Genomic DNA, 57,671 nt, shown 5'->3' on the forward strand with positions numbered 1-57,671 from the left:
CAATCCGGGTATGCCTCCGATATTTATCTAAAGACTGCCTATGCTTTACAACGATGTAACAGGCAGCAGGAATCTGCGGAAGTCTTTCATGCGGGGAGCTTATTGTTTCCCGATTTCACTGATTTATTAGAGGGCTATGCTGCTTTATTACTCGAACAAGGACAGCTAAGCCAAGCTAGACACTTCTTGCAGCAAGCACTGAAGAGTGGGGATACAGCACTTTCATATCCATCTTCTTCGGGAAGTGGAACGTATCGAACAGAACTACTAGCGGGCAGAGTATGCGAGAAGTTATTTCTATATCCAAATGCGCGGAAACACTACGAGGCTGCTATACAGTTTAAACCAGATTATACGGATGCGTGGAAACAGCTTGTCCCACTAAGCCTGCTATCTGGAGAGAGGTTAAGTATGATCGCATTGACCCGCTATCATATCCACACTCTCTCACCAATTACTTTAGGCTATCTCGTGCCCGCGGCGCTCAATGCTCGTGATTTTGAATGGCTGACCACTCTCTCTTTTGCTTCGCAGCTACCGCTAACCGTTCAAACCATTGTGCAGGCTTTCTTTGCTTGTACTCAGCAGCAAGAGGAGGAACACACCCTCGCCCCCCTTGAGCAGCTCCTTCATAATCCATCTCTTCTTTCCGAACATTCATCAATACTCGGTTATCTCTGGGCTTTGTCTTGCCGTGCTGGAGATAATGAATCAGCCAAGAAGTGGGTTGTCTCCATATCACCATACAGACCAGGGATCCTAACGATTCATCATATTTTAACAAGTCGTTCTGACATTAAGCCTTCTCTTCCTGATCTGAGCTATGCTATACAATTGCTGCTTCAGGTCGGTGCTTGGGACAGTGTATTAACGCTCTATCGTCATTCAGAGGGATCTTCCTTCCAATGGTGCAAACTGCCGCAGCCCTTATTCTATGGATTGCTTGAGGCTCCTATCCCCGTAAAGGAACAGTGGTGTTCCATCTATCTCAGTCAACCCCCTCATTATAATGCTTCGACGGACTGCGCCGAATGGCTATTATATGTGGCAATGGCTTGCTCCTGTGGGGAAACTCCAAAGATCGCTTTATCAGATGAAATGGCTGTGCGCAGAAATGGGGGAACTACCGCTGCAGTGGGACTCTCATACTATAAGCTTATGCTCGCTGCAAAAGCTTCCCCCCATGGAATACCCTCAGGTCATATCCCATGGGGGTTGCTCGTCAGATCTGCCAGTCAGATCTAACCGACTGGCAGATTCGGATTTCAGAGCTATACTTTCCATTCAATCAAATGGGGCTGCTCATCTAGAATGGACTGGTACTGCTCCAGACTCCCCCAGCGCCCCTCTGGATCAAGCTCCATATAACGCGAATATTTAAGTCGAAGCTCTTCCGGGGAAACTGCCCATCCATAATGCTTCACTCGCAGTTCGGCAAGAAAACCCGGCAATACCGAGTAAGAAAGCGGCAGCCTAGGAACATGATGATCCATTTTCGGGAAGAAATAATGAAAATTCGGCAAGTATCGGACAAGTGTACGAGTATGCTTCGTATGGATATTCCAATGTTCATCTTCACGATAATGGGTGGTGCCACCCCAAAAATCAAATAGCCGGAAGGATACCCAGTCATACACATCCTGATCAATCAGCCGTCTCATCTCCCGTTTAGCTGCCTCTTCATAGAACTCATCAGCGTCTATAGACAGGAGCCAATCCGGATTCGTAGACACCGCTAAATCCCATAACAGCTGCCTTAACTCCCACTCACGATTAAACAAGGAGGTCTCCAGTGTCACAAGCTTCGTAACCTTGGCAAAAGAACGACATAACTGTGCCGTATGATCTGTACTTCCATCATCAACAACTACAATATCATCCACAAACTCACTCAGTTCTTCAAGTACCTGCTCCAGATACCTTCCAGCTTCGTTACGAACCTGCATCATAGCGGTCAAGCGGTTACCTGCTGTTTTGCGGAGAGGCCATTTATGACTACTCATCCCTCCACTCTCCTTTTCAATCGTTTTACAGCCTCTTCTAGATCTGCCATCTCTGATAAAAGCGGCCACGCCTGATTGTCTTGCCCTGCCGCATTCAAGAAGCTGCGCATAGCCTCATGTCGTCTGCCATGTAGCAAGTGTATTGTGCCTTCTATAATCCCATCAACATTCCCCTCCAAATCTTGCTGAAGCTCTAGCGCTTTCTCCCATTGGAAGGTCCGAATATAATTCTGAATCAATAACCTCTTCGCCTCTGAGGTGGTAAGCGAACTCAGAATCCGTATTGCCTCAGCTTCATCCTCATTTAAGCGAAACAGCTCTGCCCGGACAAGTTCGTACTGCCCGGAGTGAAGCCAGCCCTGCAGCCTTTCCGCATCCTGCTTCTCCTCAGCTGTAACTGCCGTAATCGTATATTGTTGAACAGCTGTTTCCAAATCCCCAGTCTTACCCTCTATAGCCGAAAAAAAGCGAAAATGTGAATGAAGGCAATCTAAATATTCATACAGCACCATGAGCTCAAAGGATTGCGCCAGATAGCGGTTTGCTACGGAATCCCCCAACAAGTACAGATAGGAAGCTGCCAAGTAATGCACAACAGGTTGACTGGGCAGCTTAGCACACATGGAAATGTAATAGTCCGCCCGCAACTCAAGCTGTATAGTAACCCAATCGGCAGGTGATCTCGCTGAATCCTGACGCAAGTTCGCAATTGCCTTTCTCCACAGCACCTCATAATCCGTAAGAAAATACAGCCGATCTCCCTGAAAGGTAACTCCATAGGATTCTTGCTGATCCCCGGCGAGATAGAGCACATCTTCCCTGCGCAAGCTCTGCTCTAGATATATCCGTTCAGATCGGGTGGCTACAAGGTCAGCCTTTGCGCCAAGCAAACTGCTGTATTTATCCCATAACCACTTCTTTTCTTCTTCCGGACAGCGTTCTAGCAGAGCCACTACATAAGCTGCCTGCAAAGAGAGAACCTCTGAGAGCCAATAAGGAGAAGAGACAAGAATCGTGTATTGCTTCATGTTCAAAGAATAAATATCTGCAGCCGCAACTGCCCTAATCTGATTGTTAGTCTGCTGCTCTCTAGTCATTCGTCCAGCAAAGCAGACCCCTTCCCTATCGGGAAGAAGCTCTAGCAATCTTTTATATTCGTAGTCCTCCCAAGAACCTCCGCTTAGAATTAAATATTTCATGGGTGTGCCTCCTTGGAATCGGACAAATCCCCAATATAGCCTATTACCAGAGAGGCATTAGGGTGCAGCAGCAATTGACGGGAAGTAAACTTCCCATTGCTAATCATCCCAGGTAGGATCCCTCCTTTGTAAGCAACACGTTCAAGAGGTAGAGCGAGCGCTGAATCTCCCCCTGCAAGCAAATGAACCCCAGCTTCTTCCATTTCAGCCGATAAACTTACGATCAGATCTGCGGATCCTTGAGTTATGGCCTTCACTACCCGCTCAACATAACGTTTCTCATATTGGATAGAAGTGGACAAATACAGAATGATCTCGCTCTCATATAATGCAGATGCGTTCTTTAACGCCCGTTGCCATACATCCTCACCATGAACTGTTATCATTACATCATGTTCGCTAACCGGTAACTCAAGCGTAGCGTCCACCAAAGTATCTCTAATCCAAATCCAGCGAATATACTTGTAGCTCTGCTGCTCCCGTACAGCTACCCATCGCTCCTTCAGCTCATCACAATCCCAAGCTTCATCACAATAAACTATGGCCGTTACCAACGGAGATGCTAAGGGAATCCTGCCCAATGGTATAACCGGCTGTGGAATTTTTAAGGACTCAGTATAGGGTACTAAAAGTCCTTCGTTCTCTATCCCGCTTTCAAGTGCCCATTTCTTGTAGTAAGTCTGCCAGCCGTCCGTTTGTTTGGATTCGTCCTTCGTTCTAAGGTATTTATCCAGTGACTGAATAGCATGAACATACACAGCTTCACTCAGTGCCAGTTTCACTCCAACCTGACGCGCCCTAAGACACCAGTCAGCTATCATGAGATGCCGTGCTTGAAGCGAAGTGTCAAAGCCGCCAATTCGCTGAACCAATTCCTTAGAGAATAAAAGACAAGATCCGGTTAGCACTTCCACCTCATGCCATTCGCCTTGATACCGCCCAAGGCTGTAGCTTACATGCTCCGTTAATTCATGATGAGTACCAAAGTGAAGCCGTTTCTTCCCTTCACCCTTTTCGGTAGAAGAACGCGGAGCAATGACTCTTACGGATGCATCATCAACGGATGCCCACATTAACTCGCTTACCCAGCCAGGCGATACCATAATCGAATCTTCAAGCAGAACAGCAAAGGTGGTCTCGATATGGGCCAGAGCTAGGTTGGGCATATACTCCTCCTTCTCATAAGGTAGGAAGAGCACTGGTTCCTCCGGCGAGAACTGTCCTGCTAATACCTCCATGGGGAAGTCGGGAGACATTGAAACAGCAATAATGCGCACAGCCACTCCCGAGTGAAGCAGCAGCAGGGGTAAACAGACCGTAGCACATTCCATACGGCTAAGCTCAACTACAATAGAAATCCCATCTTCACTAGGCAAGGGTAGAAGTCCGGCACGTTCAAGGAAACCGTATCTCCCTGCCAAGCGTTCCATATTCATCGATTCATGTGACATTAGGACTCACGCTCCATTTATTTAAAGCAATTCTACCTATAGTCTATGAGCGGTTAAGCATGATATCCCTTAATTTCCTCCATTTACGCCTTTGCCGCCTTCTTCTGTATGAGCTGCGCCTGTATTTGAAGAATTGGGTGCAGCTGGCGATGAATTGCTATCCTCTTTGCTATTCCCAGTAGTATCCTTGCTCTGATCTGATACTCCATTTTTATCTCCACTTACAGACGGTGCAGGAATAGCAATTCCTGGAGCACTGCTGCCATTAGCACCGACAGGCTGACCCTGATTATCGTAGTAATACATTGGCACGTCTCCGACGACCATCAGATATGACACTGGAATTTCCGTATCCACTACCTGGGGTTCCATGTCAAAAGGAATAACCACCGCTACCTCCGTAACAATATGGATATAGACCTCAACTAAAATCATATTGATTCCGGCATTTTGCTGGCGAGTGCTGAGTTCAACCTTAACAGCACCTTGCGGTTCAATCTTGATCGGAATATCAGGCCCATAAGAGGCGATGAGAGGACTACCTAGTGCCTGACCGAGCGGAATATATTCTGTCTGATTATGCAAATCCTGCAACGTGGTCTGGATTACCTCTGCCGCTTGTGAAGTAATACGCATATGCTCCGCATAGTTCAACATAAAGCCTGATATTTTCCCGTTCTTATCGGTCTTCCAATCAATCAGTTCCTCTGCATTTCCTCCGTTCGCAACTTGTGAAGTAATCGCTTTATTTATCGACTCAGTTGCGATTTGCTTCACACGAATTTGCGCTAAATGCAAAATAGGTGGCTTCATGTGCAGCTCCACGTATCGCAGTGCCTGTAGCACAAGCACAATCAATACTAAGGATGCAATCAGCCAAAATTTACGCCGGCTTCTTGGCTTACGCGTGTTTCCACCGGTAACGTTCATCTTTCTTTCTGCCCTACTCGATGAGCTCATATGACTTCTACTTCGCTTAGCTTCAAAGCGTGCACTCTGTGGTCTAGCCGCTGCCCTACTAGGTTTTGACTTAAACGCGGAGCTTCTTCCAGAGAACCTCGGCGTCCCGCCCCCATTTATTTTTGGCAGCCGAAACTGACCTAGATCAGGTAATCTTAGCCCTCGGTTCCCCCATTTTCTTAATCTCCCCATTGCGATAGTCCCTCCCGCCTTACGTAGAGGTCAAGCCACCTCCACTTAGTTTAAGGTATTCGCAAAGAAGACAAAAAAGAAGAACGTTCCCTCCGGCAGATAATGCCAAAGAAACGTTCTTCATTCATTTGATGATCAATTAGTATTAGTGCATTCTACTCCGTTTATCTTCCTGCAAATGGTCCCAGTGCCGCCGTATAAAGATCCCGATTAGAATAGCGATAAATACGGCATACCAAGTAATATATCCATTCCATTCTTCCCTAGGGACGATTAAGCTTGAGCCGATCGTACCAAATAGCCAAATGTAAGACAGATTCCCAAGCACGGTCCCCCAAACAAAGGATGAGGCTTTTATCGGTGAAACAGCGGACATAAAGTTGATTACATTGTTCGGAATAATAGGAATCGTACGTAGAAGTACCAACGTCCAGATTCCATATCGATCCAAGTAACGCTGCCATTTGTCATACCTTTTCAGCTTGGACCTCCATTTTCGATCAAACCAATTGTAAAGGTAACGTCGAATGAGGAAGTACATCAGTATTCCACCCAGATTACAAGCGAGCCAACTGATTATCATACCTCCAATAACGTTAAATACAGACACATGGAGTACAATCAAAATTACGAACGGAAAAAATCCTAATATACTCTGCAATAGCGCCAATGGAATCGTCACAAATAAAATAGAGGGTCCACTAAGGCCAAGCGTTTGCAGCAGCCAATCTATCCAGGTATTTATGGTCTCTGTCATGAAGCAGTCTCCTCTCTTGACTCCTTGCAGCAGCTGCCTCCTGATTTACTTCGCTAAAGCATAAGTGTGAGCATTAAAATATAAGCAAAGTATAGATATCCCTTTTATTACTTTGCTTATATTCTCAAGAAAAACACCCCTTCCGGGGTGTTTTATTGAATGAGTTTGCTTATGAAGTGCATTTGTAAAGAACAGTGGTTAGCGTACAAGTTACACTTTTGTAATCCATTGATTCTTCACATCATACCACAGAATTCTATCTACTTACAATTCTACACCTTGAATCCACGCATTCACTTTATCGGGGTTGTTTTCTACCCAAGTTTTAGCAGCTTCTTCTGGTGATTTCCCACCTTGAACCTCAACCATTACTTTCGCCATATCTTCTGCTGTCCACTCAAATTGATCCAAGAACTTATAGACATTCGGCATGTCTTCTTTCAGACCTTGACGAACCATCGTATGGATTTGCTCATCCGCACCATATACACCTTTTGGATCTTCCAGATATTTCAGGTCCATATTGGCGAACATCCAGTGTGGTGTCCAACCCGTAACAACGATAGGCTCGTTGTTGTCATAGGCTTTTTGCAGCTCTTGAGCCATCGCTGCTGATGAACTTTCAAGAAGGGTATAATCAGTAAGGCCATATTCAGCTATAGCCTTTTCTGTTGTTGTCATAATACCAGCACCCGGCTCAATCCCGATAATTCGATTGTTCAATTTACCAGCTAGGTCACTGTTTTTCAAATCTTCAATAGAATTAATATCCATGTACGCAGGAACCGCTAAACCAACCTTGGTTCCGTTCAGATTTGGACCCAAATCTTCCATTTTCGCACCATACTTTTCTAAATAAGCAGCATGCGTGCTTGGCAGCCAGGCTGCAACCATTCCATCTGCACTACCGTCAGCAACTCCTGCCCACATTGGACCTGCATCTACCTGCAGCATTTCAACAGTAGCTCCAAGCTTAGTTTCAAGTACTTCCTTTACTACATAAGTACTCGCAATTTCCGAATCCCATGCTACATAAGCCAGTTTTACTTTCTCGTTGCTTGAGGATGAACATCCAGCAATCACAGTAATCATCATAATCACTAACAGGAATAACCCTATATTTTTTTTCTTCATTCTATTTTAAACCCCTATCTCTGTTTTGGTTTTAGTGCGTTCTGCGTTAAACGGTCGAGTAGAATAGCTATAATAACAATAGCGATCCCCGCCTCGAACCCATCTCCTGTCTTAGCCTGCGATACCGCACGGTATACATAGGCTCCTACACCTTGCGCACCAATCATAGATGAGATGACAACCATCGAGAGTGATAACATAATCGTCTGATTGACGCCTGCCATAATCGTTGGCAGTGCGATCGGCAGCTGCAATTTAACCAGCTTCTGAGTTGGTGTTGAACCAAAAGCATCGGCTGCTTCCACTAACTCCTCTGAAACTTGACGAATACCGAGATTGGTCAAACGAATTGTCGGTGGAATCGCAAAGATGATCGATGCAATTACACCTGGAACTACACCAAGTGAGAAAAAAGATACCGCTGGCAATAAATACACAAATGCCGGCATCGTCTGCATAAAATCCAAAATAGGCGTAACTGTATTTCTAACCGCATTTCTCTGCGCACACAAAATGCCAATCGGTACGCCGATTACCACAGCCAGTATCGAGGCAGTTAGAACAAGGGCTAAAGATTGCATCGAAGGTCCCCATAATCCGAGATTATCGATTAAGAGCAGTCCGATTACCGCAAATAAAGCCATGCGCCATTTCCCAATCCAATAAGATAAAGCTGCAATTAGTACGATAAGCACTAATGCAGGCAGGAAGGTCAGCGCACCTTCAATTGCAGAAACCATCCCACCGATTATCGTAGCGATAAAGTCAAACAAGGGGCCACAATACGTAGTTAGCCAGTTTTCCAACCACTCGAGGGCCTTTCCTAAAGGCAGTTTTGGAATGTCCATTAAGATCCTTCTCCTTCCGGTACCGCGTTACCCGCGAGTGCGGAAAGAACGGCTCCCTTAATCACAATACCCTTTAATTTATCCGCTTCATCTACGACGGCTACAGGCAAATGTGTCTCAGATATTAGTTCAAAGAAATCATTGAGCAGCGTTTCTGGATATACACGAGGGATCTCCCGCCGTGTAACCTCTAGGATGGATTTATTATCCTTTAGTGCCTGTGCTGCGTCCTCAGCTGTAATAACACCCAAGAGCTTGTTTTCTTTGTCTACCACATACAGGCTGAATATACCGCTGTCGCGCATCAGTTGAAGTGCTACACGTGGTCCGCGCTCAGGTCTAACCGTTTCCGGTTGCCGCATCACATGAGCTGCAGTTAGCACCTTGGACAAGTCCACATCCTCCACGAACCGCTCTACATATTTATTGGCAGGTTGAATGAGAATCTCCTCCGGTGTACCAATCTGCACGATAACACCGTCTTTCATCAGTGCAATCCGATCACCAATCCGCAGGGCTTCGTCTAGATCATGAGTGATGAACACAATCGTCTTCTTCACTCTGGACTGCAATTCCAGCAGCTCCTGCTGCATGTCTTTACGGATCAGCGGATCCAGTGCACTAAAGGCTTCGTCCATGAGCAGGATATCAGGGTCATTAGCAAGTCCTCTTGCTAATCCTACACGCTGCTGCATCCCTCCGCTGAGTTGATCCGGTCGATGATTCTCCCAGCCCTTTAAACCAACGAGATGCAATGCTTCCATGGCCCGTTCAGTTCTCTTCTTTTTATCTACGCCCTGAACCTCAAGTCCGTATTCCGCATTCTCCAATACCGTCCGGTGTGGAAACAATGCGAACTTCTGGAACACCATGCCGATGTTCTTGCGCCGAAATTGCCGAAGCTCCTCCGGATTCATTTTAACGACGTCTTTTCCTTTAAAAAGGACTTGTCCCCCTGTAGGCTCAATCAAACGGTTCAACAAACGAACCAACGTTGACTTACCGCTGCCGGACAATCCCATAATGACGAATATTTCTCCTTCTTCAATGCTGAATTCGGCTTTGTTGACTCCGACCGTCAACTTTAATTCCTGAGCGATCTTTTCCTTCGACCACCCTTGCTCTAATAATGGAATCGCCTTTCCCGCATCATGACCGAATACTTTGGTTAGCTTTTTCACCTCTATAATAGCCATGCCGTCCTCCTTCTCCCGAAAATATATCCGGGTTTAGTTCACTTATAGTAGTGTACCGGACTATTGAAAATTCATGCAAACACCATATACGGATAAAATTTAGTGTACAGTTTTAACTTTACGTACTTTATGTATAGAATACTCTGTTTTACACCAAATTCCTTTCTTCATGATTTCTTTACTTATGGAGGGGGATTTGATTACAATACATTGTATAAGGTTGCAGCAGTCTATCGACCTATTCCTCAGGAGGGACATCATGAACGATTTAGAAGGGTTAACACCCGAACAAATAGAGAAGATTAGTAAGGCCCGTGAACGCGTGATAGACTCTATCGGTAAAAATATGGATCTATACGGCATCACTTTATCCATTGGGCATTTATACGGTTATATGTATTTCAATCAAGGTCCAGTGACATTGGACGAACTTAGCAAAACAATGGGAATGAGCAAAACGTCCATGAGTACGGGAGTCCGTACCCTCCTAGATCTGAAAATGATCGATAAAGTTTGGGGGAGAGGGACTCGCAAAGACCTGTTCACCACTGTACCTGACTGGCATCAGAACTTCAGTGATTACTTCTCTATTAAATGGAGAAAAGCCGTCGAAGGAAATATGATTTCACTAGCGAAATCACTTGCAGAAATTAACGATATGAAAAAAGAGTATAGTGACGATAGTAAACTTATGCAGCTCTTAAATACAGATGAAGAGAAGATTACCGAATCCATTAATTACTACCGCTGGTTGCTAAAATTAATAGAATCTTTTGAGAATGGTAAGATCTTCGAATTTATCCCTAAAGAAGAATCTTAATTCCACGCCAAAAAAAAAACGGCAGTGCTCCTGTAAAAAGGAAAACACTGCCGTTTTTTTCGTTTAACTTTCGATTAAGCTTACATCATCCAAATAAATCGTGCTGCCCGCACCAATTTCACTATTCGTCTCCGTACTGTTCCCATCAATAAGCCCTAGTAAAAATACCAGATGAACCCCTGCGTCTGTCGCACCGTTCATGGTAAATGTGTAGCTGAATTCTTTCATGTTCTGGGTCAAGGCTATAAGCTCAGCCTCCATATATTTGGTGTAGTCCCCGCCTTTATGCTCCACAGCTACCTGAATATTACGGTTTACCGTAGAACGGGCCTTAAACTTCAAGGTGTACGTCTTTCCCTGAATAAGCTTCAGGTTTTCGTAATCCACTTGTGCGCTGTAGGCAGCTTGCCCTGTGCCCGTCAGGTCTATCGCAAATTCGCCATCTTTTACAGCAGCAGATCCGGTTCCATCAAAATACTGGCTCCACCCTTTTGAATCCACATCAAAGGTTCCATTATCCAGCGTGCCGCTTGGGGGTGTCACTGGCGGACCACCTTGTACTTCCCGGACCACAATATCGTCAAAAGAAATCGTATGTGGCGTACTGTTAGCCGTAGGATCAGTGCCCTGCGATTTGCCAATCAGATAATTCAGCTTCAGCGGATTGCTGTTAGACACCGTAAATTGTGCGCCATACGTTGCCCAATCGGCAGTAATATCAAACTTTGCTTGAGCGGAAGCTGCAGAAGTATTGGAGTATTCCAGGATGATTTGCCGAGGAACCGTTGATTTTGCCTTAAAACTCACCTCATACGTTTTTCCGCCTTCCAGCGGGATACCCTCTTGGTAAAATTGTGTATGCCATGCCTCCCATCCTGCCGACGTAATCAGGATTTCTGCCACGCCATCCTTCACATCAAATGCCGAAACACCACCTTCTCCAGACCATGTAGACCAACCCGTCTTATCGCTACCAAACGAACCATTGATGACCAGGTTGTTATCATTAGCAAGTATTGTCTGAAGCACATATCCGTTTGCGTAATGGTCAGCTTCTACTGTGATGGTATAGTTGCCCTCGGATGGAAATACTGCTGCATCGATTGTGATTTTCCCAGGTTCAATGGTGTATTGTTCAGTTTCAAGTGTTGTACCATTAACCTTCACTGCAACAATTTTCTTTCTCCAATCCTCATGGTCTATGAAGGTTAGCTCAATCGGCTGCGAAACTCTGTTGTTTGAACTATCGCTTATCAATTCCTGAGGTTTTGCTGGTGCATTTTTAATTTCAAATTTCACATTATCGATAATAATATCATGGCTTTGAGGAATACTATTTCCCTCAACCTTTCCAAGCAGGAATTTAAGAGACAGTGTATCTTTACTGCCTTGACGGAATTCGAATTTGTAATGAGTTGTTGCTGGTGTGAGCTCTACAATATTTGTAAATGAAGCCTGATAAGATGCATTTTCAACATTCACTCCGATTTTCCGGGCTATGGTTGAACTGGCATCAAACTCTAGCACATAATCTATTCCGCTTGCAGCTTTCAAGTTATTTTGAAACAACATCACGGAATAGGGCTGACTACCCGTATTCGTAATGTTAAACTTTGCTGTTCCATCTGTAGCAGTAGCAGTGCTCTGTCCGCCCTGCTCCGTCAACAGCCGATCCCAGGCAAGAAATTCAGCGTTGAATTCACCATTCACCAGCGGATAGTAAACAAGTGATGGATCATAATAAAAGCTCGTGCGCAGCAACTTGAAGTTATCCAAGATGACGGTATCCGCAGCACCATTCAGAATTAATATGAATTGTCCCTCATGATCCGTTGCACCTGCAAGGTTGGTGAAGACTGCTTTTATTTCTTGTTCACCTTGGGCTAAGTTAACCGATTGCTGCGCATGTACGCTGCCGTCTTTTCCAAGAAGCTGAACTGTGGCTGTACGTGCAGAGGATACTGCAGCATTAAAGGCAAGTTCATAGTCTTGGCCTTGTATAAGCTGAATTCCCTTCTGAAGCAATCGGACTTCGCCACTTTCGCTGCCGCCAATTTTCACATTCAGCTTGCCTTTGTCATCTACTTTAGCCGCAGCCGTTGCACCTTTGGCTGTTTCTACGTGCCAATAGCTCATCCGATTCGGCTCACCAAGATCGAAAGTGCCATTGTACAGATGATTACCGCTACCGAGCGGTGTCTTTATTCCGTCATGGTCAAAAGGAATACGATCTACCTCTTCCAGACGGACATTTCCGAGCCAGACTGGTGAAGCATTAGTACCCATGTTGAACTCTATCCGTGTTGCAATATCAGAGTTTTCTTTCATTTGAAACATCGTTTCGTAATGGGTCATCTCGGAAGTCAGCTCTGCCTTAAGCGCTGGAGAATAAGCGGCAAAGCCCCGTGATTCTCCCCCCGTTAGTTTAACGCTAATATTACGTGATACGTCTGTTTTCGCCTCGAAGCTGAGCTTATAGAATCTGCCTTTAGCAACGGATACGATCGCTTGAGGTTGAACGGAATACACATTGCCTCCAGCATTACTGATATTTACCTTTACGAAGTTGTGCCCCCCAATCGGCACAGTGGATACTGTAGCATCGGCTCCTGGTTCTTTAAACAAAACCCAATGTGAAGTATTCGGTATTCCCATTCCACTATCTCCGGGAACCTGCTCCGTGAAGTTGTTGTTATAGACAAGATTGCCATCAGGAAGTGCAAGCTTTGAGCCTTCTAAGTAAGCTTCCTTCTCCAGCGTTACGGGTATCGGCTCACGATACTCACGGCCTGTCAGTTCATAGACTCTGACATAATCAACCTGCATTGACTTTGGAAACACAGTCTCAGGTGTTGGGTCGCCATCGAAGTTGCCGCCAACAGCCAGATTTAACAGCAGGTGGAACTCTTGATTGAATGGTGCTGGATAAGCATTATTCGCAGGCTGGCCATTGCTGATGCTGTACCAGTCATTTTTGGTCAAGAACAGCTCACCATCTACATACCAGCGAATTTCTCCCGGTTCCCACTCAATGGAGTACGTATGGAATTGTTCTATCGTGGAACCTTCCGGGAACACATACTCTTTACCAGAGTACACATTGTTAGGCCACTCGCCGCCGTAATGAATAGTACCCGCTACCGTATTAGGACGGCTGCCCCAGCCCTCCATAATATCAAGCTCACCAGAGGAAGCCCAATTTCCGTACTCGTAGTTCTCGGGCAGCATCCAGATCGCCGGCCAGTACCCTTTTCCGGTAGGTGCTTTAGCTCGAATCTCGAATTTCCCATATTTCTTGCTGAACAGACTTTTTGTCTTAAGTCGCGCAGAAGTGTACTCCTTGCCACTTACTGCTTCTTTATGCGCCGTAATCACTAAATTACCATCTTGTACCTTTGCGTTCTTCTCATCACTTGTATACCATTGCTTCTCGTTGTTACCCCAACCTGGATTGTTAAATTGCGAACCATCTCCAAGGTCATAGGTCCATTTCGTAGGATCAATGGTCCCTTCATTGAATTCATCTCCCCAAACCAGCGTCCACGGATCATTGGTTGGTGTTGGCGTCGGTGTGGCTGTAGGCGTTGCCGTTGGTGTCGATGTCGGTGTGGCTGTAGGCGTTGCCGTTGGTGTCGATGTCGGTGTGGCTGTAGGCGTTGCCGTTGGTGTCGATGTCGGTGTGGCTGTAGACGTTGCCGTTGGTGTCGATGTCGCCGTTGGTGTCGATGTCGCCGTTGGCGTTTCGGTAGGTGTAGTAGTTGCTGTAGCTGTTGCTTCAGGTGTTTCGGTTGGCGTCACTGTTGGACCTACATTACCAGAATTGCTTGGAGCAGAAGTTGCTACTGGTAATGTCGTTTTCCCAGTGTTTCCTTTTTGTACTGGTGAGCCGCCAATCGTTACTCCATCGGCTTTGTTATCTATTGAGGTTACGCTTCCGCTGCCTTGAATCACTGTGCCTCCGGCACTTGCAGTCAGGATTAACGCGGACACATATGCATTATTCTCCAGAGTCAATTGAGTTGGGCTGCCCACCGTAAGACTGGCAATAGTTCCTGAGATTCTTAGCAAAGAGCCGCTGACTACTGAGTCTGCCGAGCGAACCGCTCCAAATATCCCTCGAAGTGAGATATTATGAGGAACGACGTTCATCTCAATATCCCCAAAGCCTGCTCCCGTAAGATCGCTGCTCTCTTCCAAGATAGCCCCGGATTGCAGCTGCACAGTATCCACAGTTGTTGACCCGCTGGCATAAATTCGAACCTTGCCGTTAGGTTTGGCTACTTGAAGCGGCCCAATAGAAGTATTGTGTAAGCCAATACTTTGCTCACCGCCACCTCGTACAAACGTAGTCCCTGTTACCTTAACACCTTCAAGCTTCGCATTCCCTTCGGCAATCCCCTCCGTTAAATAAAGATTGCCTTGGATGACAGTATCTTTAAGAACCACATCGGCATGATTAATGATTACATTGCCCTTTACTGTTCCAAGCGAAGTCTCTCCAGATTTTAAGATGAGTCCCGAAACCATTCGATCAGCAAGCTGAGCAAGCTCTGCACGTGTAATTCCGCCCTCAGGCTTAAACAAACCTCCAGGATAACCTTTAATAAAGCCAGCACTCGATAGGGCTGCTATCGCTTTCGCAGTTTCATCACTGATTCCGTTCAAATCAGTGAATCCTGCTGTGCTACTTTTGTCCGTATTGAAACGAAACACTTTCTCCAAGGATAACGCCGCCTCAGCACGCGAAAGTGCATGGGAAGGATAAATATTGTTATTCTTATCACTGCTCAAATATCCAGCTGCAATCCCTTTGGCAATATCACTCTTATACCAGTCTGTAGCCAGCACATCCGCTGGAAGCTTATCCGATTGCTCCTGATGATTAAATATACGATTCATAATTGCCGCGAACTCTGCCTTTGTGACTTCCTTGCCCGGTTGAAACGATCCGTCGTCATATCCACTTATAATCCCATTTGCGCTCCAACGCTGTAATGGACCTGCAGCCCAATGGCTTGGAGATACATCCGTAAACGCTTTCAATACATCGATTGTTTCATTTTCCACTTTCGTTACCGCTGAATCAGGTGAGTTTCCCTTTAATGGCTCTGCCGCTGAAGCATTCATGCTCCCAACCGGTGATAGCAGCCCGGTGACAAGGAGCATAGCAGCTATTGCTGCCGTGAAATTCCTCTTCATCCTAAACATCACTCCTCGAATTTCGTAATATTCGTAATTCAAGCGAAGAATCGAAATCGGTTTCGACAATGTTATTGTTGCTTAGATTTCCATATTTGTAAAGATATAATTTTGAATTTTTTTACATTATTTTTTTCGGAATATATCTCAGGATTAAAATATCCGTTTGACTTGTTTCGGCAATAAGAATAGACTTAAAATAACTGTTTTACTCTTCACTCCATTCAAAAAAACTCATAAATAACCGCTCTACCACAGTCTTTCCCCCATATTCCAACTATTAAGCGGAGGGTGGCTTATATTACATATGAATATCAAAATGATTGCCGAAATGGCAGGCGTTTCTGTCTCGACCGTTTCGAAAATTATGAATAATTACAGCGATGTTTCGGAAAAGACCAAGAAAAGAGTCCTGGAGATCATCGAGCAAACTGGATATTCACCATCCAACTCCGCCAAGACACTTGCAACCAAAAAATCAAATCTGATCGGTGTGATTTTTGCAGGTGAGCTTAATGTAGAATTTACGCACCCTTTTTTCGTCGAGGTATTAAATTCCTTCAAGAAACAAATGGGTGTACTGGGATACGATCTCATCTTCTTTTCAAACGAAAAATTTATTAGCAGCGGAGATTACTTCGCGCGCGCTGTTCATTTTAATGTGGATGGCTGTGTCATTATATCTGGACAGAAGATGGAGCCAACGATCCACGATCTGGACATGAGCAGTATCCCTTGTATCGGGGTAGATCTCGAACTAAAAGGGAAGAAGTCAGGCTTTGTTATGTCAGATAACTTCCAAATATCCTCTAAGGTCGTGGAGCATTTTTACCTCCTTGGTTATAGGGAGCTTGGTTTTATAGGAAGTGCTGCGGATTCAGAAATATCCAATCTACGGGAAGCAGGATATACCAAAGCTATCGAAAGTTTCGGTCTCCCTTTGAACCGGCGTTGGTTTGTACATGGCGACGATTTCTTTGAGTCCAGCGGATATACGGCTATGCAACAATTAATTCAAAGCGGCAGTTTACCAAAGGCCATTTTTGCTGCCTCTGATTTGCTGGCTTTAGGAGCCATCCGTGCATTAAAAGAACATGACCTCCGTGTCCCTGAGGATATCGCCATCATCGGCTGCGATGACATCGAAGCCTGCAAATATACTACACCAAGACTGTCTACCATCCGTCAGAACAAACAACGACTTGGCATCCTCGCTGCCCATATGCTCTATGACTTGATTAACAATCAGTCAGGTGGCGGTTCTTTTGTTGTGGAGCCAGTACTTGTTGTGCGCGAGTCCTGCGGAAGCCAATTGAAATCTTAGGGTATAACACGAATAAATCCCCTCAAGGTTTACAACGCCTCAGACCTCAATAAGAGGTCTAAGGCATTGTCTAACTTGAGGGGATTTTTCATTTAGGGAGCTTACCATTTCATTTTAGAATTTCGCAAGTAGATTTGAAATACTCTGAGCTGCCTCGGCACGGGTTGTCATCGATTGCGGAAGGAAGTTACCATCCTGATGACCCGACAGAAGCTTAGCTTCTAGCGCACCTTGTACATAGGTTACCGCCCAAGAACTAACTTTAGAGCTGTCCTTAGTCGCATGGAATGAACTTACTTCCGGCTTAACGCCCGTACGATATGCATAGGCTCTTACCAGCATAGCCGCCATTTCCTCGCGGGTAATCTGTTGATTCGGGTCAAAACGATCCTCGGATACGCCTTGAATAATACCTGCTTCAAAGGTTGCATTGACCGCCTCTTCATACCACGATCCAGCGTCTATATCTTGGAATGAAGTCGGACGACTCGCAGTTAAGGAAAGCGCTCTGCTGAGGAGAGCTGCATATTCCGCTCTTGTGATGGAACCCGATGGGTTAAACATAGAGTCAGATTCTCCCTTCACAATTTGTTTAGCAGATAGTTCCTGAATGGTCTTGTATGCCCAGTGACTTTCAGGTATATCTCGATAGCTGCTTTGGAACGAAAGAACTACGTATTGGCTAAAATGATTCAAATCTACGGTAAGACTGGTTTTGGACGGATTCATCGTCCCACCTAGATAGGTAAAGTTCCCATTGTCCTCAATACGGTAAATACCAGCTAGAGCTGGATTGGTTCCATTCAGAATCGGTAGTGTTATCTTCACGGGTATAGGGAATTGCTTCAGTGAATATTTATTACCAGACTCATCTGACATGATTAATGAGAAGTCCATGATGTCACCAACCCGTGAATACGGTGGAGTTATTGTTAGTTGATTTGATTGAATAGCTTCCATCTTCAAAAGTATTGTTGCTGTCTTCGCAGTTGATGGCAGAAGCTTACGAAGCTCGTTCAATACTTTGGAGGACATAATGGTACGAACCCCATTCACTTGTATCTCTAGATCCCTATTGCCGATCTGATCAAGTTGATCGATCGGAATCATTACTTGATTCTTATCTCCTTGAAGCTGTAAGATGATGTTTCCTTCAGCACTCTTCGTTAAGAGTTCATCTGGGATAACAACCGCCCCTGCGGGCAGCTCCGGCTTCACCACCACTGGCGGCGTAACGCTTGATCCTGGGTTCCCCCCACCCGTTGGTGGTGTTGTCGACGTATCATTTTTGCGCATAACAGTAATTGTGTAAATCTGTTTGGTTCCATCTTGAGCTGTCACAGTTACGGTGATCATATTAGTGCCGACATGTAAATCTCCACTACCTGTAATCTTAACTACGCTAGTCGGATCGTATGCCGTATAGGTAATATCCGTTACCGACGTACTATAGGGAACCGTTACGTTATAGTTCAACGTACTAGGTGCAAAAGCTGGCAGAGTTTCCCCATTCATTCGTAGATCGGACAGCAGAATTTGGTTAGGTAAGGATTCTGACTCACGGATGACGATAATCGTATACATATTCGAGCTGCCGTCTGGAGCTTGAACATGCACTTCCACAAGATTCTCGCCTACTTGCAGAGATTTACCACCCATGACATGAACACTTAGCAAAGGATCTGCCACCTTATAAGTAACCTCTGCGACCGAAACATTATTAGGTACACGAACCGAATAATTCATTTGATCCGGTGTGAAGCCCATCAACGATTGACCGTTTATCTGAAGATCTACTAGTGTTGCCTGAGAGATCTGTACTTCTTTAGTTGCAGTGGTCAAATTCGGCATCGTTTCATGCCCTTTCGCATCTGCAATCATCGCTTGCGTAATTTGTACAGCAGTAGCCTTTTCTTGCGGTGTTACTTCTAGCTTAACAATAGGAGCATTTGCTTGAATGCCATTTGTTGACGTTAGAATGATTCTTGTCGCTCCATTAACCGTCTCTTTACGAACCATCTTAACACCTGGTTGAGCCGGTTCAATCGATGAGAAGTTAAGGGTACTAGCGTCTATGTTCAAATCGATGGCTGTCACATCTGAAATAGCATTGTTGATCGATACTTCATAACCTTTGAGCTGTTGTGTAGCAGCATCCACTACTTTCGTGAATTGTAAATCTGCAGCACCCGATTGTTTCTGCTCGGTCTGCGGTATGAACATACCGTCAATGACATGAGAATCTCCAATGGCCGGATTCAAGCCAAGTGCAGTTAGCACCGTTGCAGCCAAGTCTCTTGTATTCCCACCTTGCAATAATTTTTCCTTGCCTGCTTCGGTGGCTACCGTTCTACCATTCGCTGCGAAGAAGATTGTGGTGGCAAGGGGCTCATCTTGCCCGTGACTTGTTGCCATACCCAAAGTTCCGTCTGCATTCTCTTTGCCCCCACCATGGTCAGGCAGCATGAGGATAAGCGTGTCTTCCAGCAAATCATTGTTCTTTAAAGCATCATAAATAGTCTGAACATTCTTGTCCGTCTTCTTTAGTTGTTCATAGTACGCCTTCGTATAGAACCCTTCACCGTGGCCAGCCCCATCCATATCATCCAATTGGAAGAAAATTAACGAGGTATCTTTCGCTTTGCCGCTAGCTGCGTATTGCGTGAATGCCGCTACATCCTCTTCATCCCCCAAGGAATAGCCTTCAACACCAACAGAAGGTTCAATATGCCCCTGAACAATGTTGCTCCATGTAGAGAACACCGTTTGTTTCGTAGCAGGTAATGCCTCTCTTATTTTTTTGAATACCGTTGGGTAGTCCCATGATTCACTGTACGTGTAGGCTGCGGTATCGTCATTATATAGACCATGCTTCTCATAACCAACACCATTAATCATCGAGCCCCAGTTTGGAGACGAGCTGGATGGTAACGTGGTTTTGGCCGTATAGCTAATGGCTCCATGCTCGATAATATTGCGAATGGCTGGAATTTGCAGACGATCGCCTACCTTTTCTTTCTTGGAGCTAGGTGTCTCCCAATAAGGAGCATCTTTTGAGACGGATACACCTCCACCATCAATCCCGATAACTACTACACGTTTATAGGGCTGGTATTGGACCTCGGCTGCAATATCTGTTAACTCTTTATCCGAAATGCCTTTCGCAAGTGCAAGGTCACCTATCGTAACATAACCATCTTCATTAAGATCTTCGGAAGCTTTGGCATGGATCTGAATAACGGCAGGCACCGATTCAAATGCCTTAATCGTTAGTTTTGTTGATCCGGTATAGAAATCTGCATGCTTTACTTCGATGATACCTTGGCCGGAAGCACCAAGCGTATTGAATTTAAGCTCCGAAATTCTGGATTTCGCATACTCCAGCGGATTCTCGATGTTATAGACATTACCCCCTGGCAGTTCTAGTCTAACGATACCAAGGGTCGAAGTGTCTGTCTTCGTTGCGCGAGATGCGCTGACAAATTCGAATTGTGCTGGATCATAGGCTATCTCAACGACAGCTTTGTCCACTTTAGTCGTCATATCAGGTGTACGCAGATCTAGGTTATATCGGAATTGCGTACCTTGAATCGTGTGCTTAGCTCCGATCAGATTTAATGAACCTGAAAAATCCTCAATGGAAGCAAGCGGCGGAGCACTGTTATACATATTAGAAACTTCCTGAGCGGTTAATGCTCTTCCATACATATGAAGCTCATCAAGCTGTACTTGCAGCGCATTGCTGTAATTGCCTGTACCATCATTTCCGATCATGGTTGACAATCCTGTATCCAGCGTACCCTTTCGACCTGCAATCGTCATGGTACTTGCGATCCCCTGATAGTTCGAGCCATTAACTTTGGTCACATTTACAGGAACACCATCTTTATAAAAATCAACTCGCCCTGAAGCACGATCATGCGATATGGCGATATGATGCCAGGTGCCATCTACAACATTTGGAATTTGGGCATCTGCACGCGATTCGCCGGATGTATTGAAGTTCCATTGAAGTGCACTTCCCTTCAGCGCTAAGGCATAACCTACATTTGCACCAGAATCCCAATTCTTATTGGATAGAATCGCAGGGTCTCCTGAGACAGAAGGTGATTTAACCCAAAATGCGAACGAGAAGTTCTTGTCCTTGCCGAATTGCAGACTTGTTGGTTTGCCAAGATCAACATATTGCAGCGCTGAACTCTTGGAATCGATACTCAAGGCTTGTCCGACGCGACCTTTCACGAACTGTGGATCTTTAACCGGTGTTGCCGGTATAGCATTTACAGATTGATCCTCCAAATTATTCTCGAAGGACATCTGTAGAAGTGCGTCCGCAGAGAATACTGAGCTACCGGTAAAATCGATCTCACTCATACTGGTGAATAAAACGGTTGGGTTATAGGTGCTCGTGACAACAAATTTCACATATCTGCCTTGTATCGCTTTATCCAGCCTATTGAAATCTTGATAGCTCGTGCCTTTCCAGGTTTTCTGGAATGTACCGCTCGCTTTATTCGCCGGATTACTCAGGTACACCGGATCGGTCAAATCCGATAATTGATCCGAGGCGTAGAGTTCAAAATCCTTTGGAAATTCCAGAGCCGTCTGACTTAAGCGGCTAGTGCGCCCAATACCAGTTAAGTTCTTACTACCCTTCATGTCGATAATGACCCAATGTGGAAATGAAGCGACAGGCTCCTGCCATTTGGAATGCCAAATCGTAGCCGTATCGTTATCAAGGATGTTCGCAGCATTGGCATTTTCATTGTCCGCATAAGAACTAAAGGAGTCGATAGTGAATGCGTTCTTAGGAATAAAGGAATATATTGCTGCCTGTTGTATTTTTTTATAGACCCACTGAAGCTCGACATAAGCAAGGTCAATTTCGGTTGGGCTATTACTTGCCGTCAGTTGTCTGGCTTTCTGAAGTTGGCTTGCAAGCTCGCCCAGCTGGTCTTTCGGGTAAGATACACCACTGACTTTATCGCTGTTCTGTTGAAAGGATGCAGCGTCATGAATTAATGTAGTGAGCTGTTCAAAGGTAAAAAGCTGAACACCCTTATAGGAATCCGACAATGCTTTGTTTTCCGTGGCTGTGAGAGATCTCTTCCAAATTCTCAGATCATCTATGGTAATCGTTGCTCCGCCATTTCCTTTGTTGCCATCCACACCAATCAGCGTGTTAAAGGTTGTATCTACACTTTGAGTACCAAGCGAGGCAATACTCCCCGATGCCTTCTCCGTCCCATCTACATAAACTTTTGCTAAGTTGTTTGTTCTGTCCGCTGTAATGGTAAAGAGATGCCACTCCATTCCTACACTTGATGCTGTAATATCCGCTCTTTTCGTTCCATCACTAATATTTAAGGTCATACCATTGGTGGAGGCAGGTCCAATATACCAGCCTAGGTTACTTCCACTATTCCAGTTTTTATTGGAAAGGATAGTCTGATCCCCGGAAAGATTGCCTTTGTGCCAGAAAGACACGGTGAAGCTTCCTGCTCCGAATTTCAAATCATCACGCCTGCCCAAATCAATATAATTACTATTACCCGCTGCAATGAGCGCAGCTTTATTGGCTTTACCATCGACATACGTTACATTGCCTGCTAGACTTGCTAGCCCTGTCACGTCTTTAGCTTCATCGGATAGGTTACCATCCAATTTCATATCGACAACTAGATCCTTCCACATGGTCGATGGATCAATTGGCGTCAGTTCAGGTCCTTCATTGCCGGCTGTGAACGATTGCTCTAGCGTTGCAGAGCGATTCCCGTAGGCATCCACAGCTGTCACTTGAACAATGTATGAAGTTTGAGGAGCAAGTCCTTCGAGTGGAATATTCATTGCATTCGGAATCGGGGAAAAGTAATAGTCAGAGAATACATTTACAGATTTGCTGCTGACTCCAGACCTTTTATCGATGACATTGATTTCATAATGATGCATAGATTGATCATCTTTCGCTTGCTTAAAGGAAAGTAAAGGTACCGTATCCTGATTCGTTATGCCGAGTTCACTATTGAATACAGGAGCAACCTTATTACGGTTAGCCGTAGTGTACTTGAAATTGCTCTTCATAGCTTCATTCGTTGAGCCTTTTAGCTGAATGACCCACTTCTCTCCAGCAACTGTACCCGCACTGTTGAATGGAGGCTGCGGCTCAGCCGTCCATTTACCGTCTGTGTAGATATCTCCAGGATCTGCGTTAAACGCAATACGATCCACTTCAACCCGATCCGCATATACCTCAACGAAGTCGGCCTGACTGACAGGAAATTCAAAACGTCCTTCAAGTCCCTTCTTAGTCACTTGGGAGTAGCCTCGATCGGATTCAATGTAAGACATGGAGCCAAGGTTAACTGAAGTGAAATCCTTCTGGTAAATGGAGCGATCATCACTAATATTCAGATGGGAATGTCCTGAGAAGGTAATCACTTGAGGATAGTCTTTGAGATCCGTATAAAGATTAGGATTGGATGCCTGTTGCCCATCCATTACCGTATTCGATATAGGCTGGTGCACATTCACGAAGATGGGGGTATTCTGATTTTTCGGATCAGCTGTGAGTTCTGCAAGTCTACCCTTTAGCCAATTACGCTGACCTGTATCTGAGTTGTAATTGTTCCCGTTTAAAAATATGAAATGATAGCCACCGATTTCAGATTCATAGTAGCCATTCGGCTGGCTTGTGAACCAGTCCGCAGGATAATGTTCGTTGACTTTAGCAACGGTGGAATCGTGGTTGCCTATAGCCATCCGGATTTGGGTGTTATTCCACTGCTTTCTAGCTAAATTTTGCTCAAAAATTTCTCGAACCATCACATGATCATTGGGCTTGTCATTCCCATTATCATTAATCATATCGCCAACGACGAGTATTGCATCCGGGTTCGGGAAAATCGACCCTATCGTATCAAAGAATTGGGTATAACGGGCATCCGCTGAAGCATGTGAGCCTACATGTACGTCTGACATCGCTACAAACTGGAGCAAGGGCTTTTCTTTGGTCTTGATGATATAAGAGAAGGTTACTCCTTTACTTGCCACGCCATTTTTGATCGCAATGGCTGACAAATTTGTTGTTTTGGAAATTAGGATCGGCCCGTTATATTTCAAACTATTAATATCCGGAAGCGTGCCGTCGAGTGTATAGTAAACGTCAGCATTCTGCGTTGCAGTTGTAAGGTGGATCGTTTGTACTTCTTCATATCGGCCGGTCGGTACAGAAGTCGTTGGTTGATCTACAGATAGAATCTCAGATTCTTCAGCTGCAAACACAGGGGTGATATTCGGCATTGTGGAACAAATCACTGTGAGTGCCAGTAATAATGCAACAAATTTCCTACCTTTTCTGAACAAAATCATCTCTCCCAAGCATTATTTTATAGTTTTGAATCACATGAGAACTCACCATCGACAGAAGAGCTAGCTACCCTATCCCGGATATATTCGATAACGCCTCCTTTCTTCATCCGATTCAAAGTACATCCCATACTATTATTTGGTAGCCTGGGGTCTGCTGTGTATATTGTAGGTATGGATTATTTGCATAACATTAAATATCTGTAAAATTCAAAAGATGCATCCAAAGACTGTGATATGGGTCAAAACGCCTAACTCAATCCCAAAAGTCGCCTATCAAATGAATAACATCTGCATACTATCAGACCAATATGATCATAACAGTAGCCAAATACATGCATAACACATGCCCAAAAATACTTTTAGTAACGAAACAAAAACGACCATCCCTCGGAAAAATACCGAGAAACGGTCGCATGTTTACAATCTTTTATATTTTATGTTTACCTGAACAACTCACAATGAAGTTGGCTCCCCTACCCGCTCATCTAAGTTCAGCTCTACCAGTTGACCCGCCTGGGTCAATCCCGCGCCAAAGCCATACATTAGAATCTTTTGCCCATTCTTTACTTTGCCATCACGTATCCCCAAATCAAGGGCTAAAGGAATTGTAGCGGCAGAAGTATTGCCAAAATTCACAAGACTATGCAGCACTTGCTCCATCGGATAGTTCAATCGCTCGCAAATCGGCTCAATCATCCGCATATTCGCGCTGTGTGGAATAAACCAGTCGACTTGTTCCAGACCCACTGCTGCTTTTTTAAGCAACTGCTGTATACCAAGAGGGACGGTTCTAACCGCCCAGCGAAACACCTCGCGCCCGTTCTGTACCAGCATCTGTGTGTCTACCAGTTCAATATTGTTAACCGTATGGGCTAGACCTGTGCGATACACATGATGCCCCCCGCTGCCATCACTAGCTAGCTGAAAGCCTAAAAATCCCGTCGATTCCTTATCACTCTCCACAAGCACTGCCCCAGCTCCATCACCAAAAAGGATACATGTACTTCGATCAGTGTAATCGGTAATCTTGGAGATCGTATCCGCACCAATCACTAGAACCTTACGGTGCATCCCTGAAGCGACATAGCTATGAGCCGTATGAAGCCCATATACAAAACCCGCACAGGCTGCGCTCAAATCTATAGCTCCAGCAGTCTGTGGAATATTTAAACGGTCTTGAATCAAAGAAGCTACAGAGGGAAAGGAAAAATCAGGTGTACTAGTAGCTACCAAGACCATGTCGACATCCTGAACGCTTTTTCCATAACGTTTCATTAGGTCCTGTACTGCAGCTACACATAAATCACTTGTGTATTCATCCTCTCGACTAATTCTGCGTTCACGAATTCCAGTCCGCTGAACAATCCACTCATTATTAGTATCCACCATCTGCTCAAGATCGGCATTCGTCAATCTTTTTGCCGGGACATAAGTTCCGATAGCTGTAATTTTTGCACCTGTCATTCCAATCACCTCTTCAATTAGTATCTGATATTAGTACTTGGTACTAATTATAACTCTACACCTGCTATAAAGTAAAGAAAGCCGGTAAAGCAGCATGGCTTCCCGGCACTATCAATACGTATCTCGACTCACTTAAGCACGATTTACTTTACGGTGTTTTCTTTTTCTGACGAACAATAGAATTGCAGCAATGATCACCACTACTAGGATGATTATCACGATCACAATATTCCATACGTTCGGCACATAAACCTGCATTTTGATTGGCTCTGTATCCCCAAGCGTAACATTCCAACTAAGTGTTCTGCCTTCATCAACAGCTGCATTATTATCACCAATTAGATCTATTGGCAACGTTAGTTTAAAATCAAATGCCAAGTTTTTCAGCACCGCCCGAATAATCGGCTTCGATAAACTCAATGTTCCCATGTTATCCATAATGGTATCCATATAGCTATTAAATTGAGGCTGTGCCTCAACATCATACGTGGTATATAACAAATTCTTTTTAGTAACGAGCTGTAGATCCACAATATCCAACCCCATAGAGGTTGAACCTATATCCTCAAATGAAGCGTAATTTTTCTGGATTTCATAGACTGTAGACTTACCTTCTTGTCGTTTTTCTAGCTGAATCCCATCCTCCTTCAATTTATCTGTCAGACTCTTCTCCATTTTATCGCTGATCAATGCCTCTGTTCGGGAATCCAATTTCACATTCATTGCTAAATCTACGCTTTTATTCTTATTCACCGTGACGTGAACTGTACCATTAGAACATCCCGATATTAATATCATCATTAAGAGCAGTACTAGGATCGTCAAGCCTCTCCATTTTAACGGCATTTTTCTCAAACCCTTCAATAGTATGTATTCCTAAAACAGCTACCCATGCTCTAAAGGCTAACTCATTTATCCCTTTGAATCAAACTTAATATAAATTAATCCTATATATTCTCAGAAAAAAGAGGTTATCTCAAAGTAATAAGTTCTACTCATAAGATCACCTCTTTCTCCAAAAAACCACAGGCAAATCGCTTTCTGTATTCTATTCATTCCTTAAATGCTAAGGGAGGTCCTTCTTTTACTCCCTCTGTGAATAGATGCATTCTCTTCGTTTTTTAAAATATCCGCCTGACGGAGAACTTTCCTACCTCTCCAGCGCATTAGAACAAGCATCCCCCGCACAAACTCATCAGCAATCATACAGCAGTAGATCCCTGTGAGCCCCCAGCCTAAGCTGATTCCAAACCAATAGGAACAACCAACTCCAATAATGGACATAGACACGATAGAAGTATACATCGTATAACGGGTATCACCGATGGCGTTCAGCGCATTACCCATGCCCATGTTCAGCATTTTGCAAGGCTGGAGTAGGAGATTTAGAGCCAGTAGAGAAATCCCAATCGCAATAATCCGCGGGTCGGAAGTGAAATAACCTAGTAGATTCCTGCCGAAAAGAAATAGCAGTAACATGTTCGCTGATACAATAGACAAGCCGATATACAGCGTGCGATATGCACTACGATAAGCCTCCTTCAGCTTCCCTGCCCCGAACAAATGCGCGATCTGTATCTGTCCAGCCAGAGCGATTGCATAACCTAACGTGAAGCAAAAGGATTCTAAGGTATTGAGATAAGTCCGTGCGGCTAACGCTTCTGCACCCAGTGCGGCTAGAAAGGAATAGACAATCAACTGCGAGAACACCCAGCAGGAAGAATTAATTCCAAGTGGCCAAGCAATCTTTATAATTTCCTTGAATAGCTTGCCGTTGAGTATACGGAAATCCCTAAGTCTAATCTTAATCTCGAAGGAACCTCTAAACATGGTATACAGCATGATCACTCCGACCAGTCTACTGATAATACTTGAGATTGCGATTCCCGCAAGCCCTAGCTGTGGCAGACCGAACATCCCGAATATAAAGGTATAGTTCAGAATAATGTGAATGACATTTATTATGACCCCTGTGTACATTGGACCTCTGGTGTTCCCTGTATTACGAATCGCTGTTCCCAGGGAAGCAATCATCCCCACCAAAAATAGACCGCCACCGACATACGAGATATAAATATTGGACAGTGATAATAGCTCAGGCGAAATATTTAGAATCCCCGCTATTGGACCCGCATAGAAGAACAGGATGATACTCACGACAATACCAAGAATGAGACTAACCGATACGCCCATAATTGCAATCGTACGTGCTTCGCTGAAACGTTTTGAACCCATTCTTTGCGCGATCAGGATCCCCGCCCCGCCCGCAAAGGTGGTAAAAAGTGTGGTCAACGCACCGAACAATTGATTAGAAATGCCGACTACGGCGACTGCATCGTCTGAAATACGGCTGACCATGAGTGTATCCACCGTACCTAGCAGGGTCTGAAGAAACACCTCTATAAATATAGGCCAAGCCAATACCCATAGTCCAAAGCCCTGTCTTTCTTTTTTCACTAAATAAACCTCCCCTTAAACCAAACATGCATATTGGACCTAAGATACAGCATATTTCTTCTTTAGGTCAGACTAAATTATAGATGATATACTTTTGGTGATGGTACATATTTCAAACCAATAATTTCATTATATCAACCTCATAAAAGGAGATCTCTCCATGAACATTATTAATTTCACCGTCCCGCCAATGCTCTATTATATCGTAAGTGGATTGCACACCTTCTCACCAGGGCATTACCACATGAGCCGCCACAATATTAAGGTATTTGACTTGCTTGTAGTCAAGCAGGGCTGCCTATATATGAATGAAGGAGGTCTCACCTTTCAGGTACGCGCAGGTCAGGCACTGCTTCTTCGTCCAGATAGCCATCATTTCAGTACGGACAGCTGCAAGGAACACACCTCTTATTATTGGCTGCATTTTCAGACAGTGGGCGATTGGAATATTTCCGAGGCTACAGCTTCAACACCAGAGACAGAACATACCAGAGTGGAGCATCCTCTTCATTCAGACGAATTTAATATACGCACTTTTACCTTACAGCTGCCCCAATATACCTCTCTGCTACAACCGTCCAAGATGGAAGAACTGCTCTCGCAGCTGAATCAACTAGCGCCTAATTCCCATTTGAGCGATACTCCATTTCAGCAGCAGTTGCTATTTCAAGAGGTTCTCCAGCAATTATCTGCCTCTCTGCGCCATGAGCGTCCCTCTCCCTCCAAAATATGTGCAGAGCAAGCTGCCTCCTATTTGCGCAGTCATTTCCGTGAGCGTATCACAGCACAGCAGCTAGGGGAGAACCTGAACTTTCATCCTGTATATATCGCTCGTTGCATGAAAAAGGAATATGGCTGTGCACCTATGGATTACCTGCTGCACTACCGAATTCAGCAGAGTAAGCTATTGCTGATGCAGACCAGTTACACGATTGCCCGGATCGCCGAGGAGGTTGGCTTCAATCAAGCACCTTATTTCAGCTCCAGCTTCGTCCGTATTGAAGGAACCACTCCACGGGAATTCCGCCAACGTTTCTCGTAATTGCCCTTCAATATAAAAGAATCGCTCTTATGAAGAGCGATGTTAATTAACTACTCTATCAAAAAGGCAGCTACCGTATTAGCAGTGGCTTGCCTTTTTGATGTAGGTTCATGTGTATCGACTTCCAGAGCGATTACTGTAACAACTTCCATTTCTCTGAATATGCTGATTGGGCAGGTTCCCAATTTTTAAAGGAATGAAGAGGAGAAGCTCAAGGAGGAGATACAGTAACATGTCGGAACATAATCATAGACCCTTTAAAGGTGACGCTATCCTAAACAAGCAAGGAAGAATAAGCAGTCCTATTAGAAAAAGGGAGTGTGCCGCTCTATTAAAAATAGTCACTGAGCTCTCTGCAGTGGTACCTCCCGCGCTTACGAATCCCACAACACTTCATATTACGAATCTTCAAAGAGTGTTAAGAGAACTCATGGAATTCTTGCATGACGCTAAGATATGCAGCCCTTTTAGAACGGAGCTTCTTTCTGTAGTAGAAATAACCATTGTTTCTACTGAAGTCAGTCCCTTCTCAGTCGTAAGCGTTGGCACCAATCTTCAACAGCTGTTAGCCGAGTTATTATCTTTTATTCTCGCTACGAAGATTGACGCTCATTGCAAAGATCAGTTGGTCATTCAAATCAGACATATTCAGGCTTCTATTTCACAAGCACTTGGCTTACCTATTAAGGGTGCGACGGGGCCACAGGGTCCTCAGGGTCCTCAGGGACTCCAAGGTCCTCAAGGACTCCAGGGTCCTCAAGGATCTACTGGTGCAGGACTGCAAGGTATTGTAGTCTTCAATCCCGCACAAAGTCCTTCTTATCCAGCGGGTCAAGTAGTAACCTTTAATGGCAGCACTTATATAGCTACTGTTGCTGGACCCAAAGGAACACCAGGTAGTTCGTCAGATTATTTATTAATTGCTGGTGGAGCGACAGGCGCGACGGGAGCGCAGGGAGCACCAGGATCTCAGGGATCTCAGGGACTTCAAGGACCTCAAGGACCTCAAGGACCTCAAGGACCTCAAGGACCTCAAGGACCTCAAGGACCTCAAGGAGCACAAGGAGCACAAGGAGCGCAAGGAATACAGGGACCGACAGGTCCTGGAGCAGGGGCAACTGGACCGACTGGTGCGACGGGTACGGCTGGGCTTGCGGGAGCTACAGGTGCGACGGGTACGGCCGGACTTGCGGGGCCGACGGGGGCTACGGGTACGGCCGGGCTTGCGGGAGCTACAGGTGCGACGGGCACGGCCGGGCTGGTTGGACCGACGGGTGCGACGGGTACGGCCGGGCTTGCGGGAGCTACAGGTGCGACGGGTACGGCCGGGCTTGCTGGACCGACGGGTGCGACGGGTACGGCCGGGCTTGCTGGACCGACGGGTGCGACGGGTACGGCTGGGCTTGCGGGGCCAACGGGTGCGACGGGTACGGCCGGGCTTGCTGGAGCTACAGGTGCGACGGGCACGGCCGGGCTTGCTGGACCGACGGGTGCGACGGGTACGGCCGGGCTTGCTGGACCGACGGGTGCGACGGGTACGGCTGGGCTTGCTGGAGCTACAGGTGCGACGGGTACGGCTGGGCTTGCGGGGCCAACGGGTGCGACGGGTACGGCCGGGCTTGCTGGAGCTACAGGTGCGACGGGTACGGCCGGGCTTGCGGGAGCTACAGGTGCGACGGGTACGGCCGGGCTTGCTGGAGCTACGGGTGCGACGGGTACGGCTGGGCTTGCGGGAGCTACGGGTGCGACGGGTACGGCTGGGCTTGCGGGAGCTACGGGTGCGACGGGTACGGCTGGGCTTGCGGGGCCAACGGGTGCGACGGGTACGGCTGGGCTTGCGGGAGCTACGGGTGTTACCGGGGTTACTGGCGTTACTGGTGCAACCGGGGCTGGTGCAATCATTCCGTTGGCTTCCGGTGGACCTATTATTATGACTACGATTTTAGGTGGTTTGGTTGGAACAACAAGCCTTGTTGGCTTCGGAAGTTCAGCCACAGGCATTTCTCTTGTTGGCGGGAATATAGATTTGACAGGTACAGTTCTTGGACCTCTTATCAACTTTGCATTCTCGACTCCGCGTGCTGGAGTGATAACATCCCTTGCTGCTTACTTCAGTAATACCATAGCTCTATCACTTATTGGTACTACTGTAACTGTGACAGCACAATTGTACCAATCTGCCACACCAAATAACACATTCACTCCTATTCCTGGAGCAATAGTACCACTGCCACCTATCACAGGCGCTATTACTCTAGGTACGTTTGTCAGCGGAGTTACAAATGGTATCGATTTTGCTGTAACACCGCAGACACGTCTGCTTATGGTATTCTCAGCTACTGCCACAGGTCTCACCCTTGTAAATACAGTCACTGGTTATGCAAGTGCTGGCTTTACAATTGTATAATCGCTAAAATCAATAAAAGCATCTGCCTATCCTTTTGAAGGAGTGACAGATGCTTTTTTTTAAAATATACGATATGCAGATTCAACTTCTAGATTTTCCGGAATCACACAAGCGCCATTAGCTACTCCACCACTGGCAATCTATTCACAACAAATATCCTTTCAGCTTACCGATAACCTCATCGATCTCCGTTATCGTCGTATACCGTCCCACACTAAAACGAACCGCTCCCTGCCCAATACTTGCTGAGACATTCATTGCCTTTAGAACAGGTGAAATCAATGTTTCTCCAGAATGACAAGCTGAGCCTGTTGAGGCAGCCACATCTTCTAGCGAAGCAATCACTTCGTGACCCACCGCTCCTAAAAAGCTAATGTTAAGTGTGTTGGGCAATCGTTTATGCCTATGACCGTTCAGGTGAATGTTGTCGCCAAAAACCTCCTGCAATCGATCATAGAAATAATCCGCAATCTCTTTCACACGTTCTCTGGAAGCAGAGTCCGAAGCAAGCTCACAGGCTTTTCCTAATCCAATAATGTAAGGTGTGTTTTCGGTACCTGCTCGTCTTCCCTGCTCATGCCCCGCTCCGTGTACTAATGGTTCGATGAGAATGCCCTCTCGGATGTAGAGTGCTCCAATCCCTTTTGGCGCATATAATTTATGACCTGCCAGCGTTAGAAAATCCACCGCTAACTCAGCCACATCGAGTACTACTTTTCCAGCGGACTGTGAAGCATCGGTATGTACAAAAACACCTCGTTCGTGGCAGACCTCGGCTATTTCTTTGATCGGCTGAATCGTGCCCGTTTCGTTGTTAGAGTGCATAATGGAGACTAGTATAGTTTGGTCTGTAAGCTGCTTTTTCACATCGTCTACCTGCACCATTCCATACGCGTCAACAGGTACATAGGTAATCGTGTAGCCCAATTGCTCCAGATACTGACACGGTTTAATTACCGCAGGATGCTCCACAGCAGACACAATAATGTGATTGCCTTTATGTCGATAGGTTTGGGCGACTCCCTTGATGACGGTATTATTCGATTCACTACCCCCACTGGTGAAAAGCACCTCTCCCGGCGCACAATTCAGGAAATTAGCCACCTGTGTTCTCGCTTGCTCGATTCCGAGTTTAGCTTCTTGCCCCAAAGAATGACTGCTTGAAGGATTGCCAAAATGACCATAAAGATAAGGAATCATAACCTCTGCTACTTCCTTATCTACAGGTGTTGTAGCGTTATAGTCTAAATAGATCATTTGTACTGAGCCTCCTCTAAACCCCTCATACATCACGATACATAAAGCTTATTAAGCCTGATTATTTTTCAAAAAAGAACGCACCGCAACCTCAGCTTCATCTAAATTGTTCACCTTAAAGGTAACTCTCTCAATGCCTTCATACTGAGTAGACGTGTAATCATATTTAGGATCATAGTAGTATTCTAACAGCAGCGCCACAGCTTCCCCGAACAAATCGGCTTGCAAGCACCGTTCGATTTCCGCCGCAATGGGGATATGAATTCGCGATTTGATACTTCGAAAGGCTGAAATACACTGTTCTTTATATTCTTCTGGACGATAATCCTTAAGGATTTGCTGCACTCGAGCTTGCAAAGGCAGTTCAATCCAAATCTGCGTTGCGGTCTCTTTTTGCTCGGTCATAAATGGAGGCATTACGACCTTTCCAATCTTCTTGCTCTCTGCTTCAAACAGTACGTAAGGAGCATCCCCAAGCTTAATTAATTCTTCCAAAAGAAGACTATCGAACGTTTTCTGATTATTTGCATGAAGTCCGATCTCGCCAAAGATAGAACCGCGGTGACCCGCCATTCCTTCCAAATCCAGAATGGGGTAGCCTTGCGCTTTCAGGCGATGCAGCAGGTTTGTTTTGCCTGTCCCCGTATTTCCATGAATCACATAAGGCTTCGCCTTGAATTCAAAGGACTCCAGTTCATCGAGCACCCATTTACGGTAAGCTTTATAGCCGCCAATCAATCGGTAAGCGTGAATATCCATTAAAGAAAGTACGGTCGCAGTTGTACGGCTGCGCATACCTCCCCTCCAGCAGAATACAGCCTTATCCCCTTGAATCGCAGCAAATTCTTTGACAAAGGAAGGTAGCTTCGCCGCAGCAATCTCCAAACCGCGTTCTTTCGCAGCCTGCACACTTGTCTGTTTATACAGCGTACCTACTTCAGCTCGTTCGTCATCGTCAAAAAAAGGAATATTCAAGCTCTCTGGCAATGTCGCATCTTTATATTCAGAAGGAGATCGAACGTCGATAACGGTGATCTGCTTCTTATTCTTTAACACTCTTAGTTCTTCCAGTGTGATATCCTGAAACAATGCGCTCTCTCCTCTGGTGGCTAACTTCTTAGGTCGCCTCTAAGCTGAACTCCATCGTTATTGCGCAGCTATAACTGCAATCTGACCCGGATGTTCTTTCGTGACCTCTCCTATCAATGCCGCTTCTACACCTGCATCTACTAACTCTTTTAGCAACTCCTCACTTTGTTCAGGAGCAACAGAGATTAATAGTCCGCCAGAAGTCACAGCATCACACAGAATATAGCGGCTTAATTGGTCCATTTCTTCCGGATAAAGAATACTGCCCTCCAAATGGGCAAAGTTATTCTTAGTGCCACCTGGAACAAAGCCCTGCTCCGCGAGCTCTCTTACTCTTGGCAGCATCGGTACATCCCCTTGACGAATAATCAGTCCGTGATTGCTCCCTTTTGCCATTTCCGAGGCATGTCCCAGCAGCCCAAATCCGGTAACATCTGTACAAGCATGTACATCATAGGGCTCCATGACTTCAGCCGCTTTTTTATTTAGTGTAGACATGACTGTCGTAAGGCGTGTAGTTTCTTCTGGGGATAGCTGATCCTTTTTAATAGAAGTCGTTAAGATGCCCACACCGATAGGTTTGGTCAAAATCAGTTTGTCTCCTACCTGCGCACCTGCATTCGTTCTTACTTTGTCCGGATGCACAAGGCCCGTAACAGCCAATCCAAATTTAGGCTCTTTATCGTCGATGGAATGTCCGCCCACAAGTGTTGCTCCTGCTTCCTGCACTTTATCTGCTGCACCGCGCAAAATGTCACCGAGAATGCTTTTGTCCAGAACAGAAATAGGGAAGGCCACAATATTAAGCACCGTAAGCGGCTTACCGCCCATAGCATAAATATCACTTAATGCATTGGCTGCTGCAATTTGCCCAAAGGAATAAGGGTCGTCCACGATCGGCGTGAAAAAATCAACAGTCTGCACTAATGCTAGATCATCACTTAATCGATATACTCCAGCGTCATCACTGGTATCCAGACCTACAAGTAGATCCGGATTTGGAACGGTTGGTGGCAGACTGCGAATAACCTGCATGAGATCAGCAGGACCAATTTTGCAGCCGCAGCCCCCTTTTGAAGATAATGAGGTCAATTTTATGGTTTCGGCTTGAGACATCATGACTCAGCTCCTTTAAATAGTTAATGTCGAATATCTTTAATCTTACATCAGTAGACAGCATTGTACAAAATACGAAGCTACTAAAAAAGCTGGCTCACACGTAGCATTCACTACCCTTGAGTCAGCCTTTGGTTTGAAATCCAATTCTTTAGGGAAATCTGCCCTATAGCTCTAATGAAATAGGAGTGTCCCGCATAATTTCAATGGCTGCGGGAGCACTCCTTCTTTTCTCAATTTCATAGGATCAGCTAATCTGCTGAGTGCCCTGCTGCTTCTCCAAAAAACGTTGAAGAATCGCATTAAACTGCTCCGGCTGACACAGATTACTCGGATCTAATGCATTCGGGATAATCGCCAACTGCGCATGCGGCAATTGAGACACCATTTCCTTCATACAATTCACTCCAAATTCATTAAAGTCCCCTACAATACATAAAGCAGGACGGTTAAAAGCTTTTAAGCATCTGGTGTAATCCACATGGCTCGTGGCCAGCCTTTGCCGATATAGCTCCCGTGGGCGTTTGTCCAGCAGCCCTCTTCTAATCTCATTATAGGCGAGACTCCAACGTTCTCGGTACATCATCCGAATCGAAGGCAGCACCAGCTCGCTTGGGAGATAATACATTAGCAAGCTGCAATACGCTGCCATAAGCTGTATTTTCCCTACTAGGGTTGATCCGTGGCTCCTACAGAAGCTATCCGCGACCACGATTGCTTTTACACGCTCAGGATATTGTTTGGCAATATGTTGCACGACTAAACCGCCATAGGCGATCCCAACAAAAACTGCTTCACGAACCCCCAGGTCATTTAACAGCATAATCAGATCCAGACATTGCGTTTCAATAATCTCATTAGGGGCCTCCAGGAGTTCACCTGACTTGCCATTCCCCCGTAAATCGCACAAAATCACTTTATATTTATCGGAAAAGTACTCCAGTTGTGGTTTGAACATACTGTGTGTTAATCCATGTCCATGGATAAACACAACCGGAGTGCCAGTTCCATTGATTTCGTAATAGAGCGAAGTTCCGTTCAGTTTAGCGATAGGCAAAGGTAACACCTCTTTCATAATAAATTCTACGACTGTATCTGCTTATAAACGCAGCAAAAAACCACAGAGGGATTCTCTGTGGCTATTCATCACTAAACACGCCATTCATCCTCTCTCCATACGCTTACGAGGTTAGCTGTCGGATTCGGGCAGTGAGAGTTGCCCTACCTGCAAGGTTGCATGTTATGCACCCGGAACAGGATTCACCCCATAACTAGTACCGATTGTTACACTGGTTCCCAGTTGTTGGTTCCCCCGCTTTCCTTAACGGAAATTAAGCGGACTTCATATGTAATTGTCAGTTATGTGATGAATCATACTCCGTGTAAGGTTTCTTGTAAAGTTGAGCTGTGGGCAAAATAATGTTGAAAGCCATGCTTTTCATTTCATATTGAGCATACACTTCGTTTTCTCTTTCTTTTGCTCTTGTTTACTCAATATATCTAGAAAAAGCCGAGCAGACATCAGAGATCAATCCCTGAACCACTCGGCTTCTTTATACAATCATATGGCTACAACAGATCGGCGTTTTTCAATGCATGCTCCCAGCTCGGAAAAAAGAACAGCGCACTTCTCATTAGATCAGGGTCGCTTTGCTTCACTTGCTTTTTGCTGATCGAGCTTCCATCGGTTTGAAGCTTTTTGATACGAGTTAACACTTCATCAGCCTCCAAAGGAATTTCCATTGAAACACTCCTTTCTCAGTGACCTGGTTTCCCATCATTTTCTCCATAATATGCAAATTTATTCTTCATTTCCATTTCGATGGACTACACTAGCTGATAGATCGGTTGTTCAGCAATAAAATAAGTAGGAATTATTCGATATTTCTGTGCCAGAACTTCAGCTAAATATTTCATTCCTGGAGCTTCACTTTCCGCATGACCTAACATAATCAGCGCTTTTGATCTGCCTTGATGGACTGCATCCCTCACATATTCTGGAGTTTCCCATTCCGGGCCCTCGCCAGCAATGATTAAATCAAGATTGTGCTGATTAAAAAGAGGAATAGCCATCGTCCCACCTCCTCGGTAACCTACTAATATCCCCACATGTCTGCATGTCTGTGATAGATCGCCGGCAACGCGTACGTAGGGGATGCCTAGCTTTCTTTTTATATACTGAGCCGCTTCACTTACCGTCATAGCTGGAATCGATAGGATTGTAGCAGTGGGTTGCTGCTCAACCACATAGGCTGACCATTCAAGCTCTCGTAGCAAGCCCACCATGATCCCATCCGGTTGATGCCGATGCCAATAATCATGATAACGAAAAATAGCCAGTTCAGAACGCTCAATTAAACTCAGTTTTGAATGATAAACAGGGTCATTCTCTAACCACTCGCTCGGATCATGATGACTGTAAAACAACCCTTCATGCGTGATCAACAAATTGGCGTTCATAGCAATCGCTCGTTCCACAACATATTGCGTAGCGCAAAATGCCGTAGCCATCCCTGTAATCACCGTTTCCGGATTCCCCGGTTTTAGAGTATCTACAGTTCCATCTATCTGTTCCACAGTTCCCATTAAATCTTCCAGAATCGTTCTAATTGTCACACTCACTTTCATCCGCCCTTTGAGATCTATTCTACTAATCTATCAACGTATAAATAACCCGCCCTTAATCGATATAAGGACGGGTTCACAGTTCACTATTTGAGCAGCTTGCCCACTCTATGATTTCATTTCAGAGGCGATCATTCGATGGAAAGCTGGCTTCGGCTTATGCCCTTCATCGAATAGGAACGGCCAGTTCTTCCGTCCACGAACAGGGAAATCATCCAGCCAAGTATAGTCATCTGCTGCTCCCCAGAACGTGACCGAGCTAATCACGTCACGGTATTCTTTCAGCAGGGCAAACATCGCTTCATATCGTTCTGCCTGCAGTTCAAGCATATCAGTTGGTGCAGCCCTTAGATCCTTACGTTTGTCATCGAAACGGAACATGGATACATCAAGCTCTGTCAGTTGGAGCTGAAGTCCTAAGGATGCATATTTCTCAATAGCTGCACGGATATCATCTAGACTAGGATCGTATAAATTCCAGTGTGCCTGCAATCCGACGCCATGGATCGGCACATCCTGCTCCAGCAGTGACTTCACCAGTTCATAAATTTTGTCACGTTTTAGTGGATGGGATTCATTATAGTCATTGTAGAATAATATTGCCTTAGGATCAGCTTCATGGGCGAATTCAAACGCTTTGGCGATAAAATCCGGGCCCACAATGTCGAGCCACTTGGAATGGCGAAGAAGCTCTTCTCCTTCATCGGCTATAACTTCATTGACAACATCCCAAGCATAAATATCTTCCTTATAACGCCCTACTACGGTCTGAATATGTGATTTAACTCGTGAGAGCAAAGTTTCTTTACTTACAGATCCACCATTTTTATCCTCAAACAGCCAATCTGTAGTCTGGTTGTGCCAGATCAAGGTATGTCCACGCATCGCCATATCATATTTCCGGGCGAAGGCAACCAGCTGGTCTGCCGTCTTAAAATTATAAATGTCCTCAAGCGGATGCAGACTTTCAAACTTCATCTCATTTTCAGCGGTGATACTATTAAAATGATAGGCAAGTAAATGCTCCTGTGATTGGATCGTCAATGGGTTGACGGCTGCGCCAATTTTGAAATCCTTAGCGAACACTGTCTTTAATGCAGGCTCAGTAAAATCACTAGCTTGTCTCAACAAGTTCCCTCCTAACAAACGCAATTATATTCCGTGTTCGACTTATTAAGACCGATAATCAAACCAATCAAAGCAGGCAGGTAGCTCAGTCACTTGACCATGACCTGACGCGTATAAGCCGATAAGAACACCCGTAAATCCGTTTCCTTTTACAGCTTGAGGAGATAATGGGTAGGCTAGAGCCTTAGATAGCTCAATCCACTCCTGCCCATCCAAAGCGTACAATAAGGTATATTCGGTTAGCTCCGCTCGAATTTTCAAATAAAGATGTCCAGCTGTCGTTGGAACCTCTGCCGCCACCTGTGTTATTCCATCAACGGTTAAACAAGCTACGATTACTCTTTGTCCATTTCTTTGCGATAGAGCAATCTCATAATGTGCATTCTCATCCAATCTGGCGCAAAGCCCAGCCTCGTCACCGTCCCTACTTGGGTTAAACTCCAGTAGTGTGCTCCATTCTGCTGAAGTATGCTGCTGTCTTCTACCTATAAAAGCCACCTGTCCGATATCACTAAGATCTTCAGCTTGACCCCGAAGAGACAGCCATCCCGGACGTTCCTCTAAAGACCAGCTTGCCTCAGCAGGATTACGGAGAAAGGCTAATGACAAGGGTAAGACTTCGTCATCAAAGTCATATCTTCCGCTTGAAGCAGGTTTAGGAGAGGAACCAGGAACCCGCGGCACCTTCATTTCCAATCCTACAATATCTTCATTATTATCAATCATCGGCCATCCGTCTTCATTCCACGTTACAGGGGCAAGAAAAGTTTCTCTTCCTAGTACGGTATACTTGGATTCCACTAGTCTTACGCCAAGAAACACGGACCACCAATCCCCGTTCTGATCTTCAATCAGATCGGCATGCCCTAAATATTGAATGGGACTCTCGGTTTGACTATGCGTTAATATTGGATATGGTAATCGTTCGAACGGTCCATATGGAGAGGAGCTGCGGCCAACGATCTCCCGATGCTCCTTCGCCGTTCCTCCTGAAGCCGTCATGATATAATACATTCCATTTATTCGGTACAAATGTGGCCCTTCCGTCCAAGGTCCACCATCCCCAGTCCAGATGACAACAGGTTCTGTTAATGCTGCTCCCGTAGCAATATCTATCTCATATTGGATGGCATGAGAGTCATAATCTGCTCCCTGCTGGGTGGTTACATATACCTTTCCATCCTCATCAAACATTAGGGAAGGGTCAATGCCCCCATAAGGAATAACAATTGGATCGGACCACGGACCCGCCGGGTCCGTAGCCGTAACATAGAAGTTCCCCTTCCCGTGTACCTCGGTCGTTATCATATAGAAGGTTCCATCATGATAACGAATGGTTGGTGCAAATATTCCTCCAGAGCTCTTGCTTTTACGTGTATCTAGCTGACTTATACGATCCAGCACATGACCTATTTGTGTCCAGTGAATCAAATCCTGACTATGAAAAATAGGTACGCCAGGAAAATACTCGAAAGAGCTGCAAACTAAATAGTAGTCATCCCCTGCCCGAGTGATGCTTGGATCGGGATAGAAGCCCGGAAGTATTGGATTTGAATATGTGATTGAAGATGGGGTCATATTTTAACAAACAACCTTTCCATTCCCATTACTCAATAGTGATAGTAAGCTACTTATTCCTTCACGCTACCTACGTTCAATCCGACTACAAAATACTTTTGCAAGAATGGATAGACTATCAAAATTGGAACCGAAGCAACGATAGTAACAGCTGCCCGTATGGACATTGGAGTAACTAACTGCGCCGACTCCGCATTCATCCCTGCCCCGTTGGCTACACTAGGGTTACTATTCGCATTCATACTAGATGATATCAGCTTCATTAATTCATACTGCAATGTGCTCAAGTTCTGGCGGGAAGAGGTGTAGATAAAAGCATCAAACCATGCGTTCCATGCACCTACTGCAACAAAAAGGGCGATCGTAGCCAGTACCGGTTTACATAACGGGAAGACGACTCTCATGAAGATTTTAAATTCCCCAGCACCATCAATTCTCGCCGATTCCAAGAGACTTTCTGGCAAGGTACCAATATATGTGCGGATAACGATCATATTAAACGCACTTATCATAGTAGGTACGACGTATACCCAAAACGTATTGAGCAAATGAAGATCTTTAATCAGGAAATAGTTCGGAATAAGTCCCGCATTAAAATACATAGTAAGAACAAATACCACGGTGATCAGCTTACGGAAAACATATTCTTTCCGGCTTAACGTATAAGCAAGCATTGTGGTTAAAAAGAGATTCAGGATCGTCGATATTACTGTCCGTGCAACAGAAATCCAAAAGGCATCATAAATGGTACCTGAAGCGAACACTGCTTTATAGTTCTGTAAAGTCCACTGTCTAGGCCACAGGTAAATGCCACCACGGATGGTATCGTTCCCCGCGTTTAACGAGACTGCTATCGTATTCAGAAACGGATACAAGGTAACAATAACTAGACAAATCATAAATACTGTATTGAAGGTGCCGAACAATACTGGTTCGATCCCCCTATTTCTCATGCGGGTTCCAACATTACTTTTTGGAGATTTTTGAGGAATCAATTGAGTTTTTTCCATAATTATAACAGCCTCTCTTCCCCAAGCCGTTTCGAAGTCCAGTTTGCTAATAGTAGCAACGTTATACTTACGACTGTTTTGAAAATACCACCCGCAGTGGCTAAGGAATAATTCCCTTGTGCAATCCCGTATTTCAATACAAATATATCAATCGTCTCCGACCAGTCTACAACAAGCCCGTTTCCTAACAAGTACTGAACTTCAAATCCGGCTTCCAGTACATGACCTACGGACATTATCAACAGGATTACAATGGTTGATTTAATTCCCGGCAAGGTTACATTGAACATTTTTCTGTACCGGTTAGCCCCATCAATCTCAGCAGCCTCATATAAAGCTGGATCAATAGAAGCAATAGCAGCCAAGTAGATGATTGTACTCCATCCAACCTCTTTCCAGACGTGTGAAGCCCCCACAATACCCCAGAAATACTTCCCTTCACTCAACCAAAGGATCGGTGAATCAATAAGATGTAATTTCATCAGTACGATGTTGATAATCCCGTCATTAACCGAGAGGGAGGTAGCTACAATTCCTGTTACAATAATCCAAGACAGAAAGTGGGGCAAGTAAGATATGGTCTGCACGGCTCTCTTCCAGATCACATTTTTGATTTCATTCAGCAGCAAAGCAAGTATTATCGCAGTTGTAAAACCTAAAATCAGATTAATGATACCCATCGCAAGCGTATTGCGTAGTACCCTCAAAAAGTTATCGTCTGTAAAAAGAAACTTGAAATGCTTAAATCCAACCCATGTTTGTTCGCTAAAAGCGCGGGCCGGTTTATAATCCTGAAAAGCCATAGTCCATCCCCAGACTGGGACGTAAGCAAAAAGAACGATATAAAGTGTCAAAGGCAAAGACATCCAAATCAATTGCTTCTGATTCTTGATCAAAGACCAAGTAACAGGCTGTTTCTTTTTTCTTTTAGGATGCCGGTCAACTTTTTTCCCTGCTAAGATCTCATCCATATATAGTAATCTCCCCACGCAATCCTATATTTCAGTAGGCGGAAGGCTTAATAGCCTTCCACCTGCTGATCTTATTCATAGAATTTCTGCTTATTTACTCCACTTTTCAATTCTCCATTTAATTTGCTCGTTGATTTTATCTTCATAGGCTTTGACATTAGCTTTGCCGATTTCTGATACATACTCGCTCCAAGCAGAATCAAATTCGGATGGTTTAGCCAAAATTACTTTTGGCAGATACTTGGTGGACGTATCATTGATCTTGGTGTTAGCCACTTTAGCGTCAGAGCCTTCTACTAAATCAATAGACCAGGCTGGGTAAGCTACAGGATTGGCAGGAGGTTCACTGAAGAAATCTACATAACTATTAAATCCGTAAGCATCAAGAACTTCTTTGTCGAACGGCTTCAGACCCGCCTTATATTCTTCAGGCTGTGCAGCAGCATCTGTCGCATTGCCGTCACTATAGCTACCTTCTATCTTAGGTGCAAAGTCCATGAATTTTTTGGCTTTATTAGCCAACTGCCATGTAGCATCAGCAGCTTGATCGCGTTGCTCTTGCGTTCTCATAAATCTGCCATTCTCAACGATGTAATCTTCTCCTTCAATTCCCCAAGAGAGGACCTTCTGCCAATCTTCTTGTATCAGCGTATCCAGAAGCTTGATAATTTTCACTGGATCTTTAGCATTCACACTGATCCCGAAACCGTTATTCAAGTTAAGAACGGCAAGATCACGATAATAATCTTTTGTCGCTGTATCATATACAAGCGGCAGTCCTACATAAGTTCTTTCGATCTTCCCTTGCGTGGTAAGGGAATCTTCTGCGGCATTGAAGTTCCAGTGTTGATCAAACATTCCGAGAACAGTACCACTGGACAATTTCGCCATGTATTGGTCATAGTTCTGTACGAAAGCTTCTTTATCGATCAGACCCTGTGCATTCACTTCGTTAAGTTTTTTATAATATTGCTTAGCATAATCTTTATCCGCAAATAGCTCTGCTACACCATCCTTAACCACAACTCCACCATCATTCGGATGACCAATCAGGTGCTGAGGAGCGTTAAAGAGACCCCAGTTTCTCCAGTCGTTATTAAGGATTTCAAATCCGATAGTTGGACTTCCATCAATCGTTGGGTACTTTTCTTTATATTTGGCAATGAGGTCGAAATACTCATCCAGTGTTTGGACCTTTGGATAACCAAACTCCTTAAGAATCGCCTTTTGAATCCAGAATGCTGGTCCTGAATACCAAGAGCTGTTTACTTTACCGTTATAGACGCCATAGTTAGGCAGAACATAGATATGACCGTCATTTGGGTCCTTCATCATGTTCCAGTAATCTGCATAATGCGCTTTCAAATTTGGTGCGTACTCTTCTATCAAATCTTCCAGCGGAATAAATGCACCTGCTCCTGTTAACTTGGTATTACCTGTCATCAAATCAGGATAGTCCTGACCTGCAATCATAACTCCAAGCTTCTGGTTGATATCCCCTGCCAAAAACTCAAAATTAAAAGAGGCACCTGTTTCTTCTTTGATTTTCTTGTAGATTTTGTTATCCGGAGTTGGCTGTTGGCCCGCCTCGCCTATGAAAATACTAACTTCAAATGGTTCAATCTTCTTGTCATCTGTTCCAGCAGCAGTAGTTGCAGCGGTTGTTTCTGCCGGTTTATTCTCCCCCTTAGCAGTGGTATTATTGTTATTGTTTCCACCGCATCCTGCCAAGGTAAAACTCAGAGATAACACTGCAATCAGACTAAGTTTGAACTTTGATATTGACTTGCCCCCCATAAAGCACCTCCATATTTTGTTGGTGTAGCGATATTGTAAGCCCTTACAAGTTAAATTATAGAGGTGATAATGTACTGAGAATACGCCAGAACTAAAGGTATACCCCCAAAAAGTTTAGGTGTTCTGATGCTTAAATTCATTAGGGCTCATATGCATCTTTTTTTCAAATTGTTTGAGGAACTGGCTATAATTGGAGTAGCCTACTTTCTCTGCGATTTCACTGTTTTTCAGCTTGCCATGTTGAAGTAAACGTGTGGACTCCTTAATCCGGAGGTCATGCAGCTGCTCATTAAAATTAATGCCATTTTTCTTGATCAATAATTGTCCCAGATACACTGGATGCAGGAAGAATACCTCGGACAGCTTTTTAATCGTAAGATTTTCACGAAAATGCTGTTCAATATAGTTGTTAATTTCCTGCACAATCCCCTGCGATCTTTGGCTTTGTTCTCTTAGAAGAATATCAATACTTGCCTCACCACATGCTAGTAAATTTCGCATTAAATCGTTCAACTTCATCATCGAATCCCGCACTTCAGGGATTGTTATTTGAGTTAACAAGGATGACACCTGAACTTCACTAGCTTCCGAAGTAAACTCAACAATCTTATACATAATATGAATAACGATCTTCTTCACAACCTCTGGAGCGATGCGCATCTCACGAAAACTGCGGGAGGCTAAGCCCACAGCTTGTTTAAATCCTTTTGTATCCAATGTATTAATAGCTCTCATTAAGTCATCCATCAGTTTAATTTGATCATAGTGATAGCTGAACTGACTATCCTTGGTTCCCTGATAGGTCAAGAACCCCGAATGATCAGAATTATAAAAATAATACATTAACGCTTCTTTCGCCGTTCGATAACTATTCGCAATTTGAAGCAAGGAACTCTCACTAGCCCCTACTGCAATATACATGGCTTGCATAGGGTGTTCATTCAACAAGGGAGATATTGTAGGGTATATAGCAGCACCCTCATCAGACTCCGAGGGATACCCGTATACGATGCCAAAGCAATAGGTCTCCAGATCAATCAGAAACATCGATTCCGTATTCGTTAGGAGAGCTACCGCCTTCTCTCTTATTTCCGTATACATCGTCGGGTCTGTCTGTAGTAAACAAATATTCCAAAGGCTTTTGCCTTCCGATAAACCGGTAAGTACTGTATAATCCGATTTATCTTCCGCTTTCTCATTCAGAATACGCTTAAGAAGAGAGACAACTTCCTCAGAGGTTGCCATTTGATTTAAGCTTCGCTTCTCTTTTTCCTGTTCTAACTCCTGATATATCTCCTTCAGTTCTTCTGCCGCCTCTTCTTCGAAAAGCGGCTTCATCAGATAATGATTAATGCCGTAGCGTATAGCCGTCTTAGCATATTCAAACTCACTATAACCGCTTAGTATGGCAAACTTAATCTTCTTAGTCTCTTCTTGCTGCCAGGCTGCAACCATCTCCAGGCCATTCATCAGCGGCATATTTACATCTGTAATTACAAGATCCGGCAGAAGCTGCTTCATTAACTGTAAGCCCTCTTTGCCATTACTGGAGGTTCCACACACCTCAAAGCCAAGCGCCTGCCAGTCTATCCATAATTGCATCCCCTCAAGAGCGCTAGGCTCATCATCGATCAATAACACTTTATATTTCATAAGCTCCCTCACCTTCTAGCTATTTTTTCGTTCCAGGAGCTTTAGCGGAATACCAAACGTGACAACAGTTCCTTCATTTGGGACGCTGTTGATTTCAAAGCGAACCTGATCATCATAATATAACTCCAGTCTGCGATACACGTTGCGAATTCCGATATTCGTTCCTGAGGAGGCTTCTTCATTTTGAACATTAAATAATATTTGTTTAAGCTGGCCCGGTTCGATCCCTTTGCCATTATCAGAAATCGTAACTTGCAAACGGCCATCCACAATTTCCGTCTTAACTTTAATGATGCCGAGTCCTTCTATGGTCTGCAGGCCATGTTTACAGGAATTTTCTACTAACGGCTGCATGCTTAGCTTCGGAATTTTATATTGTAGCGACTGCTCATCGATCTCAAATTGATATTCAAATTTATCCCTGAACCGGAACTTCTCAATTTTTAAATACATCTCAATAAAGGTCATTTCCTCTTCCAATGTGACGAGATCTTCCTTCCAGCTAAGCAGTCTTCTAAGCAATTTCGATAAGCTCTTAATGATATCCGTTACATCCGAGTAATTATTTTTGGTACATACCACTAGGATAGCGTTTAACGTATTAAATAGAAAATGAGGATTCATCTGACTTTGCAGAAAATTCAGTTCAGCCCTTACCCTTTCCATTTCCAGACTATTCTTCTGAATCTCCAGCTTGTATACATCATTGATCAGAGAATTAATTCTAGTGGTCATCATGTTAAAATTACGTATCAATCCGCCAATCTCATCCTGACCTTCATCGATTCGAATCAAATCGAATTTCTCATTTGTTACCTTCTGCATATGCCTCGACAACCGTTTTACCCGATAATTGTAGGATCTCAACATCACATATAAAAAGGCGGTAGTAAGCAAGGTTACTATGGAGGCCAGAACACCTGCATAAATTCGAATTTCCAGTATTGCTTGAGCAATACGCTCCCCTTGTGTAACCCCTATAATTCGCCAGCCTTTTATATAACTGGCCCCGCCAACCGACACAATATGTACATCTTCCTTGCGTTCATCATCAAGTAGCTTGAACACCGGATAAGGATCTTTCGTCCCTCTCTGATATCCGCTCAGTGCAGACATAATGATTTCATCCTGCTCGTTCACCAGATAAAGACTCAAATAATCCTTTTCTCTAATAATGACGTCATATATTTTACTGAGATCCAAGTCGATTCTAAGCAGCTTCTCAAATGTATTCAATGAGCTGTATACGTCCATTCGTTCAATTACGCTCAAATAGGGGGCAGTAGAAGCCACATTGGGGGCCTCGCTCATATGATAAGCAGCAAGAAACACATGTTTATTCGCAACTCTGAACTGCTTGTACCATTCGCTCTCCTTTACCTTGTCAGTGATGACCTGATAGTTGCTGCCGGAAACAATGGATTCATTATTCGTAAATACAGTAATCCGTTCAAGCTGATTGTTAACTGGCATATAACTGTTCATCCGGCCTCGAAGCTGTTCGTCGAAGGTGTCATAAAATTCAATAGAGTTCCCATACCTCCGCTCTAACAATTCATACAGATTCTTATCTGAGGAAAGCGTGTAGCTGACTGCTACTCCACCCTCAATGAAATCTTGAATATCCTTTCTGGCTCTCTCTAAAGATATTTCTAAGTTCTGCTGTTCTCTAGATTTGATCAAATCGGAAATCCGATCCAAAAAAACAAGGTTGATAATAATAATAGGGAGGAGGACACCTATAATGTAAATGAGGGAAAATTTATAGTTCAGTGGAATGTCATTCACTACTTTTCTAAATCTAAATTTCTTTCTTTCCATATGAACACCTTGCTTCCCCTAGAGCTAATGGTTTTTATTTTCATTTTTATAGACGGATGGTACTACCCCTACAAGCAGCTTGAACTTATCAATAAAATAGTCTGTGTTTGAGAATCCCACCTGCACCGCTATATCCGATATTTTCAGTTGCGTTCTCTTAAGCAGACTTTTGGCTTCCTCAATCCTTTTGGCATTTAAATATTCACTAAAGCCCTGACCCGTTTGTTTCCTGAATAGCTGTCCCAAATAGGTAGAATTGATATGAAATTGCCGTGCTAAGTCCTGAAGCTTCAATTTATTCCGAAATTCACGATCCACATACTGAATCACCTTGTAAATCGTATTTCGTTCATTCTGCTGCTCTAATTCAGATAGATAGACTGTCGCCAGCGTACACAGACTTTGAACATAGCGGCTTAATACCAAATAATCATTTAATTCACCTAGATTCCCATACTCTAGCTGAAGCTTTGTCATCATCGTATCCGGTACACCATTCATTTGGGCAATATGTGTACAGATCGTAAGCTCCAAATTAGCCACTTGGGCTTGCACGACCTCAATCGTCAACTGATACTCTACAAAAGAGGCAAACGCTTCTTTTACACATGGCTGGATCTGTTCTATATCATTCGCCAAGACTTTATCCAGCAGCCGCTTGAAGTGATCCTCATGATGTTCTTTCTTCTTTAGGATTCCAAGCTCACAATAATAAAAGATTCCATTCTTTTGCTGATGTTTCTTTCGTTTCCATACATCAAGTGCCTGCGTATAGATTTCTCGAATCGAACATACCCCTATCAATCTAGTGCTAATCGCTAGGAGAACCGGTTCATGAAATTGTTCAGCGATATCCGAACAAATCTGGTTGACGATCGCGTCCAGATTCTCATTTCCTATAGTAGCTGACTGAAGAATGATCCCTGTTCTTCCCGATCGATCTTGAAAGAAACTAGTACATTCCTTGGGAAAATAGTCAATGATCCGTGGCTGGAATGGATTCATAGACGTGGCTGGTTCGATAAGAATACACATTAACTCTGCATTCACTTGAATGTTCAATGTGCTCCGGGTTAGATGCTCTAAATTTTCGTTATACTCACCTTGAATTAGACGGTTGGCGATATTGTTTACGATAAAAAATTGCTTCTTATCAAACGCCTCATTGGAAGCGATTTCATTTTGGATCATAGGCGTAATCCTGCTTAATAAAGAATCGATTTCTTCATCATCAATAGGCTTTAATAAATAGTCATTCACTCGTTGTTGCAATGCCGTACGTGCATAATTAAAATCGTCATACCCGGTCAACACCACAAATTTCGGAGGATTTGGCATCACTTCATTTAACTGTGCGATAAGCTCTAGTCCGTTTATAACCGGCATATTAATGTCTGTTAAGACCAATTCCGGTTTATATTCCTGAATAAGCCTCATCGCTTCTGAGCCATTTTGAGCTTCAGCACACACTTCAAAGCCATATTTCCCCCAGTCAATCATCGTTCTCAGCCCTTCAAGTACCCAGGGTTCATCATCCACGATCAGAACCTTCAGCATGATTTTCGCTCCAATCTTCTTAAAATAAGGCTGCGTTTTCTTATGAAAATATATATTATGCTATCATAATTGGATATTGTTGTGAATTCATAAATTTTCCTTCTTTTGATTAAAACAGTACTTTGGAGCCTGAAAAAAACATAAAAAAAACGACGTACCCAAACTTCAGACACATCGAATGTAGTATTTTTTAGTTGATAAGCTACCTACGAACTAAGGTTGTTCTCATGATGGATTAACCATTCTTTTCTTGCGATCCCGCCGCCATATCCCCCTGATTCACCGTTGCTGTTTATCACCCGGTGACATGGAACTAGGATTGATAATTGATTCGCTCCATTAGCCCTTGCTACAGCGCGGCAAGCAGCAGGATTGTTAATTTTCTCTGCAAGCTCCTTGTAAGAGACCGTTTGTCCTACAGGAATTCTCCGAAGTTCATTCCATACCTTTTGCTGAAAATCAGAGCCTATATAACGAATCGGCGTTCTGAATTCTGTAAGTTTCCCTTCGAAATAAAGATTTAATTCCTCCTCAATCTGCGCTAGTACGGGTACATTTTCAGGCAAAATAGTTGCATTTAAGCGGCTGCGTAGTTTCTTAATTTCGTTCTCAAGCCCTTTTCGATCCACAAATTCCAGCAGTAAAAGACACTCTTCATCTGAGATCGCAAGCATAGACCCTAAGATCGTTTCTATCCAGGTACAATACAATACTTTAATCTGCTTGGAATGATTGGGGACAGTCCCCATCGTTCGTGAAAAAGCATCCCTAAACCCATTACTCGAATCGTACCCGCTGTCCAGTTGTGCGTTAATAATTGAATCCCCATTCCTGATATGTTTGAACGCCAGCCCTAAACGTCTAGAACGTGCATATTCAATAAATGTCATTCCGAATTGCTTCTTAAATTGCCGGCGTGCTGTATTTGCACTCATGGACAGCTCATCAAAATCTTTATCTGTCCATTTTCTTTCCGGATTAAGCTCAATAGCTTCAACAAGAAGCTTAACCTCTGAAGACATTTTCGTGGGATTGGACAAAGGCTGGCATCTTTTACAAGGTCTATACGACGCTAACAAAGCTTCTTTGGCTGTTGCAAAAAACTCGCAATTTTCTTTATATGGCTTTTTAGCGGGACAAGTTGGCCTGCACATGATCCCTGTTGTCCTCACGCCTACGAAAAATACGCCTTCATAATTGGAGTTTTTTTCGACTAACATCTCATAATATTTATCGATTTGCTGTTTATTAGTGATCATAGTGTCGTTAGCTCATTTCTAAATAATGTGCGCGGATGGCTGCAGAATGGTTCGAGCGTCTTCTTGAAGATTATGCTGTGCCTGAAAGTAACTATACGGTCCATAGCTAATTCTTTTTACACCAAGCTCCTGTAATTCAGCATTTGAAATCATTCCGTCCATCACCATGACATTTACAGGCAGTGGTGACTGCTGCACAAAATGTTCTATCAGAATTCGATCGGTAAGCCCCGGAATAAAAATCCCATCCGCTCCAGCAGCAGCGTAAGAACAGGTACGCTCTATTGCTTCATTCACTAAATCCAAAGAATGCTTCCTATTTTTGAAAAAGAGATCGGTTCTGGCATTCATAAATACACTCTTTTGAAGTTTGACTGCCACTTGCTTTATAGTTCGAATACGATGACTTTGTTCCTCGATTGCCCATAATTCATCGTCCGGATGATTCACCTTTTGATCCTCGAAATTGATCCCACAGATGTCTAGCTGGAATAATTGTTCCATGTTATTGGCTAAGGACTCTACATCTACAGCATATCCACCCTCAATATCTACCGTCAATGGCACCGATACATGTTCTGCTATTCTTGAAACATACCACAGTAGCTGCTCTAATGAAAACTGTTCACCATCTGAATATCCCCATGCGTCTGCCATAGCGAAGCTACTTGTGGCTATAGCCTGTGAACCCGCTTGTTCTATCGCTTTAGCTGAGGCTACATCCCAGCAGTTATACAGGATTAGCGGATTTTCTTGATCGTGTAAAGACTTAAAATAGTCATAGTCGTTTCGGTTCATCAGTGGTCATCTCCATTAAATAGAATAGCACCACTATATAATAGCCGTTGATCCGCCATACCAGAAAAATTAACACCAATCTTTTTCTGCAAAAAAAAAACACCGATTGATAATCTCATCCTATAAGGACCTGATCATATCATCGATGCTAGTTTACAGTTTAAAGTTCTGCCTTACGGAGTGACGGTTTGGAGGATCGTTTGGGTGACTTTTTCCCTGTTCGCATCGGTATGATTTGTGGTGCAGCAATGCCGATCAGAACAACGAAAATTCCAACCCAGCGAAGTAGAGATACCTCTTCTTGCAGGACTAACACGGAGGCTACTACAGCTGCCGGTAACTCCGCCGCACCAAGAATCGTTCCCAGACCTGATCCCAGCTTCGGAACACCGATAGAAAAGAAAAGTACAGGAATAACTATACCAAGCAACCCTAAAGGAAGACCATACTTCCAAAGTCCGTCTGTAAGTGCTCCGTCATAAATAAAGGAAGGGGAAAAAACAACCATAATAATAATCATTGCACTTGTAGTCATATACAAGCTTTTATTCACAGCAGGTACCTGCGTAGCCACTCTCCCACTGACAAAAATATAAAAGGCAAACGACACCGCAGACATCAAACCGAAAACAATACCACTCGTAGTCATTTCGCCTACACTAGGTTCTAGAATCCCCCCAGCTAATATGGTTCCTATCAAAAGGATAACCATTGAAATTATTTTCTCTCGACTAGGCCATTTTCTATCTACAACAGCCTCCAGAATCACACCAATCCAAGTAAATTGGAATAAGAGAACAATCGCAATTGAAGCAGGTAATTGTTCAACGGCAAACCCATAGAAAATACCCGTCATACTAATGGTAATCCCCGCGCCTAATAACGAAGCACCTACCTTTAATCCGAGTTTTTTTCGGGAAAATAAAACAACTAACAAGAGCAGCATGCACCATCCAAAAAAGTATTGCGACCCGACCAGTTGCTGCATTCTAAATCCATCGTTCATTCCAAGCTTAACGATCGTAGACAGCGATCCATAACTACATGCTCCTATAAATACTAGTAAAGCATATTTGAGTAACTTCATATTCATCGTAATCTTCTTTCCTTTCTGTTGAACCGTCCTATTGAGCCGTCCAAATCACATAATAAAGCCCCTTGTCATCGAAATGACAAGGGGCGACTGAAACCAAAGAATACATCTTTGACAAAATTCCGCCACTCCATCCACTGGATAGAGTTTGGTTTATTTACTTATAACAATACGAATTATAATATGATAAATCACACAGGGTGTCAACTTGAAATGTTTACAATAACTGAAACAACCGATACACAATCACTGCTGCCTGAGCCCGAGTAGCATGTGCTTTAGGTGCAAAGCTGTCCTTGCCAACTCCTTGAATGATGTTTGCACCACTCATAGATTGAACAGCCTCTAGCGCATAGCCCGAAATACCAGATGCATCAGTAAAAATAGCTGACTCGCCTAACCCCGTTACCGGAAGCTTGGCGACTTGTGCCGCACGATAGGCCATCAATGCCATTTCCTCACGGCTGATGGATTCATTGGCACCGAAAGTACCATCAGGTCTGCCCTGAACAATACCAAGCTTCGCGGCGGCAGCAACAGAGCTATAGTACCAGTCATTCAGCGCCACATCCTGGAATGTACTTACTGCGCTGGCATCATCCAGTTCAAGAGCCAGCATCAGCATCTTCAGGAACTGTGCCCGAGTTACATCCAGCTGTGGTCCGAAGTTATGATCTCCTACTCCCTGCAGAATTTCTCTGGCTGCAAGAGCATGAATACTATTTTGTGCCCAACCTAGTCCAGCGATATCATTAAAAGAATTCTCTGCATACCCTACTGTAAATCTGCTGGAATCCTCTGGTCTAAATATCATCTGCCCTATTCCTGCGTTGTATTGGGAGTTTCTAACGACTTCCATTGTCCCATCTGCACGAATTTGGTAAGTTACTATTTGCTCTACTTCCGAAGTCGTCTTTGGTTTGAAATCCAATCCTACCTTCAGTCCACGTCCAAAACTATCAAATCGCTTACCATCAACAAAGAATGTAAATTCATAAATATCCCCGACATCGGTCTGAAGTACCAGTGTCTTTGCATCCACTCTGCCTACTACAAGCTTAATATTCGAAGCGTCAGATCCAGCCATTGCACGAAGCAGATCAGCATTTATTCTGAAGGTGGACAGACCCATATCTATTTCCAATGACTGCATACCATTTGTTGCAGCTTGTGCCAGTTCATGAGCTGGTAGGGTCAGTTCAACCACCGAGCTGTCCGCGGATGGCTTCACTTCAATGCTTAACCCTCCGCTCTGCATCGAGTTTATGGCTTGCTGTAGAATAGTCGCCGTGATCGTCGCAACAGCCTTGCCCTTCGTATCTGCTGTCACAGAAAGAATGACTCTCCCTGCGTTCACTGCTGCTTCCGGTAATTTCTTCGTCTCCACTGTTGATGATGAAGACGTATCCCCTGATTCTGAAATCTGAGTATCCGCAATAATCTCAATAGACATTATACCTGCAACACCTGAGCCATCTTTGGCCGTCGCCTTCACAGTTACTTTACCCGCTGCTATAGCGCTGAGCAGACCAGCATCCGTAATGGATGCGCGCTCAGCCGCAGATCCATCCTCATTGACCACCGACCATATGACCGAGGGATCTGATGCATGTTCTGGTAGGACCGTAGCCAGCAGCTGCAGGGTCTCCCCTTTTTTAATTCGGCTCACATTGTCTTTGGTTGCCACTTTAATTTCCAAGACTGATATCGGAATGATTCGAACAATGGACTGTGCCTCGTGCAGAATGTCGAATTCGCCATCTGCGTTCGAGCCGCGGAATGAGATAAATCCAAGCGGTACAGCCATTTCACTGGTCATCTTCTTGGCCTTAAAGATCATTTCCACGAATTCTGCATCGTCAGTCAGGACATTCTCTGCCTTGGTCCCGGTTACACTAACTCTTATTAGACCTGGAGTTTCTTGTTCAATATGAGTAATTCTCAATTCGTCTGGTATAGTCTGGACGGATACAAATTCTACACCCGTTGCATCGAATTCCAGCTTAAAGTCTACAGCATATACTTCTTTGTAGACGGAAGTAGTTACATTCGTGAGCCCGACACGATAAGCAAACGCTTGACCTGACGATACGGTAACAGGTCCTTTCAGCGTTGCAACAGGTAATTCTGCTATAGGTTCACCTTGACCACTGATGTTGATCTCTAGACTTCCTGTCACTCCACTGCCATCCGCCGCTCGTGCAGTCACTTGAATCGTCCCGTTTTTTCTGGCTGTAAGCAAACCATTCTCATCAATAACCGCCTTATCCGTAGAGGTTATACCATCAGAATCAGTCACAGCCCAGCTAACATTAGGATTCGTCGCATTCTCTGGAAGAACAGAAGCTGCCAGCTGCAAAACCCCACCCTCTGAATCAATGCTGCTGGCTCCATCTTTACTCTTTACTGTAATTGAAGACACATGTATCGCAGGAAGCTGTGCTTGATTGACCAAGATTGTTGATTTCTGCGGATTCCATCCATCATTCCCACCAAGAACGGCCTGAATCGTATAGGCTGCTGCCTCTTCTGCCGTTAATTGCTTAGACCAGCTATAACGTAAAGATGCGTTACCTCCCTCACCATAGCTCAAATACTCGGAGAAACGTGCTGTCTTGGATCGACCTTCATACCATTCATGCCATCCAGTCGCACGAATATGTGCATCCATCTCCGTGTTGATGAAGATTGAGCTGCCATAATCTCTCCAGGGTCTCCCCAGATCCACTGTTCCAGCAGCTACACCATCATTCGCTGTTAGCTGATTGTTGATGAACACATAGCCTGGCTTACCTGATTCAGTGGAAGGTGCAGTAACATAACCGGCACCTGCACTTTGTATCACATTATTCTCAAATACCGCAGGAGAATTACCGAAAATGAAGTCTACCGTACCTTGAATATGACTGTCGACGAAATAGGCTCTCCCCTTATCCGCGAACAGGGTATCCTGATATCCAAGAAGCTTCACATTCCGGTATACACCCCGGTCCCCTTCAGCATACAAAGCAACTGCCTGACCAGCATTCAATCCTGCACTATTCTGAACCGTCATATTCTCCAGTGTAAAATCTGTTGCCGCAGCTTTCAGTGTATAGCTGCCACTGGTGCCCACTTCTTTGCCATCTGAGCCGATGGTTTTGGCTGAATCTCCATTAACAAGAACGGTACCCTCTCGGCTCTCCCCGATCAGGTTGATCTTCTTCTTATTAGAAGGAACTAGAACCTTCTCATTATAGATGCCGTTCTTTACCTTAATAATCGTGGTTATGGCATTATTATCAGGCGCTGCCTGGATGGCTTCATTAATTGTCTTATAATCTCCTGCCCCATTCTGATCCACGATAATCACAGGAGCTGGAACGACATGAACCATCTCGGATGGAACACTGGCCCCCTTATCTCCGATGGCTATTACCGCATATTGATAGGCATTACCGTTGGTTAATTCTTTATCGGTATAGCCTGCTGCTTCAATCCCTTCAGCTACGACCACATAGTTTCCCCCGCTCTCCGAGCGTATAATTTGGTAGCTGCTCGCTCCATCAGCTGCGCTCCAGATTAGACGAACTTCATTGTTGCCCGGCTCTGCCATAACTTCTTGTGGAGCCTGCGGCTGACCGAAGTTCTGGTATGAAACCGCTGGGGTAACAGCTGAGTCCAGACTACTACGGGTACCGTCTGTAGCCTGGACCTTGTAATAATACGGCGTGCCGTTTACTGTCTTGCGGTCAATAAAGCTTGTGCCGCTTATATCAGCACCAAGCACTTCATAAGGTCCGTTCGAAGATAAAGCACGTTTAACTATATACTGGCTCGCATCCTCGATCACTGCCCAACTCAATGTCATCACACCATCACCAGCTTGAATGGAAACCACCGGCGTTTCCAAAGGAGCTGCCGGAGTGGCAATAACAGGCTCCGACGCTTTGCCTTCTCCGGCAACATTTGTCGCCGATACAACATACCGATAGGCATGCCCGTTGGTTAGTCCTCCAATACGATAAGTTGTTCCGACGATGTCTTTTGCCACAGGTTCATAGCTGCTTATGGCTTCATTCCACTTCTTGATAGAATAGCTTGCTGCATTCTCCACCACATCCCAGCTCAGATCTAGCTGAGTATTCCGACTTACAGCAGCAAGTGACTCTGGCGCTGGCAATTTCACCGCAAGTGCGGATGGGATAACCCTAATTTCATTAGAATTCCCTGATTCACCCGTAGGCGCCATCGCGGAGATCACATAATAATAAGTAGTTTCATTGGTTACCTCTGTATCAATATATGATGTCTCTGTAATAGCACTAGCTATGGTATCGTAAGGCCCCCCACTCGTAAGGCTTCTCTTAATATTGTAAGAAGTCGCACCTTCAAGAATAGGCCATTTCAGCTGAGCTGCTTCGTTCCCCGGGAGACCTGTCAAACCAAGTGGCGTTTCGATCGGTTCAACATACACTTTAAGATTATCTAAATAATAATGGCCTGATCCTCCACCCGGCGTCTTGGACAAAATACGACCAATACCATAGCTGGCAAAATTCGTAGTTGTAAACGGAAAAGCGCCAGCAAGCTGATCATCGATGTATACCTCTACTTTATCATTTTTCACATCGACCTTTAGCTTAAGGTTATACCACTGATTCAATGAATAGGAATTCATCAGTTGATGATACTGGCTGCTCCCTCTGCTCATAGTTAATGTAAACTTGTTCGAGGCCTCAGGAAGCGTTGGCTTTCTGCTCTCGATAGAGAACGCCGTTTTGGTACCGTCTGTACTCTGGGCTTGAAGGAATACTGAGGTTCCCGATTCTGACGCAAACATAAAGTCAGTATCAATGACTAACGCACCCGTAATGGGCGCGAATTTACGGATAAACTGCACATTACCGTTTGCTGCATCATACACATCCAGTACTTTGGCTGAAGTATTCCCCTTACTGCCGGATGGTGTGGCAGATACGATAACCTTTTGCGCTTCAGTCTGTGGTTTCGGAGTGACCTCATAATATTCAGGAGTCACACCCACGTCGACCTGCTCATAGTCCTCATCTACGTAATAAATATTCCCAGCCTCGCCGTTAGGCTCAGCGCTAGCCTC

General features: G+C 44.5%; 36 protein-coding genes and 1 riboswitch (2 of these 37 only partly in view). Of the genes, 5 read left to right on the forward strand and 31 right to left on the reverse strand.

All coding sequences use genetic code 11. The features are described 5' to 3' along the window. Nucleotides 1-1,245, forward strand: partial view of a glycosyltransferase gene (locus tag ACN6KS_RS25695; RefSeq protein WP_440960771.1) — the 3' portion only. Its footprint begins 705 nt before the window's first position; the window shows 1,245 of its 1,950 coding nt (coding positions 706-1,950); its start codon lies beyond the left edge, outside the window; it ends in the stop codon at nt 1,243-1,245. Between the two features lie 26 nt (nt 1,246-1,271). On the opposite strand, the gene ACN6KS_RS25700 is transcribed toward ACN6KS_RS25695, so the two are convergent. The 8 genes from ACN6KS_RS25700 to ACN6KS_RS25735 form a co-directional block, all read right to left on the reverse strand. After that, nucleotides 1,272-2,003 carry a glycosyltransferase gene (locus tag ACN6KS_RS25700; RefSeq protein ID WP_094873928.1) on the reverse strand — a complete coding sequence of 244 codons (732 nt, stop codon included), beginning with the start codon at nt 2,001-2,003 and terminating at the stop codon, nt 1,272-1,274. Next, nucleotides 2,000-3,202: a hypothetical protein gene (locus ACN6KS_RS25705; protein ID WP_094873930.1), complete on the reverse strand. Its 1,203-nt coding sequence runs from the start codon at nt 3,200-3,202 to the stop codon at nt 2,000-2,002. The genes ACN6KS_RS25700 and ACN6KS_RS25705 overlap by 4 nt, the downstream gene beginning before the upstream one ends. Further along, nucleotides 3,199-4,653, reverse strand: coding sequence for a hypothetical protein (locus ACN6KS_RS25710; RefSeq protein ID WP_440960772.1), 1,455 nt, complete (start codon nt 4,651-4,653; stop codon nt 3,199-3,201). The genes ACN6KS_RS25705 and ACN6KS_RS25710 overlap by 4 nt, the downstream gene beginning before the upstream one ends. A 69-nt stretch (nt 4,654-4,722) precedes the next feature. Further along, nucleotides 4,723-5,805, reverse strand: coding sequence for a sporulation protein YunB (yunB, locus tag ACN6KS_RS25715; RefSeq protein ID WP_373455851.1), 1,083 nt, complete (start codon nt 5,803-5,805; stop codon nt 4,723-4,725). A 145-nt stretch (nt 5,806-5,950) separates the two neighbouring features. After that, nucleotides 5,951-6,562 (reverse strand): TVP38/TMEM64 family protein, encoded by a 612-nt coding sequence (locus ACN6KS_RS25720; RefSeq protein WP_094873936.1) that lies wholly within the window; start codon nt 6,560-6,562, stop codon nt 5,951-5,953. A 264-nt stretch (nt 6,563-6,826) separates the two neighbouring features. Continuing rightward, nucleotides 6,827-7,696 (reverse strand): glycine betaine ABC transporter substrate-binding protein, encoded by an 870-nt coding sequence (locus ACN6KS_RS25725; RefSeq protein WP_094873938.1) that lies wholly within the window; start codon nt 7,694-7,696, stop codon nt 6,827-6,829. 14 nt (nt 7,697-7,710) lie between these two features. Beyond that, entirely contained in the window at nt 7,711-8,544 is an 834-nt protein-coding gene (locus tag ACN6KS_RS25730) for an ABC transporter permease (RefSeq protein ID WP_042191673.1), read from the reverse strand. Beyond that, nucleotides 8,544-9,740 carry a quaternary amine ABC transporter ATP-binding protein gene (locus ACN6KS_RS25735; protein ID WP_042191675.1) on the reverse strand — a complete coding sequence of 399 codons (1,197 nt, stop codon included), beginning with the start codon at nt 9,738-9,740 and terminating at the stop codon, nt 8,544-8,546. Before ACN6KS_RS25735 ends, ACN6KS_RS25730 begins: the two co-directional genes overlap by 1 nt. Before the next feature lie 259 nt (nt 9,741-9,999). Between ACN6KS_RS25735 and ACN6KS_RS25740 the strand changes: the two genes are divergently transcribed. Continuing rightward, nucleotides 10,000-10,560, forward strand: a complete 561-nt coding sequence (locus ACN6KS_RS25740) for a GbsR/MarR family transcriptional regulator (RefSeq protein WP_042191677.1) — start codon at nt 10,000-10,002, stop codon at nt 10,558-10,560. Between the two features lie 63 nt (nt 10,561-10,623). Here ACN6KS_RS25740 and ACN6KS_RS25745 read toward each other — a convergent pair whose 3' ends face one another. Next, on the reverse strand, nt 10,624-15,759 hold the full coding sequence (locus tag ACN6KS_RS25745) for a carbohydrate binding domain-containing protein (protein WP_440960773.1): 5,136 nt from the start codon (nt 15,757-15,759) through the stop codon (nt 10,624-10,626). A gap of 307 nt (nt 15,760-16,066) precedes the next feature. Between ACN6KS_RS25745 and ACN6KS_RS25750 the strand changes: the two genes are divergently transcribed. Beyond that, nucleotides 16,067-17,083, forward strand: a complete 1,017-nt coding sequence (locus tag ACN6KS_RS25750) for a LacI family DNA-binding transcriptional regulator (RefSeq protein WP_094873942.1) — start codon at nt 16,067-16,069, stop codon at nt 17,081-17,083. 114 nt (nt 17,084-17,197) lie between these two features. On the opposite strand, the gene ACN6KS_RS25755 is transcribed toward ACN6KS_RS25750, so the two are convergent. The 4 genes from ACN6KS_RS25755 to ACN6KS_RS25770 all read right to left on the reverse strand — a co-directional run bounded on the left by ACN6KS_RS25755 (nt 17,198) and on the right by ACN6KS_RS25770 (nt 28,372). After that, a complete protein-coding gene (locus ACN6KS_RS25755; protein WP_440960774.1) occupies nt 17,198-24,445 on the reverse strand; it encodes an S-layer homology domain-containing protein in 7,248 nt (2,415 codons plus the stop codon). A 459-nt stretch (nt 24,446-24,904) separates the two neighbouring features. Continuing rightward, the gene (locus ACN6KS_RS25760) at nt 24,905-25,915 is read right to left on the reverse strand and encodes a ketoacyl-ACP synthase III (protein WP_094873946.1); all 1,011 of its coding nucleotides are present in this window, start codon (nt 25,913-25,915) and stop codon (nt 24,905-24,907) included. Between the two features lie 132 nt (nt 25,916-26,047). After that, complete coding sequence (locus tag ACN6KS_RS25765; protein ID WP_094873948.1) at nt 26,048-26,761, reverse strand: DUF3153 domain-containing protein; 714 nt, start codon at nt 26,759-26,761, stop codon at nt 26,048-26,050. 213 nt (nt 26,762-26,974) lie between these two features. Next, nucleotides 26,975-28,372, reverse strand: coding sequence for an MATE family efflux transporter (locus tag ACN6KS_RS25770; protein ID WP_440960775.1), 1,398 nt, complete (start codon nt 28,370-28,372; stop codon nt 26,975-26,977). A 160-nt stretch (nt 28,373-28,532) separates the two neighbouring features. On the opposite strand from ACN6KS_RS25770, the gene ACN6KS_RS25775 reads away from it, so the two are divergent. Further along, entirely contained in the window at nt 28,533-29,414 is an 882-nt protein-coding gene (locus ACN6KS_RS25775; RefSeq protein WP_094873952.1) for a helix-turn-helix transcriptional regulator, read from the forward strand. A 232-nt stretch (nt 29,415-29,646) separates the two neighbouring features. Beyond that, nucleotides 29,647-31,821 carry an exosporium glycoprotein BclB-related protein gene (locus ACN6KS_RS25780; protein WP_440960776.1) on the forward strand — a complete coding sequence of 725 codons (2,175 nt, stop codon included), beginning with the start codon at nt 29,647-29,649 and terminating at the stop codon, nt 31,819-31,821. Nucleotides 31,822-31,965: 144 nt separating this feature from the next. Here ACN6KS_RS25780 and ACN6KS_RS25785 read toward each other — a convergent pair whose 3' ends face one another. From ACN6KS_RS25785 to ACN6KS_RS25870, 18 genes are all read right to left on the reverse strand, one after another. Continuing rightward, complete coding sequence (locus ACN6KS_RS25785; RefSeq protein WP_440960777.1) at nt 31,966-33,078, reverse strand: cysteine desulfurase family protein; 1,113 nt, start codon at nt 33,076-33,078, stop codon at nt 31,966-31,968. A 51-nt stretch (nt 33,079-33,129) separates the two neighbouring features. Then, a complete protein-coding gene (gene mnmH / locus ACN6KS_RS25790; protein WP_440960778.1) occupies nt 33,130-34,167 on the reverse strand; it encodes a tRNA 2-selenouridine(34) synthase MnmH in 1,038 nt (345 codons plus the stop codon). A 57-nt stretch (nt 34,168-34,224) separates the two neighbouring features. Beyond that, entirely contained in the window at nt 34,225-35,283 is a 1,059-nt protein-coding gene (gene selD / locus ACN6KS_RS25795) for a selenide, water dikinase SelD (RefSeq protein ID WP_440962446.1), read from the reverse strand. Between the two features lie 247 nt (nt 35,284-35,530). Then, nucleotides 35,531-36,340, reverse strand: coding sequence for an alpha/beta fold hydrolase (locus tag ACN6KS_RS25800; RefSeq protein ID WP_179281653.1), 810 nt, complete (start codon nt 36,338-36,340; stop codon nt 35,531-35,533). A gap of 105 nt (nt 36,341-36,445) precedes the next feature. Beyond that, a riboswitch (cyclic di-AMP (ydaO/yuaA leader) is annotated at nt 36,446-36,631 on the reverse strand. Nucleotides 36,632-36,852: 221 nt separating this feature from the next. Next, nucleotides 36,853-37,026 carry a hypothetical protein gene (locus ACN6KS_RS25805; RefSeq protein ID WP_179281654.1) on the reverse strand — a complete coding sequence of 58 codons (174 nt, stop codon included), beginning with the start codon at nt 37,024-37,026 and terminating at the stop codon, nt 36,853-36,855. Nucleotides 37,027-37,110: 84 nt separating this feature from the next. Continuing rightward, nucleotides 37,111-37,905, reverse strand: coding sequence for a Nif3-like dinuclear metal center hexameric protein (locus ACN6KS_RS25810; protein ID WP_440960779.1), 795 nt, complete (start codon nt 37,903-37,905; stop codon nt 37,111-37,113). A 111-nt stretch (nt 37,906-38,016) separates the two neighbouring features. Next, nucleotides 38,017-39,036 (reverse strand): endo-1,4-beta-xylanase, encoded by a 1,020-nt coding sequence (locus ACN6KS_RS25815; RefSeq protein WP_094871803.1) that lies wholly within the window; start codon nt 39,034-39,036, stop codon nt 38,017-38,019. Between the two features lie 45 nt (nt 39,037-39,081). Then, nucleotides 39,082-40,614 carry a glycoside hydrolase family 43 protein gene (locus ACN6KS_RS25820; protein WP_440960780.1) on the reverse strand — a complete coding sequence of 511 codons (1,533 nt, stop codon included), beginning with the start codon at nt 40,612-40,614 and terminating at the stop codon, nt 39,082-39,084. Nucleotides 40,615-40,667: 53 nt separating this feature from the next. Next, nucleotides 40,668-41,567 (reverse strand): carbohydrate ABC transporter permease, encoded by a 900-nt coding sequence (locus tag ACN6KS_RS25825; RefSeq protein ID WP_094871852.1) that lies wholly within the window; start codon nt 41,565-41,567, stop codon nt 40,668-40,670. Between the two features lie 59 nt (nt 41,568-41,626). Further along, nucleotides 41,627-42,595 (reverse strand): ABC transporter permease, encoded by a 969-nt coding sequence (locus tag ACN6KS_RS25830; protein ID WP_094871806.1) that lies wholly within the window; start codon nt 42,593-42,595, stop codon nt 41,627-41,629. Between the two features lie 90 nt (nt 42,596-42,685). Further along, complete coding sequence (locus ACN6KS_RS25835; protein WP_094871808.1) at nt 42,686-44,392, reverse strand: sugar ABC transporter substrate-binding protein; 1,707 nt, start codon at nt 44,390-44,392, stop codon at nt 42,686-42,688. A 114-nt stretch (nt 44,393-44,506) separates the two neighbouring features. After that, on the reverse strand, nt 44,507-46,045 hold the full coding sequence (locus ACN6KS_RS25840) for a response regulator transcription factor (RefSeq protein ID WP_094871809.1): 1,539 nt from the start codon (nt 46,043-46,045) through the stop codon (nt 44,507-44,509). Between the two features lie 15 nt (nt 46,046-46,060). Continuing rightward, nucleotides 46,061-47,866 carry a sensor histidine kinase gene (locus ACN6KS_RS25845; protein ID WP_341135712.1) on the reverse strand — a complete coding sequence of 602 codons (1,806 nt, stop codon included), beginning with the start codon at nt 47,864-47,866 and terminating at the stop codon, nt 46,061-46,063. 24 nt (nt 47,867-47,890) lie between these two features. Continuing rightward, nucleotides 47,891-49,423 (reverse strand): response regulator transcription factor, encoded by a 1,533-nt coding sequence (locus tag ACN6KS_RS25850; RefSeq protein ID WP_094871812.1) that lies wholly within the window; start codon nt 49,421-49,423, stop codon nt 47,891-47,893. A gap of 206 nt (nt 49,424-49,629) precedes the next feature. Next, nucleotides 49,630-50,682: a bifunctional transcriptional activator/DNA repair enzyme AdaA gene (locus ACN6KS_RS25855; RefSeq protein WP_440960781.1), complete on the reverse strand. Its 1,053-nt coding sequence runs from the start codon at nt 50,680-50,682 to the stop codon at nt 49,630-49,632. Between the two features lie 18 nt (nt 50,683-50,700). Then, on the reverse strand, nt 50,701-51,480 hold the full coding sequence (locus ACN6KS_RS25860) for an isocitrate lyase/PEP mutase family protein (RefSeq protein ID WP_094871816.1): 780 nt from the start codon (nt 51,478-51,480) through the stop codon (nt 50,701-50,703). Between the two features lie 160 nt (nt 51,481-51,640). Then, complete coding sequence (locus tag ACN6KS_RS25865) at nt 51,641-52,567, reverse strand: EamA family transporter (RefSeq protein WP_440962447.1); 927 nt, start codon at nt 52,565-52,567, stop codon at nt 51,641-51,643. 223 nt (nt 52,568-52,790) lie between these two features. Beyond that, nucleotides 52,791-57,671: the 3' portion of a pectinesterase family protein gene (locus tag ACN6KS_RS25870; RefSeq protein WP_440960782.1), read on the reverse strand. It continues 2,493 nt past the right edge of the window; 4,881 of the gene's 7,374 nt are visible here — the last part of the coding sequence; its start codon lies off the right edge, out of view; its stop codon occupies nt 52,791-52,793.

It is taken from the genome of Paenibacillus nitricinens (genome assembly GCF_052056485.1).
Lineage (GTDB): Bacteria > Bacillota > Bacilli > Paenibacillales > Paenibacillaceae > Paenibacillus_AQ > Paenibacillus_AQ nitricinens.

Excerpts from the sequence above, each read along its gene's own strand:
- ACN6KS_RS25700 (WP_094873928.1), bottom strand. The coding sequence starts at position 2,003 with ATGAGTAGTCATAAATGGCCTCTCCGCAAAACAGCAGGTAACCGCTTG.
- ACN6KS_RS25705 (WP_094873930.1), bottom strand. The coding sequence starts at position 3,202 with ATGAAATATTTAATTCTAAGCGGAGGTTCTTGGGAGGACTACGAATAT.
- ACN6KS_RS25710 (WP_440960772.1), bottom strand. The coding sequence starts at position 4,653 with ATGTCACATGAATCGATGAATATGGAACGCTTGGCAGGGAGATACGGT.
- yunB (WP_373455851.1), bottom strand. The coding sequence starts at position 5,805 with ATGGGGAGATTAAGAAAATGGGGGAACCGAGGGCTAAGATTACCTGAT.
- ACN6KS_RS25720 (WP_094873936.1), bottom strand. The coding sequence starts at position 6,562 with ATGACAGAGACCATAAATACCTGGATAGATTGGCTGCTGCAAACGCTT.
- ACN6KS_RS25725 (WP_094873938.1), bottom strand. The coding sequence starts at position 7,696 with ATGAAGAAAAAAAATATAGGGTTATTCCTGTTAGTGATTATGATGATT.
- ACN6KS_RS25730 (WP_042191673.1), bottom strand. The coding sequence starts at position 8,544 with ATGGACATTCCAAAACTGCCTTTAGGAAAGGCCCTCGAGTGGTTGGAA.
- ACN6KS_RS25735 (WP_042191675.1), bottom strand. The coding sequence starts at position 9,740 with ATGGCTATTATAGAGGTGAAAAAGCTAACCAAAGTATTCGGTCATGAT.
- ACN6KS_RS25740 (WP_042191677.1), top strand. The coding sequence starts at position 10,000 with ATGAACGATTTAGAAGGGTTAACACCCGAACAAATAGAGAAGATTAGT.
- ACN6KS_RS25745 (WP_440960773.1), bottom strand. The coding sequence starts at position 15,759 with ATGAAGAGGAATTTCACGGCAGCAATAGCTGCTATGCTCCTTGTCACC.
- ACN6KS_RS25750 (WP_094873942.1), top strand. The coding sequence starts at position 16,067 with ATGAATATCAAAATGATTGCCGAAATGGCAGGCGTTTCTGTCTCGACC.
- ACN6KS_RS25760 (WP_094873946.1), bottom strand. The coding sequence starts at position 25,915 with ATGACAGGTGCAAAAATTACAGCTATCGGAACTTATGTCCCGGCAAAA.
- ACN6KS_RS25765 (WP_094873948.1), bottom strand. The coding sequence starts at position 26,761 with ATGCCGTTAAAATGGAGAGGCTTGACGATCCTAGTACTGCTCTTAATG.
- ACN6KS_RS25775 (WP_094873952.1), top strand. The coding sequence starts at position 28,533 with ATGAACATTATTAATTTCACCGTCCCGCCAATGCTCTATTATATCGTA.
- ACN6KS_RS25780 (WP_440960776.1), top strand. The coding sequence starts at position 29,647 with ATGTCGGAACATAATCATAGACCCTTTAAAGGTGACGCTATCCTAAAC.
- ACN6KS_RS25785 (WP_440960777.1), bottom strand. The coding sequence starts at position 33,078 with ATGATCTATTTAGACTATAACGCTACAACACCTGTAGATAAGGAAGTA.
- selD (WP_440962446.1), bottom strand. The coding sequence starts at position 35,283 with ATGTCTCAAGCCGAAACCATAAAATTGACCTCATTATCTTCAAAAGGG.
- ACN6KS_RS25805 (WP_179281654.1), bottom strand. The coding sequence starts at position 37,026 with ATGGAAATTCCTTTGGAGGCTGATGAAGTGTTAACTCGTATCAAAAAG.
- ACN6KS_RS25820 (WP_440960780.1), bottom strand. The coding sequence starts at position 40,614 with ATGACCCCATCTTCAATCACATATTCAAATCCAATACTTCCGGGCTTC.
- ACN6KS_RS25825 (WP_094871852.1), bottom strand. The coding sequence starts at position 41,567 with ATGAGAAATAGGGGGATCGAACCAGTATTGTTCGGCACCTTCAATACA.
- ACN6KS_RS25830 (WP_094871806.1), bottom strand. The coding sequence starts at position 42,595 with ATGGATGAGATCTTAGCAGGGAAAAAAGTTGACCGGCATCCTAAAAGA.
- ACN6KS_RS25835 (WP_094871808.1), bottom strand. The coding sequence starts at position 44,392 with ATGGGGGGCAAGTCAATATCAAAGTTCAAACTTAGTCTGATTGCAGTG.
- ACN6KS_RS25840 (WP_094871809.1), bottom strand. The coding sequence starts at position 46,045 with ATGAAATATAAAGTGTTATTGATCGATGATGAGCCTAGCGCTCTTGAG.
- ACN6KS_RS25845 (WP_341135712.1), bottom strand. The coding sequence starts at position 47,866 with ATGGAAAGAAAGAAATTTAGATTTAGAAAAGTAGTGAATGACATTCCA.
- ACN6KS_RS25850 (WP_094871812.1), bottom strand. The coding sequence starts at position 49,423 with ATGCTGAAGGTTCTGATCGTGGATGATGAACCCTGGGTACTTGAAGGG.
- ACN6KS_RS25855 (WP_440960781.1), bottom strand. The coding sequence starts at position 50,682 with ATGATCACTAATAAACAGCAAATCGATAAATATTATGAGATGTTAGTC.
- ACN6KS_RS25860 (WP_094871816.1), bottom strand. The coding sequence starts at position 51,480 with ATGAACCGAAACGACTATGACTATTTTAAGTCTTTACACGATCAAGAA.
- ACN6KS_RS25865 (WP_440962447.1), bottom strand. The coding sequence starts at position 52,567 with ATGAAGTTACTCAAATATGCTTTACTAGTATTTATAGGAGCATGTAGT.